At 58.2% G+C, this 54,997-nt stretch carries 59 protein-coding genes, 2 tRNA genes and 2 pseudogenes (1 of these 63 only partly in view); 37 read left to right on the top strand and 26 right to left on the bottom strand.

The genetic code is table 11. The features are described from left to right. The 5 genes from ASD54_RS11015 to ASD54_RS10995 all read left to right on the top strand — a co-directional run. A tRNA-Pro gene (locus ASD54_RS11015) sits at positions 1-16 on the top strand (it extends 61 nt beyond the left edge of the window). A 329-nt stretch (positions 17-345) separates the two neighbouring features. Then, complete coding sequence (locus ASD54_RS11010) at positions 346-1,107, top strand: HNH endonuclease (RefSeq protein WP_062554597.1); 762 nt, start codon at positions 346-348, stop codon at positions 1,105-1,107. A 98-nt stretch (positions 1,108-1,205) separates the two neighbouring features. Further along, a complete protein-coding gene (locus tag ASD54_RS11005; protein ID WP_062554596.1) occupies positions 1,206-1,658 on the top strand; it encodes a very short patch repair endonuclease in 453 nt (150 codons plus the stop codon). 92 nt (positions 1,659-1,750) lie between these two features. Then, positions 1,751-2,917 (top strand): DNA cytosine methyltransferase, encoded by a 1,167-nt coding sequence (locus tag ASD54_RS11000; protein WP_062554595.1) that lies wholly within the window; start codon positions 1,751-1,753, stop codon positions 2,915-2,917. Then, entirely contained in the window at positions 2,914-3,780 is an 867-nt protein-coding gene (locus tag ASD54_RS10995) for a hypothetical protein (protein WP_062554594.1), read from the top strand. Before ASD54_RS11000 ends, ASD54_RS10995 begins: the two co-directional genes overlap by 4 nt. Positions 3,781-3,782: 2 nt before the next feature. On the opposite strand, the gene ASD54_RS10990 is transcribed toward ASD54_RS10995, so the two are convergent. Next, positions 3,783-4,565, bottom strand: a complete 783-nt coding sequence (locus tag ASD54_RS10990) for a GIY-YIG nuclease family protein (protein ID WP_200958462.1) — start codon at positions 4,563-4,565, stop codon at positions 3,783-3,785. A 167-nt stretch (positions 4,566-4,732) separates the two neighbouring features. Between ASD54_RS10990 and ASD54_RS27265 the strand changes: the two are divergent. After that, positions 4,733-4,959, top strand: a pseudogene (locus ASD54_RS27265) (hypothetical protein). Here ASD54_RS27265 and ASD54_RS10980 read toward each other — a convergent pair. Further along, positions 4,884-5,066, bottom strand: coding sequence for a hypothetical protein (locus ASD54_RS10980; protein WP_062554592.1), 183 nt, complete (start codon positions 5,064-5,066; stop codon positions 4,884-4,886). The pseudogene ASD54_RS27265 and the gene ASD54_RS10980 sit on opposite strands and share 76 nt — an antisense overlap. A gap of 910 nt (positions 5,067-5,976) precedes the next feature. On the opposite strand from ASD54_RS10980, the gene ASD54_RS10970 reads away from it, so the two are divergent. Next, entirely contained in the window at positions 5,977-6,291 is a 315-nt protein-coding gene (locus ASD54_RS10970) for a hypothetical protein (RefSeq protein WP_156379163.1), read from the top strand. A gap of 4 nt (positions 6,292-6,295) precedes the next feature. After that, positions 6,296-6,496, top strand: coding sequence for a hypothetical protein (locus ASD54_RS10965; RefSeq protein ID WP_156379162.1), 201 nt, complete (start codon positions 6,296-6,298; stop codon positions 6,494-6,496). Here the strand turns inward: ASD54_RS10965 and ASD54_RS10960 are convergent. Next, positions 6,440-7,060, bottom strand: a complete 621-nt coding sequence (locus tag ASD54_RS10960; protein ID WP_062554588.1) for a hypothetical protein — start codon at positions 7,058-7,060, stop codon at positions 6,440-6,442. The genes ASD54_RS10965 and ASD54_RS10960 overlap by 57 nt on opposite strands. Before the next feature lie 338 nt (positions 7,061-7,398). Between ASD54_RS10960 and ASD54_RS10955 the strand changes: the two genes are divergently transcribed. Continuing rightward, positions 7,399-8,565, top strand: a complete 1,167-nt coding sequence (locus tag ASD54_RS10955) for an SIR2 family protein (RefSeq protein WP_244484724.1) — start codon at positions 7,399-7,401, stop codon at positions 8,563-8,565. Next, complete coding sequence (locus tag ASD54_RS10950) at positions 8,558-10,276, top strand: ATP-binding protein (RefSeq protein WP_062554586.1); 1,719 nt, start codon at positions 8,558-8,560, stop codon at positions 10,274-10,276. Before ASD54_RS10955 ends, ASD54_RS10950 begins: the two co-directional genes overlap by 8 nt. Positions 10,277-10,506: 230 nt before the next feature. Here the strand turns inward: ASD54_RS10950 and ASD54_RS26570 are convergent, their stop codons facing one another. Further along, entirely contained in the window at positions 10,507-10,659 is a 153-nt protein-coding gene (locus ASD54_RS26570; protein ID WP_156379161.1) for a hypothetical protein, read from the bottom strand. Between the two features lie 213 nt (positions 10,660-10,872). Between ASD54_RS26570 and ASD54_RS10945 the strand changes: the two genes are divergently transcribed. From ASD54_RS10945 to ASD54_RS10925, 5 genes are all read left to right on the top strand, one after another. Then, complete coding sequence (locus ASD54_RS10945) at positions 10,873-11,625, top strand: ImuA family protein (protein ID WP_062554585.1); 753 nt, start codon at positions 10,873-10,875, stop codon at positions 11,623-11,625. Then, positions 11,546-13,057 carry a DNA polymerase Y family protein gene (locus ASD54_RS10940; RefSeq protein WP_062554584.1) on the top strand — a complete coding sequence of 504 codons (1,512 nt, stop codon included), beginning with the start codon at positions 11,546-11,548 and terminating at the stop codon, positions 13,055-13,057. Before ASD54_RS10945 ends, ASD54_RS10940 begins: the two co-directional genes overlap by 80 nt. Beyond that, complete coding sequence (locus ASD54_RS10935; RefSeq protein ID WP_062554811.1) at positions 13,057-16,320, top strand: error-prone DNA polymerase; 3,264 nt, start codon at positions 13,057-13,059, stop codon at positions 16,318-16,320. The genes ASD54_RS10940 and ASD54_RS10935 overlap by 1 nt, the downstream gene beginning before the upstream one ends. A gap of 350 nt (positions 16,321-16,670) precedes the next feature. Further along, positions 16,671-18,299 (top strand): sensor histidine kinase, encoded by a 1,629-nt coding sequence (locus ASD54_RS10930; RefSeq protein ID WP_156379160.1) that lies wholly within the window; start codon positions 16,671-16,673, stop codon positions 18,297-18,299. A gap of 123 nt (positions 18,300-18,422) precedes the next feature. Next, complete coding sequence (locus ASD54_RS10925; protein ID WP_156379192.1) at positions 18,423-19,295, top strand: hypothetical protein; 873 nt, start codon at positions 18,423-18,425, stop codon at positions 19,293-19,295. 24 nt (positions 19,296-19,319) lie between these two features. Here ASD54_RS10925 and ASD54_RS10920 read toward each other — a convergent pair whose 3' ends face one another. Beyond that, positions 19,320-19,484, bottom strand: coding sequence for a hypothetical protein (locus ASD54_RS10920; RefSeq protein WP_156379159.1), 165 nt, complete (start codon positions 19,482-19,484; stop codon positions 19,320-19,322). A 199-nt stretch (positions 19,485-19,683) separates the two neighbouring features. On the opposite strand from ASD54_RS10920, the gene ASD54_RS10915 reads away from it, so the two are divergent. Further along, the gene (locus tag ASD54_RS10915; RefSeq protein WP_062554580.1) at positions 19,684-19,863 is read left to right on the top strand and encodes a DUF3606 domain-containing protein; all 180 of its coding nucleotides are present in this window, start codon (positions 19,684-19,686) and stop codon (positions 19,861-19,863) included. Then, positions 19,860-20,108, top strand: coding sequence for a hypothetical protein (locus ASD54_RS10910; RefSeq protein ID WP_062554579.1), 249 nt, complete (start codon positions 19,860-19,862; stop codon positions 20,106-20,108). Before ASD54_RS10915 ends, ASD54_RS10910 begins: the two co-directional genes overlap by 4 nt. Before the next feature lie 39 nt (positions 20,109-20,147). On the opposite strand, the gene ASD54_RS10905 is transcribed toward ASD54_RS10910, so the two are convergent. Then, the gene (locus ASD54_RS10905) at positions 20,148-20,780 is read right to left on the bottom strand and encodes a hypothetical protein (RefSeq protein ID WP_062554578.1); all 633 of its coding nucleotides are present in this window, start codon (positions 20,778-20,780) and stop codon (positions 20,148-20,150) included. A gap of 127 nt (positions 20,781-20,907) precedes the next feature. Here ASD54_RS10905 and ASD54_RS10900 point away from each other — a divergent pair, with 127 nt between their 5' ends. Next, positions 20,908-21,357: a DUF892 family protein gene (locus ASD54_RS10900; RefSeq protein WP_062554810.1), complete on the top strand. Its 450-nt coding sequence runs from the start codon at positions 20,908-20,910 to the stop codon at positions 21,355-21,357. Between the two features lie 160 nt (positions 21,358-21,517). Further along, complete coding sequence (locus ASD54_RS10895) at positions 21,518-22,114, top strand: dienelactone hydrolase family protein (RefSeq protein ID WP_062554577.1); 597 nt, start codon at positions 21,518-21,520, stop codon at positions 22,112-22,114. Positions 22,115-22,177: 63 nt separating this feature from the next. On the opposite strand, the gene ASD54_RS10890 is transcribed toward ASD54_RS10895, so the two are convergent. Together ASD54_RS10890 and ASD54_RS10885 are read right to left on the bottom strand one after the other, a co-directional pair. Further along, positions 22,178-22,993, bottom strand: coding sequence for a Ku protein (locus ASD54_RS10890; protein WP_062554576.1), 816 nt, complete (start codon positions 22,991-22,993; stop codon positions 22,178-22,180). A gap of 11 nt (positions 22,994-23,004) precedes the next feature. Continuing rightward, positions 23,005-23,910 (bottom strand): Ku protein, encoded by a 906-nt coding sequence (locus ASD54_RS10885; RefSeq protein ID WP_062554575.1) that lies wholly within the window; start codon positions 23,908-23,910, stop codon positions 23,005-23,007. A 203-nt stretch (positions 23,911-24,113) separates the two neighbouring features. Between ASD54_RS10885 and ASD54_RS10880 the strand changes: the two genes are divergently transcribed. Next, positions 24,114-24,293, top strand: coding sequence for a hypothetical protein (locus tag ASD54_RS10880; RefSeq protein ID WP_062554574.1), 180 nt, complete (start codon positions 24,114-24,116; stop codon positions 24,291-24,293). Beyond that, positions 24,290-25,081 (top strand): annotated as a pseudogene (xth, locus tag ASD54_RS10875) (exodeoxyribonuclease III); the annotation flags it as partial. The gene ASD54_RS10880 and the pseudogene xth, both read left to right, overlap by 4 nt. Positions 25,082-25,316: 235 nt before the next feature. Here xth and ASD54_RS10870 read toward each other — a convergent pair. From ASD54_RS10870 to ASD54_RS10820, 11 genes are all read right to left on the bottom strand, one after another. Continuing rightward, positions 25,317-26,294, bottom strand: a complete 978-nt coding sequence (locus tag ASD54_RS10870; protein WP_062554573.1) for a hypothetical protein — start codon at positions 26,292-26,294, stop codon at positions 25,317-25,319. Positions 26,295-26,437: 143 nt separating this feature from the next. Beyond that, a complete protein-coding gene (locus ASD54_RS10865; RefSeq protein ID WP_062554572.1) occupies positions 26,438-27,448 on the bottom strand; it encodes a hypothetical protein in 1,011 nt (336 codons plus the stop codon). A 5-nt stretch (positions 27,449-27,453) separates the two neighbouring features. After that, positions 27,454-28,185, bottom strand: coding sequence for a hypothetical protein (locus ASD54_RS10860; protein ID WP_062554571.1), 732 nt, complete (start codon positions 28,183-28,185; stop codon positions 27,454-27,456). Between the two features lie 449 nt (positions 28,186-28,634). Then, positions 28,635-29,066, bottom strand: a complete 432-nt coding sequence (locus ASD54_RS10855) for a hypothetical protein (protein ID WP_062554570.1) — start codon at positions 29,064-29,066, stop codon at positions 28,635-28,637. A gap of 76 nt (positions 29,067-29,142) precedes the next feature. Next, positions 29,143-29,565 carry a hypothetical protein gene (locus ASD54_RS10850; RefSeq protein ID WP_062554569.1) on the bottom strand — a complete coding sequence of 141 codons (423 nt, stop codon included), beginning with the start codon at positions 29,563-29,565 and terminating at the stop codon, positions 29,143-29,145. Positions 29,566-29,650: 85 nt separating this feature from the next. Beyond that, the gene (locus ASD54_RS10845) at positions 29,651-30,196 is read right to left on the bottom strand and encodes a hypothetical protein (protein ID WP_062554568.1); all 546 of its coding nucleotides are present in this window, start codon (positions 30,194-30,196) and stop codon (positions 29,651-29,653) included. Between the two features lie 80 nt (positions 30,197-30,276). Continuing rightward, positions 30,277-30,543: a hypothetical protein gene (locus tag ASD54_RS10840; RefSeq protein ID WP_156379158.1), complete on the bottom strand. Its 267-nt coding sequence runs from the start codon at positions 30,541-30,543 to the stop codon at positions 30,277-30,279. After that, complete coding sequence (locus ASD54_RS10835; RefSeq protein WP_062554566.1) at positions 30,543-30,914, bottom strand: hypothetical protein; 372 nt, start codon at positions 30,912-30,914, stop codon at positions 30,543-30,545. Before ASD54_RS10835 ends, ASD54_RS10840 begins: the two co-directional genes overlap by 1 nt. 363 nt (positions 30,915-31,277) lie before the next feature. Continuing rightward, positions 31,278-31,640, bottom strand: a complete 363-nt coding sequence (locus tag ASD54_RS10830) for a hypothetical protein (RefSeq protein WP_062554565.1) — start codon at positions 31,638-31,640, stop codon at positions 31,278-31,280. Between the two features lie 102 nt (positions 31,641-31,742). Then, positions 31,743-32,075, bottom strand: a complete 333-nt coding sequence (locus ASD54_RS10825) for a hypothetical protein (RefSeq protein ID WP_062554564.1) — start codon at positions 32,073-32,075, stop codon at positions 31,743-31,745. A 1,028-nt stretch (positions 32,076-33,103) separates the two neighbouring features. Next, a complete protein-coding gene (locus tag ASD54_RS10820; protein WP_156379157.1) occupies positions 33,104-33,544 on the bottom strand; it encodes a hypothetical protein in 441 nt (146 codons plus the stop codon). Positions 33,545-33,884: 340 nt separating this feature from the next. Here ASD54_RS10820 and ASD54_RS10810 point away from each other — a divergent pair, with 340 nt between their 5' ends. Next, positions 33,885-34,439, top strand: coding sequence for a hypothetical protein (locus ASD54_RS10810; RefSeq protein WP_156379156.1), 555 nt, complete (start codon positions 33,885-33,887; stop codon positions 34,437-34,439). Here ASD54_RS10810 and ASD54_RS10805 read toward each other — a convergent pair. From ASD54_RS10805 to ASD54_RS10785, 5 genes are all read right to left on the bottom strand, one after another. After that, entirely contained in the window at positions 34,424-34,684 is a 261-nt protein-coding gene (locus ASD54_RS10805; protein WP_062554560.1) for a hypothetical protein, read from the bottom strand. The two genes, ASD54_RS10810 and ASD54_RS10805, sit on opposite strands and share 16 nt — an antisense overlap. Next, positions 34,681-34,911: a hypothetical protein gene (locus ASD54_RS10800; protein WP_062554559.1), complete on the bottom strand. Its 231-nt coding sequence runs from the start codon at positions 34,909-34,911 to the stop codon at positions 34,681-34,683. Before ASD54_RS10800 ends, ASD54_RS10805 begins: the two co-directional genes overlap by 4 nt. 150 nt (positions 34,912-35,061) lie before the next feature. Further along, positions 35,062-36,555, bottom strand: coding sequence for a DNA cytosine methyltransferase (locus tag ASD54_RS10795; protein WP_062554558.1), 1,494 nt, complete (start codon positions 36,553-36,555; stop codon positions 35,062-35,064). After that, on the bottom strand, positions 36,480-37,019 hold the full coding sequence (locus ASD54_RS26565; RefSeq protein ID WP_156379155.1) for a hypothetical protein: 540 nt from the start codon (positions 37,017-37,019) through the stop codon (positions 36,480-36,482). The genes ASD54_RS10795 and ASD54_RS26565 overlap by 76 nt, the downstream gene beginning before the upstream one ends. A 143-nt stretch (positions 37,020-37,162) precedes the next feature. Then, a complete protein-coding gene (locus ASD54_RS10785) occupies positions 37,163-37,549 on the bottom strand; it encodes a hypothetical protein (RefSeq protein ID WP_062554556.1) in 387 nt (128 codons plus the stop codon). A gap of 799 nt (positions 37,550-38,348) precedes the next feature. Here ASD54_RS10785 and ASD54_RS10775 point away from each other — a divergent pair. The 9 genes from ASD54_RS10775 to ASD54_RS10735 all read left to right on the top strand — a co-directional run bounded on the left by ASD54_RS10775 (position 38,349) and on the right by ASD54_RS10735 (position 46,385). Further along, positions 38,349-39,680, top strand: coding sequence for a replication initiation protein (locus tag ASD54_RS10775; protein ID WP_082547169.1), 1,332 nt, complete (start codon positions 38,349-38,351; stop codon positions 39,678-39,680). Then, entirely contained in the window at positions 39,677-40,630 is a 954-nt protein-coding gene (locus tag ASD54_RS10770) for a hypothetical protein (protein WP_062554553.1), read from the top strand. Before ASD54_RS10775 ends, ASD54_RS10770 begins: the two co-directional genes overlap by 4 nt. Before the next feature lie 238 nt (positions 40,631-40,868). After that, entirely contained in the window at positions 40,869-41,414 is a 546-nt protein-coding gene (locus ASD54_RS10765; protein ID WP_062554552.1) for a hypothetical protein, read from the top strand. Beyond that, a complete protein-coding gene (locus ASD54_RS10760; RefSeq protein WP_062554551.1) occupies positions 41,411-41,707 on the top strand; it encodes a hypothetical protein in 297 nt (98 codons plus the stop codon). Before ASD54_RS10765 ends, ASD54_RS10760 begins: the two co-directional genes overlap by 4 nt. A gap of 49 nt (positions 41,708-41,756) precedes the next feature. Then, entirely contained in the window at positions 41,757-43,697 is a 1,941-nt protein-coding gene (locus tag ASD54_RS10755) for an AAA family ATPase (RefSeq protein WP_062554550.1), read from the top strand. A gap of 145 nt (positions 43,698-43,842) precedes the next feature. Next, positions 43,843-44,586, top strand: a complete 744-nt coding sequence (locus ASD54_RS10750; protein WP_062554549.1) for a hypothetical protein — start codon at positions 43,843-43,845, stop codon at positions 44,584-44,586. A gap of 38 nt (positions 44,587-44,624) precedes the next feature. Beyond that, positions 44,625-45,653, top strand: coding sequence for a hypothetical protein (locus ASD54_RS10745; protein WP_062554548.1), 1,029 nt, complete (start codon positions 44,625-44,627; stop codon positions 45,651-45,653). A gap of 334 nt (positions 45,654-45,987) precedes the next feature. Then, positions 45,988-46,293: an ETC complex I subunit gene (locus tag ASD54_RS10740; RefSeq protein ID WP_062554809.1), complete on the top strand. Its 306-nt coding sequence runs from the start codon at positions 45,988-45,990 to the stop codon at positions 46,291-46,293. A gap of 15 nt (positions 46,294-46,308) precedes the next feature. Then, positions 46,309-46,385: transfer RNA gene (locus tag ASD54_RS10735), tRNA-Arg, on the top strand. Between the two features lie 202 nt (positions 46,386-46,587). Here the strand turns inward: ASD54_RS10735 and ASD54_RS10730 are convergent. Beyond that, entirely contained in the window at positions 46,588-46,842 is a 255-nt protein-coding gene (locus tag ASD54_RS10730; RefSeq protein WP_062554547.1) for a hypothetical protein, read from the bottom strand. A 595-nt stretch (positions 46,843-47,437) separates the two neighbouring features. On the opposite strand from ASD54_RS10730, the gene ASD54_RS10725 reads away from it, so the two are divergent. Next, positions 47,438-48,184, top strand: a complete 747-nt coding sequence (locus tag ASD54_RS10725; protein ID WP_062554546.1) for a cytochrome c biogenesis CcdA family protein — start codon at positions 47,438-47,440, stop codon at positions 48,182-48,184. Positions 48,185-48,224: 40 nt separating this feature from the next. Next, positions 48,225-49,187, top strand: coding sequence for an AEC family transporter (locus ASD54_RS10720; RefSeq protein WP_062554545.1), 963 nt, complete (start codon positions 48,225-48,227; stop codon positions 49,185-49,187). Here the strand turns inward: ASD54_RS10720 and ASD54_RS10715 are convergent. Beyond that, positions 49,152-50,366, bottom strand: coding sequence for a UbiH/UbiF family hydroxylase (locus ASD54_RS10715; protein WP_062554544.1), 1,215 nt, complete (start codon positions 50,364-50,366; stop codon positions 49,152-49,154). The genes ASD54_RS10720 and ASD54_RS10715 overlap by 36 nt on opposite strands. Before the next feature lie 143 nt (positions 50,367-50,509). Here ASD54_RS10715 and pcsA point away from each other — a divergent pair, with 143 nt between their 5' ends. From pcsA to ASD54_RS10695, 4 genes are all read left to right on the top strand, one after another. Continuing rightward, entirely contained in the window at positions 50,510-51,244 is a 735-nt protein-coding gene (pcsA, locus tag ASD54_RS10710) for a phosphatidylcholine synthase (protein ID WP_062554543.1), read from the top strand. Positions 51,245-51,407: 163 nt separating this feature from the next. Next, positions 51,408-52,970, top strand: a complete 1,563-nt coding sequence (locus ASD54_RS10705; protein WP_062554808.1) for an ABC transporter ATP-binding protein — start codon at positions 51,408-51,410, stop codon at positions 52,968-52,970. Next, the gene (locus ASD54_RS10700; protein WP_062554542.1) at positions 52,960-54,051 is read left to right on the top strand and encodes an ABC transporter permease; all 1,092 of its coding nucleotides are present in this window, start codon (positions 52,960-52,962) and stop codon (positions 54,049-54,051) included. Before ASD54_RS10705 ends, ASD54_RS10700 begins: the two co-directional genes overlap by 11 nt. Positions 54,052-54,054: 3 nt before the next feature. Further along, positions 54,055-54,969, top strand: coding sequence for an ABC transporter permease (locus ASD54_RS10695; RefSeq protein ID WP_062554541.1), 915 nt, complete (start codon positions 54,055-54,057; stop codon positions 54,967-54,969). The last annotated feature ends 28 nt before the right edge of the window (positions 54,970-54,997 follow it).

Raw genomic sequence — 54,997 nt, 5'->3', positions numbered from 1 at the left:
CTCTCCACTCCGACCATCCCCTTCCCCTACGGGGCAGGGCTTACAAGAATTCCCTAAAGTTCTTGTGCGAGCTTACCGCCAACAGCACCGCCAACGGTACGATTACCGCCAGCGCGGATTCCCTGGGTGCGCGGTCCAACATCAGCCTTGGCTTGCTGCGAGATTTCCCTTTTCGACGGCACATGCTCGGGCAGTGATGCCTGGTGAGACCTTAGGTTTGGGCGGAGGAAATAGGGCGCACTGCGACCGACGGATCCATACACACGCAATTTTGGTGTGCAGGTTCCGGTGATTTAGTGATGATGTGCACATCACTAGGATTCGGGAAACGTTGGTGGGGGTTTAGTGACCGACAAGCAGCGGCATTATTATCAAGCTCGAGGGTTTAGCACGTACTACTTCGCGAACGTTGCCTACAACGTCGTGAAAAACTGCGGATCCTACTTGCAGGGGGTCGAGGATATCTTGGGTGATATGCAGACGACGGTACTTATGCGACCGTTTCACCGTTTCACAAATCTTCACCACTTTCTCACTTCGGTAGTAGCAGAAATCCTCCACGAAGAAGTTGAGCAGTTGGGGATCGTCAAACCTGAATTCCTGTTGGAATTCCTGAAAATCTATGACGTGCCTCACGCTTCCGAACATCTTGAAGACGAGGAAGCCTTCTATGAATTCACTTCCGAATCAGATCGCTACCAGGACGCTCTGGAGGAGCTTGCCGACGAAGTTTTCCATGTGTTGTTTAACGACGTCGCGTTCCTTGAAATGTTTAATGGTCTATGTGCCGACTACATTCGAGATACTGGGTTTGGCACCGACTTAAAAACGCTGGTGGGAACCTTGAAGCGGGTCTCCGTACCCGCGTGGGCTCAACTCGCAGTGTTTCACCGTGACAAGGGTGAGTGTCGAGACTGCAAACGCAGCTTGGCGGGTATGATCAACCAACTCGAGACCGAACGATATGATCACATCATCCCGCTTGCGCGATTCGGTCCCAACGACGTGACGAATCTGCAATTGTTGTGCGAGCCCTGCAATCTCAAGAAGGCAGCAAGCCTGCAATCGGTTTCGAGGTTGTACCAGAGAGCAATCACGCGTCGGTAAGAGCTGGTTGAATTGCATTCAACCATAGATCGGATTGCCCAAGGTGCCCCTCGGACAGGAGGTTACGAAGTATCCGGGGCGGTACCGCTGGAGCCACGATGACTGAGACGGCCGAGCACAGAAGCTGGACGATGTCCCGCGTGAAGTCGAAGGACACCACGCCTGAGATGAAAGTCCGGCGCCTGTTGCACTCCATGGGCTACCGATATCGGCTGCACGGCAAGAACCTACCTGGCAAGCCCGATATCGTCTTCGGTGGAAGGAAGAAGGCCATCTTCATCCACGGCTGCTTCTGGCACGGGCATGACTGCAAGCGCGGCGCGCGGATCTCAGCCACCCGTCAGGAGTACTGGACGGCGAAGGTCGGCCGGAACAGGGAGCGGGATGCCCAGAACGTCGAAAGCCTCGAACAAGCCGGGTGGAGTGTTCTGACGGTGTGGGAATGCGAACTGAAGGACCGAGTCGCACTGGCGGCCCAACTTGCCAAGTATCTTGGGGGTCCATCAAGTTTCGGGTTGCCGCCTCCGGCCTCGTCCGGCAGGAGTTCATGAATTAATCTCTGGAAAGAGAACAAAACGTAAACTAATACAGTTTATCAACAGGCAGCCTGTTGATAAACTGTGGAAAAGAATCGGGAGTGATCATGTCCAAGCCCAACTTCTACGAGTTCTTCGCGGGCGCCGGTATGGCGCGCGCTGGCCTCGGCAAGGGCTGGAAGTGCGCGTTCGCCAATGACTTCGACAAGAAGAAGGCGTTGACCTACCAACTCAACTGGGGACTCGGCGGCGAGCTGGAAGTCGGCGACATCCGCAAAGTCACCATCGACAAGCTCCCGGGCATCGCTGATCTCGTCTGGGGTTCGTTTCCCTGTCAGGATCTGTCGCTCGCGGGCGGTGGCGCAGGGCTTCGTGGCGAGCGCAGCGGCACCTTTTATCCGTTCTGGGACATCATTGCTGAGCTGAAGAAGGACGGCCGCGCTCCGCGCGTCATCGCGCTGGAAAACGTGAACGGCGCCTTGACCTCGCATGGCGGCAAGGATTTCGCAGCTATCTGTCAGACATTCACCGACCACGGCTACCGCTATGGCGCGCTCGTCATCGATGCTGCGGTCTTTGTTCCGCAGTCGCGCCCACGCCTGTTTGTGATCGGAGTGCGTGACGACATCGAGATCGATTCCGCTCTGGTGGCTCCGGGTGCCACGATGCCGTTCCATACGCGCGGTCTGCGCAACGCCATCGAGCGCGTTCCTGCATCGGCCATGAAGAACTGGGTATGGTGGAATCTGTCCATGCCTCAGATGCGCACCTCAACGTTCGCAGACATCATCGAAGAGAACCCGACTTCAGTTGAATGGCACACGCAAACAGAGACCGCGAAGCTTCTCGATTCCATGTCACCCCTGAACCGTGCCAAGGTCGAGGCCGCCAAGCGCGCTGTCCGTCGTATGGTGGGTGGTGTCTACAAGCGCACGCGCGAGGACGCTGAAGGTCGGGGTGTTCGTGCTGAGGTCCGATTTGATGATATTGCTGGCTGCCTCCGCACGCCTGCGGGCGGGTCGTCTCGTCAGACCATCATCGTCATTGACGGCGGCACCGTGCGCAGCCGTCTGATCTCCGCCCGTGAAACCGCACGACTGATGGGCATGCCGGAAACCTACAAGCTTCCTAAGGGTTACAATGAAGCCTATCACCTTATGGGCGATGGCGTTGCTGTGCCTGTTGTCCGCTTTCTTGCGCAACATTTGCTAGAGCCTTTGGCGGGTGTACAACTCTCTTCAGACGAATCATCTCAAGAGATCTATGTTGCATGACCGTTGATTCGCCGATTCCTTGCATTGCCAACGCTGATCTACGGAAACAGATCGAAGTCTTCGCCGAAGTCTTGAAGACCGAAGCGCACAAGCTTGGCGATCACGGGCTCGACGAGAAGGAGTTCTATAATTCCGGTCTGTTCCGCGGTGCGGTTGAGCGCGTACGTGGTCAGTACTCCGCGACGATGTCCGAGAAGCGTGAGTTCGTCCGGCACGTCCTGAACTACATGCAGGATCAGAATGCCATCAAGGAATGGACATCAGCAGGTGAGAACAACCGTCACGACTATGTTGTCGAACTGCTCGACGGCAAGAAGGCAGCCATCGAACTGAAGGGCTGCCTCGACGGCAACAATACCAACATCTTCGAACGACCTCCGCACGTGCAGGAATTCGTCATATGGAGTGTCTGTTCGAACCCAGGCGCTTCGCCGCCACACAACGCGTGGTCAGGGATTCACACGCGTCTCTCGGCGGAGATCATCTCTCGCAGCCAGCGCGTGGACGGACTGATAATCTGGGACTGGGCGTGCGGAACTATAGGCAGGCCGTGTCCGAAGGTCGCCGTCGGAGGTGCTCCTGTGACGACGATCGGGCCTTACGAGCTTCCTCCGCCATGCATATATCTCTTCCCCGGATCAATTCCGGCGCCGAGGAACAATCCGAACCCCGCACCTCAGACGCTGGAGCAGGTAAGTCTGCTGAAGGCGTTTCACAACTGCTTCGGCGGAAATGATCACCACCTGCATTCCGTCGGCATCGCCGTGGAATATCAAGGCGTGGAAACAGTCAGGACAACAACGATCAGGCGTGATGGAAATGTCGTAAAGGCCTCGTCGCCTTCGCCGATAAAAAGAACCTGAACTCAGTCTTCTGTATCCATAGAGTCCTCGTCTTCCGCCCCGACCTCGACTCCGGCTTCACCACCCAAGGCAAGGAAGCGCTGCTCAGCCAGCCACCGCATCCGGCTTGATTGAGCCAGCAGAACACGCCTGAGGCCCAAGCCCTTGAGTTCTCGCTCGGAGATCACCTGTGCGAGCTTCGAGACGGTTAAGGCCCTGCGCGCCAATCTGCTGTCCGGATGGCCGCGCAATTCTCTGATTTGATCGGTCAAGATCGTACCCCGGAACGACTTCGGTTCCGTGGTTTTTACGGTCGGAGCCGGGGGATCTTTTTCGTTGAGAATCACGCCGAAACGGCTCTGCTTGCGGAGGCGCGTGAAGATCATGTGCTCCAGTGCGTCGAGATGGGCTTTGGCGGTCTTGAATTTTGGGTGCTTCGATCCGACACCTTCGAACTGGGGAAGCGGCCAGACCTCGATGTCAGCGACTTCGAAGGGATCCAGGACCGACATCGCAACCGCGTCTGTCCTCTGGTTCGTCAGATGGCGGCTGACACGCCCGGACAATCTCTCCTTGGTCTGACCGACATAGATCGGCTCGCCATCATAGTCGTAGAACGCGTAAACGCCCCACTTGAACCCGCCAACAGGGCGCTTCGCAACTGTCTTGCTCTCGTAGAAAGTCTCGCGGAAGAACCTCCGAATCCCTTGGCGGAGTTCGTCTGTCTCCATCGGCGGCTTTTTCGTCGCGGTCGTGGCGACCTTCTCGACTGGCTTTTGTGTTTTGCTAGGCTTGGTCGGGGGCATGAACGCCATTCCCTATCTGAAGAATCATTTTATCTTCATAGGTACCATCCACAGGCCCGATACGCGATCGTATCCCGTCATTCTGGAACGCCCTTGACTCTCGAAGAGAGGTGAACAAAGTAGGAACAAATTCCGTTGATGCGGACTCGTTTCCTATGGATGTTCACATGCCCGAACAGCTCGACCTCGACATCGAAACAGACGGAGAAGTGCCCGTTTCGGATTTCGACATCGATCTCGCCGAGTCGGTACTCAAGGCTTTCCATGGAGACGCGAAGGCGGCGATCCGCGAACTGCTTCTCGACGGTTCCTCCCTGATCAGCTCCACACGGCATCGTGCATCATGTCGTCGGGCATGGCGCGTGGATGGAAGCCCAGATACGAGCGGATCTGATGAAGCACCGTCGTGGCATCAACCTTGTCGGCGATGTCACAAGCACCGGATACACCGTTGGCGAAGGCAGCCGCCGGGGATCGGGAGGGGCCGGATCCACGGAGCACACCTTTCGGTCGAAGTGTGGACGGACGAGCCCGAAGCCGGTGGCCAGCTTCTCGAGACAATATCCAGGTCGACGGATTTCTCCGTGAGCTGTGCTGCACTCAAGGCCGCCGTCAGTGCGCGGCCCGGCACGGTTCTTGTCCATCTCAATAACCGACACCGAATGAGTGCCGAACGTGCTCCGGATCCGCCGCTCCCGGAGTTCCTGCGGCCACCCGCGCGGACGGGTCGGCCGCAACATTCCGATCATATGACGTGGACAGGATGACGTTGTCCCAGCTTTGAGAACTGGTACCTCCTCGGAGGGAAGTGTGCAGCGTTCACGCATAAAGGATTTGTCGATCGCTGGGAGGTCGCCCGCCGTTTCGGCCGTAACTCCGTCATCGCCGTCCTCATGCAGCGGCTGCGGTGCACTTCGTGCGGTAATAAGGGTAACAACACCTGGGTCACAGGAAAGATAAAGCGATAGGTCTTGCAGTCTTCTCGCCGACGTCAAATCATTCTTCTGCAGCAGGAGAATATGGCATGGCGAAGTGGACGAAGGACGAAGGACGATGATGAGATGCTCATAGCGGCGGTCTCCGCGAACATGCCGACGAGCCGGATCGATGTATCAGGTCACAGCCTGAAGTCGATCCACACCCGTATGAGCCGCCTTGGCCTCCACACGGATCGCTCCGCGTCGAAGAAGACCGACTCGTTTGCCTTGCGGAAATGCATGCCATGCGGAAAGACGTTCGGATCACAACACATCGGCAACCGCATCTGTCCGCAGTGTGCAGTCAGCCTCCAATTCCATGCCGCATAACGGAGCCCTCCGTTAACGTTGTCGCGGGCTTCTTGTTGACGCCGATTCCCGGATGCGATCGATTGCGGTCCAGATTGTTGACACAGGGAGTTCCGCGTATGGGCATGACGATCTTTGATTCCAAGAACCCGGCTGGCCGCGCTGGCCTCGAACTCGGTCTTCTCGCCATGGGCATCGCGACCACGATGGCGGATGCCGCTGCCGCTGGTCGTCAGGCCGCCGAGCTGCGCAAGGAGCGCCGTGCCGCTTACAAATATGCCTGCGAGCTGAACGAAGCACGCGGTCGCGCCGACGATCTCGGTCGTGTCGCCATCCGCGCTGTCCGTCACGTCGCTAGCCTGGAAGCGGAAGTCCGCCGTCTCCGGGTGGCTCTCGACCAGCGCCAGGCGCACATCGACCGCATGCGCAACGCGGGCTGACCTCATGGACATGTCAGACCAGGCTATGGCCGAACGATGGGGCCACATCATCAACGAAGTCCCGGAACTCTGGGAGGCGCTGCGCGTCTTCGAACTGCAAAACCGCGCGGTCAGGGGCGGCTTCAAGATCGCTGGCGATGCCGGAGTATCAATGGACGGTGGCGCCGCCGGGCGTGAACTTCGGATCCAGGTTGGAAATACCTGACGCTAGGAACAGCTCACCGTGGCGGTCTGCGAAGAACTCCCGCAGGTGTTCACGCTTCTCGTCTTGCGTCATCTCGTCGACGGTCGGCTCTGCTCCGGGGATACTGAGAACTTGCGGTGCTGCTTCTATTTCGTCAGATCGCAGCCTCTGGCGATTGAGCATGAGCTTGCAGACCTCGACACTACGTCCGCAGGCTGCTTCACCGGAACGACCGAGCATCGCAAGGTCGGCATCCGACAGCCGCAGCAGCCAGTCCTGCTGATCGACCGAGAGCTTCGTCAGGTCGATGGCCTTCCGAGCGTCCTCCGAGGCCGTGCAGTATGCGTGGACGACTTGCGCTAGAGACATGTCGGCGACGATCGCGTCGATGGCCTCCTGCGCTTCTCTGGCAACCTTTTCTGCGTCGTCGACATCGGCCACCTGCACGTTCTCGTGCCCGCCCGTCGAAGGAGGAGACATCATGCCGAAGAAGGCGAAGATCCTATGTAGGATGCCGCCGATCGTCTGCATGACCGCCTCGAGCCACGAAAATGGATTCCACCACTGAAACTTGTCCTTGAACATGTTGTCCTCCCATTTGTTCTGAGAGGATCATGGGTCTAGGCAGCGCAACGGACAAGATGGCCGGTGACGTTGAACGAAGGAGCCCGGATACCCGATACCACCATCACCTTGTTCCCAAAATGTTCTAGTAAAGGTCGTGTCAGATACCCGCTGTGACGCGAGCGGTCGCGTTACATCATGGCCCGAACTACTTTCTGCAGTACCATACGGCGATCGCCTAACTAAGGTAGGCGATCATCGCTATGTCAGGTTGCAATCGCCAGGGCTCATGGCAAGACTTATGCACACAGGGAGAATCGGCTTTGAAGATCAAGAGCTCACAGGGTGCAGGGGATTGGATGGAAGTCCAGCAGCCAGTAGAGGACAGGCCCGATCCGGCGACCGCCGACATCCGGCGCATCTTATCTTCCGCAGTCCGGGCGCAGAACCTCGTTATCCTGACCGGTCTCGGGACTTCGTTATGCGTCCTCAAAAATGGAAAGCGAGTGGCCCCGACGATGTGGGATCTGCTGTCGAGGATCAAGGAGATATTCAACACCGCAGACATCGCCGAAGGCGCCGTTGAGGGCGCACGGTGGAAATCCTTTGTGACACTGGCGAACGTCGCAGAAGACACAGAGGATCTCGAACAGTTGATGTCACGGGCAACGACGGCGGCGGAATTCCTCCCCGATGAGGATGCAACCAGTGTGCGCGCGCTTCTTGATATCGCGGAGGGCATCATCCGCGATGAGGTCGACTTCATGGAAGACACGATCGAAGTCCCAGTGCATGAGGCATTCCTGCGAAGAGTGGCACGCAGATCAGCGCGACGTGCCCGGACGAAGATTTTCACCACGAACTACGATGCCTGCTTCGAAACTGCAGCAAGGCGCTCTGCCTTCGTCGTCGTCGATGGCTTCGCCTTTGGGAGCGAGGCACATTTTGACTCATCGCAGTTTTCCTATGACGTCGTGCGTCGTGCCGCAGGAGAGGAGAAGTCAGATTTCATCGAAAACCTTTTTCACCTCTACAAGATCCACGGATCGATAGACTGGGAGTTCAACGAGAACTCCGGACAGATCGCCAAGAGGCCCGGCACCAAGAAACCACTGCTGATTTACCCTAAATCCACGAAATACGAATTGTCATTCAGCCAGCCCTACATCGAGATGATGGGGACCTTCCAAGCGACCCTCCGAACGCCCAACACCACACTCCTCGTCATCGGATTCGGGTTCAATGACAAGCACATATCCGAGCCCATACTCGGCGCGATCAAAGCCAACCTGTCGCTGAACGTCGTAGTGGTAAATCCCGACATCGAGAAATCCAGCGACGGCGGCGCGAAAAGTAACAGCTATTTGAGCGCCGTTGGGACACTGATCGACAACGGGGATGCGAGGCTCGCCTTAATAGCGGGAAAGTTCGAGGAACTCGTTCCCATGGTCCCGGACGTCATCGCAGAGACAGAGCTCGAGCGACATGCCGAGCGCGTCCGAAACATGGGACGGGTAAATGGCTGAACCAATTCCTAGCTACCCGTTCGAACGTTCCCGCTATCTGGGTTCCGTCTCGCGCGTCAGCCCGCTCGGGGTCCGGGTGAACTTTCCCTTCGCAACCGAAGTGGCTCCGTCTCAGTATGCCGGGCACCGTGTTACCAGAGGACAGGTGGGCGAGTTCGTCGTAATCGAATCCTTCGGAAGCGCCATCATAGGCCGCATCACGGAGATACAACTTCCCGATCGCGACCGTCTGTCGGTCGAGCCGGAACGAAACGAAGGTGATGAGGTCGCCAATCCGATCGGGATGATAAAGCTCCTCGGTTCGGTTGATCTGAATTCAAATCAGTCGAGTCGCGGGATAGGTGAGGTGCCGAGGGTAGGAGACTATGTCTATCTCGCGCACCCGGATTTCGTTCGCCACGCAATTGTTTCCACTAAAGGCACGAAGGGCGGTCTGATTGAGATCGGGCACCTCAGCGGGGCGCCCGAGACGCGTATCTCGCTGTCCCCCGCGTCGATCTTCGGGAGGCATTGTGCGGTTCTTGGAACCACAGGCGGCGGCAAGAGCTGGTCGACGGCGCGACTCGTCGAGCAAGTAGCCGAACGCGGTGGGAAGGTAATCCTTCTCGATCCCACCGGCGAGTATCACACGCTCAAAGGCCGGGTCAGGCATATCCATCTCGGAGGGACCCGGGACAGTGAAGCGGACGGGCGAGAATTCGTATCCTTTCCGTATTTCCATCTCACGGAAATGGATCTGTTCGCCTTTCTTCAGCCAAGCCCTGGGGTCCAGGCTCCGAAACTGCGCGACGCACTACAGAGCCTCAAACTGGTTCAACTTGAACCTGAGCTTCTTGATGTGGATTCGAGCATCCTGATCAAAGAGGAGCGGCCATGGAAACCAGTCAACCGTGCGATCGTTACGCACGATCGTGCGTTGCACGCGCCGTCCGCAGTTTTCAGTTTCAAAGACCTTGTTCCGCAGATCCTGGCGGAATGCGTTTATCCGACGTCAAACAAGGATGGGATGAAAAGCCACTGGGGCGGCAGACATCAGAATTCCTACGACAGTTGCATCACTCTCTGTATGCGGATCACCACGTTTCAGAAGTCGCAGCCAATGGTGCCGATATTCGCCCCGCCGGAATACATGACCGATCTTACCAAGGTGATCGAAGATTTCCTGGCGGATCCTGACACTGCGGTTCTCAGGGTCTCGATGCGGTATCTGGCTTTCGAGCAGCACACCCGCGAACTCGTGGTGAATGCGATCGGCAGGTATCTACTCGGTCGGGCGAGGAACGGCGATTTCCAGAAGGTGCCGCTTGTCGTCGCGATTGATGAGGCTCACCAGTTCCTTAACAAGAGCATCGGAGACGAAAACAACAAAGTTACGCTCGACGCATTCGGTCTTATCGCGAAGGAAGGTAGAAAGTATGGCCTGACCTGCCTTCTCGCCACGCAGCGACCGCGTGACGTCCCCGAAGACGTCCTGTCGCAGATAGGTATGTTCGTCGTGCACCGCCTCATCAACGAGCGAGACCAATTGGTGGTGATCAACGCAAGTGGTGTTCTCGACCAGTCAACGGCAGCGTTCCTGCCGAATCTGAGAGATGGCGAGGCGCTGATAGTCGGCGCGGATTCCATCATGCCGATGCCCATCATTCTCAATCAGCCTGTCAACAAGCCGCGTCTTGAGGAGAACGTCGATATGACATGGATGTCAGCTTAGACTCACTGCGGATTGCAAGCAGGACTTTCGAGGATTGTGTATCCAGTCTACCACGCATTCCGATCTCGATAACGTCATCAGCAGTACGCCCATCTTCGTACGAGCCGCTACCTCTTCCACACCGGGAAAACGCGTTCCATACCGATCGCCATCCTCGCTGACCATCCGGTCACACCCCATTGCCGTGATCCTGCGCAGCCTTGCCAAGGTCACACTGGCTCCATGCTTCTTCACAACTGCGGTTCGGTCTCGCGATCCACGTTGCCCGAAGGCTCGGCATTCTCCTTCAGAGCGTCCCGCACTTGCCGCAGTGTGGATGCCAAGCCGAGCGGCGATTGCTCCCGTTCGACGGCACGCTGTCCTTCCTTTCGGGTGTCAACCAAAATTTATTCAATAAAGGCGGTCACTTATCGGGACGTCCTAGCGAGCTGATTCAAAAAGAAAATCTGCGAAATCGGTAATTGATGTGACGATATTCCTAATTTGGAGCGGCTTGACTCAGCTCTTATGTAGGAACAGAAGAAGAACATAAAGCATTCTGGGCGGCATGATGTCGTCATATACAAGCAACGCGAACCGATAGGATTCCGCGACCGATGTCGGCTGTCCGCGATCAAGTCCTTGCTGATCTGCGTGAGCGCATCTCTTCCATCGCGGGTGAGAGCGTGAAGAGGTGTGGCAGTCTTCCATTCGGGGTTACCGAGATCGACGACATTCTTCCGGGCGGCGGTCTGGCGCACGGAGCTCTCCATGAATTTGCAGGTGGGGGGTCCGGCACTGTCGACGGCGCGGCAGCAGCCCTGTTCGCCGCCGGGATCGCCGCTCGGACGAAGGGGCCGATCATATGGTGTCTGACGAGGCCTGATCTCTTCTTCCCAGCGCTGGCTCAGGTCGGCCTGCATCCTGACCGCGTCATCTTCGTCGAGTCCGACAAGGAGGAAGATGTCGGTGCGAACATGGAGGAAGCGATCTCCTATGGAGGCTGTGGCGCCGTCGTGGGCGAGATGGTCCGGCTGCCAATGGTGGTGAGCAGAAGACTCCAGCTTGTCGCGGAGCGGACTGGAACCATCGCGCTGGCGGTGAGGAGATGGCGGCGGCAGACCGAGGCCAACGATTTCGGGCAGCCGACCGCTTCGACGACCAGGTGGAGGGTGAGCGTCCTGCCATCAGAGGAGCTTCCGGTTCCCGGCATCGGGCGGCCTCGATGGTTCCTCGAGTTGATGAGATCGCGTGCAGGAGAGTGCAAAGAGTTCCGCGTAGGAGCATGTGATGAGCAGGGTCGTATCCATTTATCTTCCGGATCTTCCGACGGACAGGATCAGGCGCGACGATCCCGCTATTCCGGTTGAACAGCCCATCGCGGTGATTGCCAAGTCCGGGTCCAAGCGCTGGGTTTCCTCAGCAGATGCCGCCGCACGAAAGATCGGCGTCCGTGTCGGCATGCCTGCGGCGAAGGCTCAGGCAATATTCCGCGGCCTCATGCTTGTCGATGCCGATCCTGTCGCGGATGCCTTGGCGCTTGACCGTCTCGGGCTCTGGGCGCTCGGGCACTATTCACCAATCGTCGCCGTCGACGGCATCGATGGCCTCGTCCTCGACACGGAAGGCGCTGATCACCTACAAGGCGGCGAACTGCCGATGATCACCGGGATCGTGAACATGTTCACGTCAAGGAAGCTCACGGCGAGGGTAGCGATCGCCGACACCTGGGGCGCTGCGCACGCATGCGTCCGGGCCATTAATCGGGATACCGTCATCGTTCCCCGCGGCGAGATCGTCCGAGCCGTCGAACGGCTGCCGATTTCACTGCTCAGGCTGCCGGAGAAGGTCGTTCAGGATCTCAGGGTTCTCGGTTTCCAGTCGATCGGGGAACTTTCGAACACCCCACGAGCGCCAATCGCGCTGCGCTTCGGGCCAGAAGTCGGTCGCCGCCTCGACCAGATGTTCGGACGGACGAACGAGCCGATCGATCCAATCCGGACAGCCAACCTGGTAGAGGTGTCGCGATCTTTCCAGGAGCCTATCGGCGCGGCCGAGACGATCAACAAGTACGTTGGCAGGCTCGTCGTGCAGCTCGTTGCCGAACTCGAAAAACGTGGCCTCGGTGCCCGCAGGACCGATCTCATCGTGCACAAGGTCGACAACACGATCCAGGCGATCCGCGCGGGGACCGCAAAACCTGCGCGCGACGTCGCTTGGCTGACCAAGCTATTCCGCGACCGTACGGAAAAGATCGAACCAGGATTCGGCATCGAGAAGCTCGTCCTCGTGGCCGTGGCAGCCGAACCCCTGATGGAGGAGCAGAAAGCCTCATCGCTGATTGAAGAGAAGAGCGACGACATGACCCCGCTGATCGACATCTTCGGAAACCGGGGGCAACGGGTCTATCGTGTCGCTCCGCACGCGTCGGACGTGCCCGAGCGGAGCGTTCAGCGGATTTCGGCTGTGGCAGAAGAAGTCTCGGTTTCCTGGGTTGGCCATTGGCGCAGGCCCGTGCGGCTCTTCGAGCGGCCGGAGCAGATCCAGGCGATCGCGCTGATGCCAGACTACCCGCCAGCAAGCATTACGTGGCGCGGCAAGCGACATCGGGTGAAGCGCGCCGATGGCCCCGAACGCATTTTCGGCGAGTGGTGGAAGCGGCCTACAGAGCTGGAGGCCGTCCGCGATTATTTCGTCATCGAGAATGATGAGGGTGAGCGCTATTGGATCTTCCGGTCCGGTGACGGCGTCGATCCTGAAACGGGTTCCCACAAATGGTTCATGCACGGGATCTTTGCCTGATGCGGTACGCGGAACTTCAGGTCACGACCCATTTCTCCTTCCTGCGGGGCGCTTCCTCCGCCGACGAACTGTTCGCCACCGCCAAGGATCTCGGCATCGTGGCCATCGGGGTTGTGGATCGGAATTCGCTGGCGGGGATCGTGCGGGCGCTCGAGGCTTCTCGGGCGACCGGGCTTCGCCTTGTCGTCGGCTGTCGGCTGGATCTGCAGGATGGCATGTCCATCCTCGTCTACCCGACCGACAAGGCAGCTTACTCACGGCTTACGCGTCTGCTCACTGTTGGGAAGAGCAGAGGCGGCAAGAACAACTGCATTCTTCATCTGGACGATGTGGCACTCTATGCGGAAGGCCTGATCGGCATCCTCGTTCCCGACCTCCCGGATGAAGCGTGCGCCGTGCAACTCCGGAAGATGAAGGAGACCTTCGGCAGCCGGGCCTATGGAGCTCTCAGCCTCAGACGGCGGCCGAACGACCAGATGAGGCTGCACGATCTGTCGAACATGGCGGCGAAGTTCAAGGTGAAGACGGTCGTCACCAACGATGTCCTTTTCCATGAGCCATCGCGTCGGCAGCTCCAGGATATCGTCACCTGTGTCCGCACAGGCACCACCATCGATTCTGTCGGCTTCGACCGTGAGCGCTTTTCCGACCGCTATCTCAAGCCGCCGGAGGAAATGGAACGCCTGTTTCCGCGCTACACCGAAGCTCTCGAGCGAACGATGGAGATCGTGAACCAGTGCAAGTTCTCCCTTGAGGAACTGACATACGAATACCCGGAAGAGGCACTGATCGAAGGCTTGGACGCGCAGCAGTCCCTCGAGCAGTGCGTTCGCGAGTGCATTCCGGATCGCTATCCCGAGGGGCTGCCTCAAAGCGTCTTGAAATCCGTCCGCCACGAACTCGATCTCATCAAGGAGATGGAATACGCGCCATACTTCCTGACCGTCTACAGCATCGTCCGTTTCGCGCGCAGCCAAGGCATTCTGTGCCAGGGCAGGGGATCGGCCGCGAACAGCGCGATCTGCTACATCCTGGGGATCACGTCGATCGATCCTGAAACGAACGACCTCCTGTTCGAGCGGTTCGTGTCCAGGGAGCGCAACGAGCCGCCGGACATTGATGTCGACTTCGAGCACCAACGGCGCGAAGAGGTCATCCAATGGATCTACAGGACCTATGGCCGCGACCGGGCGGCGCTTGTCTGCACAGTCACCCGCTACAGGGCGAAGGGAGCTATCAAGGATGTGGGGAAGGCTATGGGCCTGCCCGAGGATGTGACGAAGGCGCTGTCCTCTGGTCTCTGGTCATGGTCGGAGGAGATCACCGAGCGCAATGTCCGCGAGCTCAACCTTAACCCTGACGACTACCGCCTGGTCATGACCCTGCGGCTCGCCCGGGAACTGATGGGTGCGCCCCGACACCTCGGCCAGCACGTCGGCGGCTTCATCCTCACGCGGAGCCGTTTGGATGATCTCGTGCCGATCGAGCCGGCGGCAATGCAGGACAGGCAGGTGATCGAATGGGATAAAGACGACGTCGAGGCCCTGAGGATGATGAAGGTCGATGTACTGGCCCTCGGCATGCTCACCTGCATGCAGAAGGCCTTCGATCTCATCCGGGAGCACAAGCACGAAGATCTCGACCTCGCAAAGGTCCGACAGGAAGACGGCCCGACATACGCCATGATCCGAAAGGCAGACACACTCGGCACTTTCCAGGTCGAAAGCCGGGCGCAGATGGCCATGCTACCGCGGCTGAAACCTCGGACATTTTATGACCTTGTTGTGCAGGTGGCGATTGTTCGGCCGGGGCCTATCCAGGGCGACATGGTTCACCCGTATCTTCGCCGTCGCGAGGGCAAGGAGCCTGTCGAGTACCCAACTCCGGAATTGGAGGCGGTACTCGGAAAGACCCTGGGTGTCCCGCTATTTCAAGAGAGCGCGATGAGGGTGGCCATGGTCTGCGCTGGGTTCACGGGCGGGGAGGCGGATCAGCTCCGCAAGAGCATGGCGACCTTCAAATTCACCGGAGGGGTCAGTCGGTTCAAGGACAAACTCGTCAGCGGCATGGTGCGGAACGGATACACACCGGAATTTGCGGAGAAGACGTTCTCGCAGCTTGAGGGATTCGGATCCTATGGATTTCCGGAAAGCCACGCCGCCTCCTTCGCTCTGATCGCCTATGCATCCTGCTTCATCAAGTGCCACTATCCGGATGCATTCGCCGCGGCGCTCATGAACAGTCTCCCCATGGGCTTCTATGCTCCTGCCCAAATCATCGGCGATGCCCAGAAGCACGGCGTTGAGGTCCGACCAATCTCAGTCAAGCATTCGCGGTGGGACTGCACCCTGGAAGAGATACCTGACACCCATCGACACGCTATCCGGCTCGGCATGAGGCAGGTGTCCGGGCTGGCCGTTGCCGACGCCGCGAGGATAATCGCGGCCCGGATCGAGCGGCCGTTCGAATCCGTGGACGACGTGTGGAGGCGATCCGAAGTCCCGACGGAGGCACTCGTGCAGCTAGCAGAAGCCGATGCCTTTCGACCAGCCTTCGGTCTCGAACGCCGAGACGCATTGTGGTCGATCAAAGCACTGCGTGACGAACCGCTTCCACTCTTTGTGGCGGCGGCCGAGCGGGAGATGAAGGTCATCGCCGAGCAGCAGGAGCCGGAGGTAGCCCTCAGGCAGATGACGGAAGGACACAACGTCGTCGAGGACTACGCTCACGTTGGCCTGACACTCCGCGCGCACCCGATATCGTTCCTCCGTCGGGATCTGACCGCGCGCCGTATCGTCACCTGTTCCGAAGCGATGAACGCGCGCGACAAGAGCTGGCTATGCGTCGCCGGGCTGGTGCTAGTCCGGCAGAAGCCGGGCAGCGCGAAGGGTGTCATGTTCATTACGATCGAGGACGAAACCGGGCCTGCCAACATCGTGGTCTGGCCGTCGTTGTTCGAGAGGCGCCGCCGCGTGGTGCTGGGAGCATCCATGATGGCGATCCAAGGCAAGATCCAGCGAGAGGGTGATGTCGTCCATCTGATCGCACGGCAGCTCGATGACTTGTCTGGAGATCTCGCCGCGCTTGCTGACCGCGATACCGAGTTCCGAAACCCCAGCGGGCGTGGTGACGAATTCGCGCACGGCTCGCATGGGGGCGGGGATGCGCGAGATCGACCTAAGCCGATCCCGGAGGCGAGAGACATCTATGTCAGGGATTTGCACATCGACACGCTGAAAGTGAAGGCCCGAAATTTTCATTAACCCGGGTGGCCTCGAATTTGACTTTCTAGCACTAGCTCAGTCATAACTTTCTTCGGTAGGCAGTGGGAAACCCCGGAGGTTGGATCGACTCGAGGCAAAGCGGTGAAAATGAGCAGCCATCGATAACTTTGACTGTAAAAGGCCAACCTCAAATTTTTCCGGTTCAGATCTAGCTCAACGCTAAGAATGACCAACGCTTCCGGTTGCCTATGGTATTGATCGGTTGTTAGTTCTTTATCATTTGCAGACCTTCGTCTTGGCATACGAATGCAACGTGGTTAAATCTGCTTGGGGCACTTTTATCGGTAGCGGGGGCTGGCGAAGTGAAGAAACGATTGGTGGCCGTAGTGTTGACCGCACTGACACCAGCGATTGGTATGCTGGCTTATAACGAGATTACCGCACGTTCTGAGCGCAGCACCGAAGTCCATCGGCAGGTTGCCCAGACTGCGCGCCAGGCCGCATCAGAGGTCAAAAGCGTAATCGAAGGCATCAAGGGATTGCTGGTAGCGACCGCGTCAATTCCTTCAGTTGCCGAACAGGATCCAGCCGCCTGCAACACCGTTCTCAAGTCGGTCGCCGCGAAGCTGACTTCGGTTCAAAATATCCTTGTACTGGACAAGTCTGGAACGCTGGTATGCGACAGCTTGGGATGGCGACCAGGAACCAACTTTGGCGACCGTGAATACGTGCAACGCGCTCTCGCAACCGACGATCTGATTGTTGGGGAGTATACAGTCGCCCGCGTCTCCAAGAACGCAATTCTGCCATTGGCTGTAGCGCTTAAACGAGGGTCCGAAACGATTGGAGTTCTGGCAACCGGCGTGCGTCTTGAGTGGCTTCAGGATCGGATCCGAGAGCGAGGTCTCTCTCCGGGAGGGTCGTTGACCATAGCCGATCGCAAGGGAGTGATCCTTGCCCGCAATCCAGAACCTGAAAAGTTTGTAGGAACGAGAATACCGGACAAATACCAACCTCTGATCTCGGCGGAGCAATCGGGAACCATTGAACTGTTCAGTCAGGATGGGACCAAGCGGATCATGGGGTACACTCCCGTATCCGATACCAATCCGTTGTATGTGAGCACCGGGCTCTCCGAGTCAGTGGCGTTAGGGCCGATTGACCGGGCTTCGCTGACGGGTTCGATCATGATGGTGATTGGAGCAGCGCTTGCTTTGAGTGCAGCTTTCTTCGTGGGCAATCGGTTCATCCTGGCTCCCATCAACCATATCGTATCTGTGCTCCAGCGCTGGCGGGATGGCGAAGTTGATGCCCGCACACAAATGAGGGGTCTGCACGGAGAACTCGGAGAGGTTGGAGCTTCAGTCGACGGTCTTTTGGACGAGCTAGAGGCGCGGCAACGAGAACGCGAAATATCGGACGAACAACGCACCCTCATGGCCAAAGAATTGTCTCACCGAGTCAAGAATACCATGGCAATCATTCAGGCCATTGCGAGACAGACGTTCAAGAATCGTTCCGAAGAAAATGCAGTATTTTCCAGTCGGGTTAACGCTCTCGCTGGAGCTTACGATGTCCTGCAGTCCGAGAACTGGAAGGCAGCAGACATCAGGGATGTGATGGTGCGCACACTTGCCCCGGTTGGAGGCGACCGGTCCGACCGTGTCATTTTATCCGGACCACCATGCCTACTTGGACCTGAGGAGGTCACCGCCCTGTCGCTTGTTATGCACGAACTTGCGACGAATGCTATCAAGTACGGAGCTCTAAGCGAACCTCTGGGAAGGGTTGACGTTCTATGGAAACAGACAAACGGCCGAATAGAATTGGATTGGAGCGAGATCGATGGGCCCGCGGTGAAGGCGCCGGAGAATGAGGGTTTCGGATCCAAGCTGATAAGGAACGCCTTTCCTTCGACGATGGAACCGAAAAGTGAGGCCGATTACGCTGCGGACGGCCTCAAGTTTCACCTGTCCTTTGGTTTGAATCCATCCAACGAACAGGCAGATCACCCATAGAAGTCTCAGTCGCTCTGAGCTGACAGTTGCCCCAGCCTCTCGGTTGAGCTTGCCTCGCCACGCTTCCCACTGCGGCATAATCTGGCCTGAAACCCGACCGGGCTGATGAGCGTTATCATCTCCATGAGCAAGGAAGCTGAGCCAGACAACATCGAACCAACGACTGAAGCCGACATCAGGCCCGGAGCCGACGTCAGCTTTCCGTTCGACAAGATGACTGTGGAGCAGTTCCGGAAACGTTTTCCCCGTGCCCGGTGGAGTGACACTCGTCGAGCTTGGTTTGTTCCAGGCAGCACTGCCTCCCGTCGGTTCACTCGATGGCTGGCAGAAATGGAAGCGGAAGCCGACGCATTCGCTGACGCGAAGGGCAGGGACGCTTTCGAATTTGATCCGATCAACAGTGTTTACCTCGAGTTGGGTAGAGCGGGCTTCCGGATCAACACTCCCTATTCGAGGACGGTCGTCGACAGACTTCGCGAGGTTCCCTACTCCCGATGGGATAGCGACCTCAAGCAATGGCACGTCCCGTTTCGGTCGTATCAAGACCTCAAGGATCGATGGCCGGAGATCGAGGAGGCAGCGCGCCGGAACGAACCAGAAGAACGGCGACGCCGCGCCGATGAGAAAAAGGGCACGGAGCAGGAAGCGAAGTCGAAAGCCCGGACGACAGAGCGGAGACGCCGACGCTATCCATTGAACGGCGATGACCTGCCGCCCGTCGGACGCGTCGTTACGATTCAGTATGGACTCGTAGTCTTTGAAGAGGTCACCGGGGAACTCGTTGACCCAGAGGTCGTCGGCGAATTCTACCCCGGTGTTACCGCTGACCACGTCTGGGGAATGTGGCGGAAACCTACTTTTGTAGAACTGGTGCAGGCGTGGCCGTCGAAAACGCCTCCAGCCCAAGGAGCGGAATGGTGGCAGCCGACGATCGAGGAACTCCGGCCAGCGAGGCGGGCGGCAAGCCGGAAGAGGGCGCTGAAGGCGGCGCTGTAATTTCACCCGGTCGATCAGATGGCGCTATCGTCGGCGTTTGAGAATTGCCAGATCCCGCTCCAGATCGCGGTTGACTATCATGCCAATCATCAGGTGATCGGCCAGTTCGACCAAGGCGGCAGCCACCTCTTCCGGGTTCCATCCAGCCTCCACTGCAGACAGTGCAATCTCTGTGAACGGATCTGCCATGGCTTCCTGGCAACGAAGAAACCGATCGGGATGGTTGGCAGTCGGCGGCGGGGTTAATTGCTTCATTAGAGGGAGGTATTGTTCAATCTCGCACCTTCAAGGTCCCGATCGGCGAAGATCACGGTAACCCCGGCTGACAGCATAGGAACAACTGAATCCTCGTCGCGTTTAGGGGCAATGCTGAACCAGAGGAAAACCGATGACCGAAACACCAAGAGGACGGGCTCAGGGCCGTAAACGTGTCGCAGGCGGCCAGGATCATGAAGTACGCTACGAGGCAAAGAAAGAGGGTGTTGCCAAGGATGCGGTAAAGAAGTCCGTCAAGAAGGTCGGAAACTCCCGGACCAAGGTCGAGGCCGATTTGGAGAAGAAGATATGAAGCAGGGGGAAGAGGCCGTTGCCATTCAGGGACATATCAAGGGTGGAAACCCAGCATTTCTCAGCGATCGCCAGCGGGCTGAGGTCTCACTTGCCGTAACGAAGGATTCGGGTCTCAGCGCGAAAGCGGAGATATCCAACGGGGGGCTGCTATCGATCGCGGTGCTGGTATCCAGCATTCTCCTGTCAACCGCAGTACTCGTGCATGTCGCCACGCGTGATACAGCCAGCCGAAGGCATCGGTGAGTCCGCGCGAACCGAGGGTAAAGATGCCGCCCAGCGCGATTACCGCAGAAGTCCGTCAACATCAAAATCACCCCAGCCACGTAGCTCGGTGGCCGCTTCATCAGTCGGTGCTCCGCGCTTTTCTGGCGTGTGGGCAGCCTTCCTGAGCGAGCGGGTGAGTTTCGTCCTGTATGCTGCCTGACGCCTGTTTTCGGCCCTTGCGGCCATATCCTCCTCGCGCCACTCATCGACGATGCCCCGGTCAAGAAGGTCTTCGACAACGCGGGGATCGAAGACGTGGAACGTTATTTGTCTTGCACGTCCACTCAGCCTCACCGTCCGGGTTCCTGCGCTTGGAAGACGTCCGTCCTTCAGCCAGCGATGGCGCTCGCCTGCTGAAATGCCCAGAATGTCCTGGATCTCCCGCGGAATTACGGGGAGGTTCTCGATACCCTCGAGTGCCTTGGTGATGACAGACGACGTCGAGGCGAACTCGTCCTCGCAGTCCTCCGCCATTCTGAGGATTAGCGTCATGCCGTCAACGTCGAGAGACTTCCGTATGGCTAGGGGCAGGCCCGCCCGGATCTCCAGGAGGATGCCCTTGGCGCGCACGGCCGATCCGAACGATGCCGTCGGCGACAGCGTCCACATCTGAACGAATGGTGGGGGAATGATGATCTTCTTCTTCCGCATCTTGCGTAAATGGGTCGCTCGTGGTCGAGCTTCAACACTGGGTAGGAGGCGTTTCGGCACCAGTGATCTGGAACAAACTCAGTGGCGGTTCGTTCTTTGGTTCCCATACCAAAACGGAGAAGAATTCATCGTCACCATGGTCGGAAACGAAGGCAATATCGATAAACTCGTCAAGGATTTGCTTTACCTAGAATACGATGCCATTGCCGCATACGATTCCTGCATTGAGCGGTTGGATGACAAGACCCTCAGCGCGAAGATCGCCGAGTTCAAACAGGACCACCTGCAGCATGTTACCGTCCTTAACGAGATGGCACGAGAACTCGGTATCGAGGCGCCGACCGAAGGCGACATAAAGCAGATGCTGACCACTGGCAAAATTGCTCTTGCCGATCTCATGGGGGATTCGGCTATCCTCAAGGCAATGAAGACGAACGAAGACGACACTGTTACGGCCTACGAACGCGCCTCCCGGCATGAGGATGCGATCCCGCAGTCGAAGGCCTTCTTCATGAAAGCCCACGTAGACGAGCTGCGACACCGCGCCTGGATGGAAACGACTGCGAAGTCGATGTGACCTTGAAATACAGGTGAGCGATCCTCATCTAGGGATCACCACCCACATTGCCGACGGCCTGCAGCGACCATGACGGTTGCGAGTTCGCCGTCGCGGGTGACGAGGGCGCTCCCCATCATGGGTCGAGCGTCCTCGGTATGTTTCCTACATCCGAGCTCACATGTCCGTATCGCACCTCATCATCTTCCTCCACGGCATCGGCGCGTCCGGCCAACAGCTCGCGCCTCTCGCATCAACTTGGCGTGCTCAATTGCCCAGCACAGCTTTCGCAACGCCGGATGCTCCGTACCTCAATGGATACGGGGGCCACCAGTGGTTCAAGGTTGACGGCATGCAACTCGATCCTGGGCGAATTCGGGAAGCGCGTGAAGGGTTCGACCGTAAGATCCACGAAGTCATCACACAGGAAGGCTTTGATGACAGACTTAAAGAAGTCGCATTTGTGGGCGTATCGCAGGGCGCCATAGTCGCCTTGGATGGTGTCGCGACCGGCCGTTGGGGAGTAGGCGCTTTAGTCGCGTTCTCCGGACTTCTGCTTCCGACAGCCGTCGTTATGCAAAACAACCGTACTCCCGTGCTCCTCGTGCATGGAGCCGATGACCGCACAATTCCTTCTATAGCTTCTACGGTCGCAGCCGGACAGTTGCGTGCCGCCGGGTTCCCCGTAGAGCTGGAGATTGAACCGCGGGTGGGGCACACGATCTCCCTCACTGGCGCGGACAGGGCGGTACGGTTCCTGCAGGAGGCTCTGGCTTGAAACAAAGTTCGAAGAAAGCTCGGCGCTCGTTGACGATAGCGAAGGGGGGGTGTCGTCCCCGCGTCAGCCCGCCTTCCTGCTCTTGAGCTCATCTGCGAGCGACTTCCGCAAGGCATCCATTATATTGATCACGTTCGACTTCGTTTCTGCGGGCTCAGCCTTCTTCCCCTTCGTCGCTTTCCTCGGCTTGAGCGCCTTCTTTTTCTCTGCGATGAGCTTCAGCAGGCTTTCCTGGATTGGATCGCTGACCATGTCAGGAGACCAGCGCGCCATCTTCTGCTTGATCAGCTTCTGGACGAGCGGGATCAAATCGGGGTCGGCCTCGTCGCCTATATCTTCGAAATACGCCTCTTCGGGCCGCACCTCATCTCCGAAACGAAGCGACCACAGGACGATGCCGTCATCGCGAGGCTCGAGGATGACCGCCTTCTCGCGTCGGCCGATGACGAGCTTTGAAATGCCTACAACCTTATCGGCCTTCATTGCATCTCGGATGACGGCAAAAGCCTCGTTACCGACCGCGTCGTCCGGCATGAGGTAGTGAGGCTTTTCCAGGTAGACCCACTCTATGGATTCCGCCGGAGCGAATTTTGTGATGTCTATTGTCTTCACCGTGTCGAGCGCGACGTTGTCGAGGTCGTCGTCCGTAAGTATGACGTAGTCGTTCTCCCCCCTTGCATAACCCTTCGCCTCATTCTCGTCTTTCACGGGTTTGCCCGTCACGGAGTCGATATACTGAGAGACGACGCGATTGCCTGTCTTTCTGTTGAGGGTATGGAAGCGAACCTTCTCGGATTCTGAGGTGGCGGGTGTCATGTTCACCGGGCAAGTGACCAGCGAGAGCTTGAGATAGCCTTTCCAGTATGGACGGAGCGCCATGTTCCTTCTCCTCAACCTGCCTTGCGCTGCGGGGTAGTCTTCGAAGAGGCCGCCTTCGCTGCCGTCCCCGCGGCGCGCCCTCTACCGACACCCGTGTTAGCATTGGCGGCAGTGCGTTTCGGCTTTTCTCCGGCGGCGGCCTTCATAAGGCCAGCGCTCTCCCGGAGAGCGGCAAGCAGATCGCTCGGCGCGGAAACCTCAACCTTCTTGCGTTTCGGCAGCGCCTTGCCATCTATCTTCGCTTTCACCATCTCCTCGAGTGCTGCTTCGTACCGGTCGTCGAAAGCTGCTGGGTCAAAGTCGCCCTTCTTGGTGCTGATGATGTGCTTGGCCAGGTCAAGCAACTCGCCCTCGATCTTCATCTTAGGCATATCCTCAAAGGCTTTTTGCGAGGAGCGGACCTCGTAGTCGTAGTTCAGGGTGGTGGCGATCAGGCCCTTGCCGTGAGGACGGATCAGAACGGTTCGCATCCGGCGGAAGAGGACAGTTCTGGCAATTGCGGCAACCTTCGACTTTCGCATGCCGTCGCGGAGGGCAGCGAAGGCATCCGAACCCATTCTGTCTGGGGTCAAATAATACGGCTTGTCGAAATAAACGTCGTCGACGTCCGAACACGGGATGAACGCCTCGATCTCAAGTGTCTTGTTGCTCTCCGGGATCGTCGCTGCAACTTCCTCAGGATCGATGATGATGTACTGGCCATTCTCGATTTCGAAGCCCTTCGTCTGCGCTTCTTTTGGGACAGGCTCTTCCGTTTCACTGTCGATGAACACGCGGTTGACCCTGTTTCCGGTCGCCTTGTTGATGGTATTGAAGGTCATGCGGTCGGAGGTTGAGGCTGCGGTATACAGGGCTACGCCTGCCGATACTTCGCCAAATTTGATGAAGCCCTTCCATTGTGCACGCTGGCCTGCCATCGAACTCTCCCACGCAACTGACGCAACTTTGGCGATTCAACCGAATCAGTCGGGGAATAGTTCCGGAGCAAAAAGCGACTCTTTTTCAATGACTTGATTCAGTTTTCCACCACAACCAGAGGAGTCGAACCAAGCCGCTGGAATCGATGCATCTTTTCGTCAGGTCGCGAGTTATCGTCGTACCGCAACCGCAGGAGAGTCCCATGAGCAAGCGCGAGCTGATCGATACCGGAACCGACAAGCGATACGTCCGCCGAGACGACAATGGCCAGTTCAAGGAGTCTGTCGATGTTGGCAGATCCCTGTCCGCTGACAAGCGTCACAAGGCGAAGCACGATGCGAAGCCAGGCGAGGGTGACAAAGGCGACCACAAGCGCAAGTGAAGGTCGCCACATACAACGTCAACGGCGTGAACGGTCGGCTCGATGTGCTGCTTCGCTGGCTGGCCGAGGCGGCGCCGGACGTTGTCGTGCTCCAAGAATTGAAGGCGCCTGATGCCAGGTTTCCGATGAAGGACATCGAGAAAGCCGGATATGGGGCAGTGTGGCACGGCCAGAAGTCGTGGAACGGGGTAGCCATACTTGCCCGCGGCCGGGATCCTCTCCTCACGAGGAAGGGGCTTCCAGGTGAGCCGGATGACGAACAGAGCCGCTACATCGAGGCGGTCGTCGATGGTATCGTAATCGGCGGCCTCTACCTACCGAACGGCAACCCATACCCCGGCCCGAAATTCGACTACAAGCTTCGCTGGTTCAAGCGCCTGCAGGAGTACGCTGCCGAACTGCTCGAGCTAGACGTTCCTGTCATCCTTGCGGGTGACTACAACGTCATGCCCACGGAGCTTGATGTCTACAAGCCGGAGCGGTGGAAGGACGACGCGCTCTTCCGCGTCGAAGTCCGTGCCGCTTTCAGCGAGCTGGTAGGGCAAGGCTGGACCGATGCGCTCCGGCATCTTCACCAGGGCGAACGCATCTACACATTCTGGGACTATTTCAGGAATGCCTACGGGCGGGATGCCGGACTTCGCCTGGATCACTTCCTGTTGAGCCCCAATGTCGCCGAACGGCTAGCAAAGGCCGAGGTCGACAAGGACGTTCGTGGATGGGAGCACACGAGCGACCATGCCCCGGTGTGGATAGAACTCGCCGACAAGCCAATCAAAAAAACGGAGGAAGTCATAAGCACAGAATGGCGAGCCGATTTACGGCTCAAGCTCGAGGAACTGGTTGATGAATTCGTCGTAGAGGGAGGGGATCATAAGGACGTCATCGAGGCGGTCCGCCAGGAGATCGAACATCTCCGCAAAGCTTACGAGTATGACCCCGATCCTGCCGACGATGACACCACAGTCGATGAACCCGCGAACGATTGGCCCGCGGCGAGTTGAATTCACAAGATAGGGACGATCAGGAGTTTGGCGAAATCCGTGCAGCGACAACCTTCTCAAGAAGCTCCATGAACTTTCCGTTCTCCTGCGAGCACTTCCAGAAATTCACGAAACGGCAGACTAGCTGAACATTTTCTGGCTCGTAGTGTCCGTTGCTGTCGATCCGATCCACCGAAGCGAGCATGTCGTAGTCCAGGTTATCTTGCCCGTCGACATGCACAGGTAGCCCAGTGATGGCGCAGAGGGCCTTTTGCTCGATCATGAGATGGGCGAGGCGGGCCTTCATCTCCGGCTCAGGGCAGAGGAGCCGCTTGTCCTTAAGGGTTCGAAGAACCTGCTGACCATTCGAGTTCCGCACAGTGTCCCTGATCGTCATCATCATACGGGACAGCACCAATTCCGAAAGCTGGACATTGCTTCCGAGGCTCTTTCCTTTATCCGCACCAAGTCGGGACTTCCAATCCGGGAACTCATGCCATCGTGTGAGATCATCGCCGTCTATCAACGTCCCAATATATTCCTTCATCATAGGATCGGCCACCCGCAAGACTGCCTGCTGCGTCGTCAGGTAGTCCTTAGCCTTCGGATGGATCGAGTTCCAGGTGAGGGCGACCGTTCGACGGTTGCGACGTGACCATGATGTGACGGGTTTGGCGATCATTACCTTGCCGTCGTACTCCTCGAATATCGGATTCGCATCGGTCGTCGTGGCCCAGTAGAGATCATTTCCTGCCCGATGAAGCCAGACGTCGTCCTCGCTTTCGGCGATGCGCGTCGCCCTGTTAAACCAGGTCGTTGCCCTGCCTCGCACGTCGCTCTCGGTTGCGCCTTTCTGGGCGGCTCTCATTTCAAGCCGGAGAAACTCATCGCGATCCCCGGCATTCCAGGCATGGAAGTATGGCTTGTCGTAGCCAAGGGCGACAATGTTTCGGTGAAGGCAGTCCGGCCACAGTTCATTGCCGTCTCCCGTCATCGCGATAAAGATTTCGCCAGCCATGTCATCCTCCAGATTACCCACGGATTTATAGGTTTTTTCACCGAAGTAATGAACCTAATTTACGCTCGATACAAAACGCCAACACAGTCTTTTGTAATGTTTGGGTTCCGATAAGTTTCCTTATCGGAATCCAGAAATGACGGTCATTTTCCGCGTCTTTCATCGATCAAGCGATCGATCTCGGCCTCGGCTGCCATCGCGCTTTCATTCAATGCGTCGCGGAGCTGCGCGGTATGCTCCATGAAGGCGGCATAGTTTTCTAACGCGACATGCGGATTTCCCTTCGAACGCAGCCGAGCGACCTGACGCTTCCAGTTCGGAATCGGATCCTTCTTGAAGCGCACCGGGTAGTTCGCGGAAAGCCATTCGAACAGCAGCCCGAGGGCCGATTCATCAACCAAGAACCCGTTGGCCCGTGCGAACTTGCGGCCTTCTTCCGAGAATGCCAGCGGCCATGTCTGGCACTCTACGGTCGCCTGATCTCGCGTTTGCCGCTGACTGGCATAAACACCATCCGACACAATATCGAGATTGGTGTCCTGCGCGCTGACAATCTCATCCATTCGGTCGGCCAAAGCACGGATCGTATCAGCTTTTCTGTGATCACACTGAGCATCCATGGTCTGACAGGCCTTCGCGAAGTCACTTGGCTGGGCCGGAGAGTGGTCGCCGCGGCTTGTGAAGTACTTCTTGGATCTCTCCGGAAGTTGGATCCCATGCCAGTAGCTGAAGCTGCGGATCCTATAGGCACCCAGAACACCGCAGGCAGTAGAGAAGTAGAAGCGAGATAGAGCAGGCAGGATCGCTTCATGCTGCAGGCCGACGTGATACAGCTCGTTCCGGAAATCGTGCATGAGCGCGACCGTCCGCGCCTGCTCATCTGTCAGGAGGCCTTCGAGCTTCGCGAACTTCAGCTTCGCCTCGAAGACGCGTCCCATCGCCTCTTCAAGCGCCTTCGCGTGCTGATAATTATCGCGCAGGTCCCACGACGTTTTCAGCTCACTGTGCTTATTCTTCGCGAGCTCGTGCATAGCAAGCTCGATGGCATTGTCCGTCAGCATCAGCCCGAACCGGGCATCGTGCACACTGCCCTTCATAATATGTTCAAGCGCAAGATCCATCTGGTCCAGTACGCTCGCAAGGAATTTCAACATCGAGTTCAGCCCAGGTCGATTTCGTCGGCAGCCTGCCGAGCACGATCGTCAGAGAAGCTGTTCATCTTCTGCGCCCGACTGGCTTCGATTTCCGCCGCCATATCCAGAACCTCTTGCATCCAGGTGCCGACCCTGAATCCGGTCAGGTCCGCGAACTGCCACTCAGAATATTCCTTCATGAGATCCTTGGTGACATCGAACTTCGCGACCCGGCTTTCCCCGGCATAGAAGTGAACCTCCCCAATGTGGACGTGATCGTCCGGCGATGAGGACACGCCGCTGTCCCGGAAGACGAGACGGTATTGCCGATCTCGGAAGGTGAAATCATTAGTGTTGACAACAACCTTCCGTACGCCGTCCTCCTCTGTGGTGCGAGTGGCCTTGATTTCGGTTGCCTCGAAACCCACCCGGTCCATGAAGTCGTCGCGCTGGCTCCATGCGTGCCAGTGAGCCATGTGCTCCGGGAGACAGCGACCGAGCGCATATGCAATCCGGCCTTCCGTCGCGATCTTCCGAGCGATCTGCACCTTGTAGTGTGCAGCGGTCAGCTCCTCGTCGGGGACTGCCTTTTTCGCAGCATACGAGGCTTCGGCGTAGGTGCGGAGGGAAGCCGCCAGTTTCTTTGCTGCCTCCTCAAGCTCCGCCTGCGTCGACTTCGATCCAGGTTCAATCGGCTCCGCTGCCATCAAAGGCTCGTCCGTCTTCAGATCCTGCTCCTGCTTCTTTTTCCAGAACATGCAATCCCCCTCGTTTTCAGGACGATACCACCATGTTTTCGGAATAGGCAGAGGGACGAATGCTCTTGCGCGGTTCGTCGCCGGCGGCGATGATGTTGACGTGGAGACGGACCCCACGCCCGAAGACTTCCCGGACGGCAAGCCTTCATGGAGGCAGTTCATTGATCTCGAGGGTTCGAGATCGAAGTGTGGCGCTACGTAAAAAAGGCTGTCCACCAGGCAGCCTTTTTCTCTGCCTATAGGTTCCGGAACCGCATCAACTGTATTTATCATCGTCACGGATGTCTCCGTTGTCGCGCACAAAGACCGCGAACGCTCGGTAGCCAGATTCAGCACGAATCTTGTCGGGTGGTCTTCTCCCTCGTTTGGTTTTGTTGACACCGGATAGTCCGGTGGAGCGATGCCGCTCTAGGACCTCTCCGCTATTCGGGAGAGGTAAGGGCGAGGCATCAGGCGATAGCGGGACGGCGCCGTGGCGATGACCGCTGGTCCAATGCTACGGCAGCCTGCAGGTCGAAGAGAGCCTTCCTGGCATGGCGATCGATGTGCCGATGCGCGGCTTCGATCGCATCCGATATCTGCCGATACTCCGCCCAGTCCCGTCTTCCCGCCGCATCCGGCGCCGGTATGACGCGCAGCACGCGCTCCCCAGTCCGACGATCGACGAACCCTGCGTCGCACGCCTGTGTCTCCATCACATCCGCAGGCAGTAGGCCGTCCTCGTCGAGCAACTCGCGCAGTTCCAGAACTCGGTCTGGTGTCGAGACCCAGACCACGGCGACGGTGCCGTTGACTTCGCGCTCGATGTGCATGTGAGTGACCATCGTGGCGGCCTTCTCGCGCGCTTCCCGGGCGAGCTGATGTTGTATTCGTGGATCCATTGTCGTGTCCTCCCAGACTGTTGTTGGATGTGTGAGCGATGCCGCTCTATGACCTCTGCAGATGACCCTGCAGAGGTCAGGGTGAGGCATCATGCTGCGGCTGCCGTCTCCCCCGGTCGGGCAGGTGGACGAACTTGGCCCATCCGAGGTCTGTGCATTCGCCGTCGACCAGTTCCTCGTAGTCGTCGTAGCCAGCGGCCCCCTCGAGGACGCGGAAACCGACTAGGTTGATGTTCCAGGTCTCGGCATGGGACGGTTCGTCGCCAATGCCGCGGAATATCCAGGCTCCCGTTTTGTCATCGAGTTCGCCGCGCTGCAGGAACCGCTCGAAGGCCCAGACTACGCTGCGCTCGGCAGCGGTCAGGTCGTAGTACGACATCCCCAACGGCAGGTGCACGCGTAGACAGGGGCGGTAAACACCGACGGCGCAGGCGGCCAGGATGTCTTCGTCGTCGGTCAGGTAGACTCGGCGGGCAGCGTTGAATTCTTGGATGTTCATGTGTGTTCTCCCTCGTTTTTTTGATGTTGAGCGATGCCGCTCGCTATCGTCTCCGGACAGACGCCGGAGACGATAAGATGGGGCATCAGGCAGCGAGCTTTCCCATCGCCGCCAGTTCGTCGTTGATGTTGACCACGTCGGGATCGGTGCGGCGGTCGAGGTCGAGGTCGAGCGCGTCCAGTTCCGAGAGCTGCCGAGCATGGATATGTCGGATGGTGTCCGCGGTGCCGTACTGCTCGTTGAGTGCGTCGGCATATACGGAGGCTTCGTCGCCGCTGTAGCGCTCATCGTAGCCATACAGCGTCCCGCTCGGCATCGGGGAGAATGCCCACCAGTCCGACATCTTGCTCTCGTCGAGCGCTTCGTTTCCGTGCCAGGGCTCGTCTTCCACGACGACCTTCTCGAAGATCTCCGCTTCAGTTTCCGCGATGAAGGCCATCGGCTGAAGCTTGCGGCGGCCCCAGAAGAGTTGGAGCCTGCCGTCGTCGATGCGGCGGATTTCATAGCCGCAGCCGTCAAAGGTCAGCAGCTCGTGTGCAGCCTCGGCAGTCGTCAGCTTCCGGTGCAGGACATCTCCGTTGCAAGCGTCGATGATGCCCCAGAGGCGTTCGGTTTTCTTGATCGCGTCCATTTCATTTCTCCCGTTTTTCAAGATGAGCGATGCCGCTCTATGACCCCTGCAGTGCTATCTGCAGGGGTCAGGGTGAGGCATCATGCGGCCAGGTTGCTGTTTTGTTCCCCGACCAAATTTCGGCGGGGGATGACCTCGAAGCCGAGGCTGCGGACACGCTCGGTGAGGTCGGCGATGACGGCCTTCCTGAGCCGCCCGAGAGCATCCCGTGACGGCGCCCGTGGATGCGATGGATTGAGCCAGGTGCGCACCGTCGACGGCGTGTAGCCGAGGAGCCGGGCGAGGTCGTCGAGGTCATGCCCCGACGAGAGCTTACGGAAGCGAGACTTGCGGTCGGCGGCGGTCATCATGCTGCCCTCGAAATGCTGAGAACAACACAGCCGACGGCTCGATACTCTCCGCGCTGCAGGCGCCAGCTCTCTTCTTCAAAAAGCGCCTGCTTGAGTTCACGCGAGAGCGACGACGCTTTTCTCACGACGCATTTTTCGCTCTCGCCTAGGCCACGGTTTTGGTCTTCTGCAAACCTAAGTGCGGTTTTCCTGTCGCCGAAGCGAAGCGAATACGTGCCGTCGACACCGCCGCCGAAGCCTCCGGCGAAAAACGTGCGCTTCTCAAGACGGCAAGGCTTCGTCGGATGCGGACGGAGTGCTGTCGTGACGAAGACGTAGCCGAAATTTTCCGAGAGCCGCTCGGACGCGGGTACTATTCTAGCGCTCATGTTCATTCTCCCATGATGAGCGTGACCTCCAGTCCTCCCGGAGGGGGCGATGCCGCCCGGTATCCTCTCCGCCGATGTCGCGACGGAGGGGATAAGGTGGGGCATCGGGTGATCAGGCTGCAGCAGGCCGCGGCGCGAAATCCGCGACGTCGAATTTTTCGGCTTCGAAGACTTCTGGCCCGCGATTCCAATGACCGCGGTAGCGTGTCAGGTTGATGCGGCCGGCAAGGATGCCCTTGCGGTCGTGTGCTGTGTCGCCGCAGACATCGAGCAGCTCGGCGACGAACGCGGCGGGTCGGGGCGCTCGGCGTGACCGTCGTCATCCAACGATCCCTGACCGTCCTCCGACACCCACGAAGCACACTAGAGTGCGTCAAGCGGAGCGTAGTCGCCGGCGAGGAAGCGGTCACGGATGGCCTGCGCCTCGCGAAGCGTTGCCGATTTGCTGTCGTCGGAGCGGTAGTCGCACGGGATGCTGATGGAATAACCGCTGTCCTTCAGCCATTCCTGCATTTCCGTGCGGATATCGAGGGCGCCGTCGACGTTCACGTAGTAAAGGCTGCTATCGGCTGCCTCGCGGAGCACGACGCGGGCGGCGACAACTCCGCTTCTCGGAAAGAAGCTGACTTCGAAATCAACCCAATCGTATTGACCGCTCTCTGTATGTACGAGAGCAAGGCTGCGAAAGTCGGGCCCGAAGACGTCGAAGTGGTATTGTGCGCTCATTTTGGTATCTCCCCGTTCTATGAGCGTCCTCCGTTCTCGGGAGGGGGCGATGCCGCCCGGTATCCTCTCCGCCGACTTCGACGGAGGGGATAGAGTGGGGCATCAGGCTGCTGCGCTTGGAAACAGCAGGTCGGTGACGAAGACCTGCATCGCGCCGCGGACGACGTTTTCGGCGCTCGTCCAGAGGACGTAATCATCGCGCTCCATGCCGTTGGAAACGAACGGCTCCATCCGGCTGCTCTGAAGGTTGAGAATTCCGTTCACGGTCATGTGAGAGTCCGCGTCGTCGAGGACGTGGCCGTCATTGTCGAAATACTCTGCGCAGTCGTAGCGGTTGCCGTGGAGGACAAGAGTGCAGCCGACCATGCTGCACGAGTCAGCGTCGACAAGACGGAGGTTGGTGACAACGATGCCGTAGATTTCGTAAGTGCTCATGTTCTTTCTCCCTGTTGAACATGTTGCCTCCGGAGTTCCCGGAGGGGGCGGCTAGCCCCCAAGCGCCACCGTTGTCGGTGGAACCAGGGGTACAGTCGCCTGTCCCATTCTTGAGCCTTCCTGCGCGGCTGGCGCCGTGTTCGCCGCATACATGCGGGTCGGGTTCTGGAAGGCTGCCTATTCGATTTTCAAAGAGCTCAGTGCCTCGCGGCGCTGCATTCGCTTGTGTCCGTGTTCCCGGAGCCAGGAGTGGCATTGGCTTGGTTGTCGCCGCCGTTGGAAGGTGCAGCCATTTGGCTATTGAGAGTGTCTCTCTGCGCTTCCGATGAATTGATGCTGTCACCGGATATGATGACGCACAAGTATAAAAATGAAGAATTTTACGTGTGCGTTTTGTAGCAGTAGTAAAACCGTGATCATGTTAGCAAACTTTCTTGTTCCCGACCGCTTGCATAACGCGGTTCAGTCGCCGGCGGCAAGTCGTTCTCACAGGCTACTGGTCATCGGCTCAGATGACGCGCCGAAACTGGCGGCGGAAAAATCCGCTGACAAGTACCTGTTTTAGCGATAGAAAATAGCTTTTTTCGCGATGTCGGAATTTCCACCGGCGGAACTCGCCCGCGCTAAACTGGATGCATCGGCACAGCCCGACGGTGATGACGGATATATCCGTTAATTGTTGATAATAAAAGACGAACTGCAGGCAACAAATCTTGACATTGCTTCCTCTATACTTAGCGTCACTCAACTGTCGCGATCGTCGATGAACGGATCCGTATGATGAACGCGCCCGGACACGCATCCGCCTACCGGCGCCCATACCCACATCAGCGAAGACAGGCCAGCACAGCCGCCCACTATCCGGCAGGGGGAGCGCAGGTACGCATCCCCGCGGGTGCCTATATTAATTAAATGCGCGTACGTACGCGGCACGTGTCATCGACGTGAATGGTGATGTGAGGTCACTAATGACGAAAGCCGGGGAAGATGCCCCGGCCTGTCGGATTCATGGAGATGTTCGTGAAGGGTCAGGCTGCCTTGGTGTAGAGTTCCTCGGCACGATTGTAGGCTTCGGCTCGCTGCTGCCAGAGACCGTAGGCATTCCTGAACTCCGGAAGCTCTTCGACCTTTTCCGCCTGCTCAAGGATGTCCCAGACGACATCGCCCTTGTCCTCCCTGAAAAGCTTACCTGAACAGAAGAGGTCACCGTTCAGATCGACTGAGGTTGCGACTGCTACCGATTGCGCCGGATCCAGGTAGACACCTTCCCTGAAGGCGGAGAAGAACACCTTGACCGGCACCGTCGCCGCCACGAAGAACTGGTGGTCGTCGTAGTCGATCTTGTAGTCGAGCGTCTCGCCGAGTTTCCCTGTGACCTTCACATTGGAGACGTGTGGCGCAGGCGTGTCAGGAGCCTTCGGATTTTCCAGCCCCCCCCGGTCAAAATTTCCAGACCCCCCTCCCGGCATTTTTCGGCAGCACCCCCGGGGGTGTTTTCGGACGATGGGGTAGCGGCATCTTGAAGGTCCGCTTCGAGCCTGCAGATATTGAAGTAGAGGTTCGCGGAGGCATCCATGATTTTCATGGGATGAGAATTGGAACCCGCCTCGGTCGCGAGAGCTAAGAAGCCCTACCTGATGAATGCGGCGGTCTCCGCCATGTCTTGAATAGTTGCCATGAATCAATCTCCTCCCGTTCGATTGGCTACAGAATGATTTGTCCTGGATCCGGCCGGCGCAACTGGTATCGGCATCGTTGACAACAAGCCGGGCGCGAATAATCTGCGGAGCGGCAACTCGGGGGCGGGTAATGGGCAGCAAGTCGCAAGTCAGGTCAATGCAGCGTGGGTCGCAGAAACGCGATCGCACCACGTCGAAAGAGCCTGACTACGGCAAGGTCGCCCCTACGATCCGGGACGAGGATCGCGCCCATATCGGCCTGACCGACGCGGCTGCCGAGAAGTTGGCGACAACACTGACGGAGAAGATCCGAGGATACGCCCGGGCGGGGTTCCGCAAGCCTGCAGACGTATCGCGGCTCCTGAACAAGGAAGCCATCCGAACGGCGGCTGGGACGGAGTGGAATCCGAGGCTGGTCTATTTCCTGCTCGACCGCATCTTCGCCGACAGCCCTCGGAAGCCGAAGGCGCCGCAGCCGACCGCGACAACGCTGCCGGATCAGAACAAGTTCGAGCAGGCGCGTCAGAAGGCTCGGAAGCAGCGTGCGAAGGAAGCCGTCACGACACCGAAGCCGGAGCGGCCTCCGAAGACGATTACGGTGCGGGCGCCGTCAGTACCCGTGCCGCTCACGCCCGATGAAATGGCTGCGCGAATCAAGGCGCTGCGGGATCATTTCAACGCCTGATTGGATGCCGTCCCGGAGCAGATCGGTATGTCATCCGAATATATATTGATCTCATCGCAGTACATGCAGAAGCCGTAGCCGCAGGTGATACAAATCGGCCCGCTGTGCTCGTCAGAGGCTTCAGCATCCGGGTCATCGAAATATAAATAGCCTTCGTCGTCGACCTTGCCATCCTGTGTGCGCTGGACCGTGTGTCCCTTTGCGCTGAAGACCTCTGCATACCGCTCGAGATCGTAATAGCTCATGCCGCCTCCTTTCCTGCCAGATCGGCAAGCCCCGGCCAGCACGGAAGCGAGGAGGGCGCCTCGCTCCAGTTTCCGTAGGGATGACTTATGCTTCCGTGAGCGATGACCGAGACATATGTCCGGTTGGCCATGGTGATGAGGTACTGGGCCGCCCGAAGGAAACGCGATAGCTCTTCGTCATCGACAGGATCCGCGCAGCTCTCGATTTCCTGCTCCACGAACTTCACCAGGATCTCGCAGGCGCCAATGACGGCGACGACATCATCAACGAGCTCGTCATGCTGACGATTATGTCCTGCGAGATAGCTGCCGTAGCGGAATGCCGCGATGCGATAGATGGTGTACCATGACCGGTCGGCGGAAATTACAGAACGGATTTATCCGTTATTGGTATCGTCTTCTTCGTCACCATGATGGACGATGGCTGAAGGCTCGTGGCGCGGGTCGTAATCGTCGCGATAGTGTTCCGGTCGATGATCGAGTTGGTCTTCCGGTGTTTCCGGCGCGGGACGGCTGAAGCGACGAAGAGCCGAAGGGCCTGTTTTAGTCGGTGTCGGCGACGTCTCCGATGGATGAGGAATGATATCGGAAGAGCGTCGTCCGAAACCTGCCTTCTGGAGAGCAGTGAGCTCTTTGACCTTCCGAGCGAACTTGGATTCAGGAAGCGTCTCGACGAATTCGTGGTAGAGCCGCAGCGCCGCTCGCAGGTCAGATTTCGTCCGGACATCGAGCAACGCGAAGTCAACGGTGTTCTCGAGAGCAGCCAGTTCCATCGCGATGTCGGCGTATGTCCGTCCGTGCAGAAGCCTCCGGGCGCGGTTGACGCGTGACTTTACGTTAGAAATGCTGGGCGGTGTGAAATCCTTGTCGGGGTGCTCTACAAGGAACCGATCGAACTCCGGGTGAAGCGCAGGAATGTTGTGCCCGCCAGCACGAAGCATGATGACGCTGCCGATGGCCCTCGAAAGGGGCGGAGGAACGGCGTTGGCGATCATTTGCATCGTGTCGCGGTCGGCATATTTTTCCTTGCCCATCGCCAGCCGTCTACGCCCCACCATCTCAAAGTCAGCAGGAAACCCTTGGATCCGCATCGCCTGGTGCGAGGTAAGCTGGAAGGCATCGTCAAATTTCATGTGGTCCGTCGGATGCGGGTTGTCGCGATAGGCTTTGTTCGGCTTTCCGGTGGACGACCTGATGATGGTCGGTGCCGGACGATCGAGGCGATGGACCCCTTTGCCGCCTTTGTATGGCCGCACGAAATACCCACCGCGGCGGATCAGCTCCGCATCGTCCGGAAAGCGGTTAGGTTCGAGGATCGACTTCACAGCCGTCTGCTTACTTGATGCCGCAGCGTCGATAGCGGACTCAAGGAACTGATCGACTTCGCCGAGGCGGCCGACCGTAAAGAATCGTTTCCGGGCCTGCGGGGTGCCGTAATATGACGCGTCGAGGAGCACCTCGGTAAGGCCGTATCCCGCCCGTTTCCATATGCTGCGGGCTTGACGGTAGTTCAGCGACAACGGTGCCCGACGGGTGTTTTCGAAAATGAACCATTCCGGGCGGACGACGGCGATAATCATCGCGTAAGCCTGGGTCATGGCTGCATTCTTGCCAAGAACACCTTTACCCGCCTCGGAGAAGTCCTGGCACGGTGGACCACCGACGATCATCGACGGCGCAGCGCCCATGATATGAATGGCTGCATCGGTGACGTTGGAAAGGTCGAGCTTGAATCCAGGAGTCCTGCTGTTGTGCTCCCACACATCGAGCGCTGCGGCCCAGTATTCGTAGCCAGTCAGAATCTGGAACCCTGCTTGCTCCAGACCCAGCCCCATGCCGCCGATTCCGGCGAACAGCTCAACGACGCGCATCTTCTGATCCTTTCACGGTCTTCTCCGTGACTTAAGGACCGTAGATGAATCCCGAGTAAAAATCTCGGTCGGCCGCGCAGTTGGATCGTCCGGCATGTTCTGGCAGCCAGATCGGCGGCGCTTTCAAGGATTCGCGGATTGTCGGAGCGCTGGTCATCGGAGATGGCATCTGCCAGAAGCGCGCAGCCTTCACGCAGGTCGTCGAGCAGGAAGTCGGCGATGTAGACATCGGAATGATCCGAATCCTCGTCGAGCAGGAAGACGAACCGATTGATGTCAGCGCCGTTCACGAGCCTGTCGACGAGGTAGGCCAGACCGTCCGAGACGATGAAGCTGCTTGGGCCGAGGATATCGTAAATATCTGCGACGAGGCGAAGCTCCCACGCCACACCGATCCGTTCGATGGTCGGCTCGCGATGAACCGCTCGATGCGACGTCACCTGTGGAAATGTATCGATGTTCATGTTCAGTCCTCCCACGAAGATGATGGCCGGCCGGCGCGAGAGCCGCAACTAAAAAGGGCCGAGAGCATTGCTCGGCCTGAGTTCGAAGGAATGAACACGAAGTTCAAGGATGATGATGTGCGCCGGCGGCCTGAGCCGCAAGATCAGAGCAGATCCATCTGACGCAGGCGCAGCACCTGACGCTTGTATCGCCCGGCCATCGCGAGGATCCGATCAGCGAGTTGAGGGTTGCGCAGCGCGGTCTCCAGCCCGGCCTTGCTGAGCATGTGTCCGGGCGAGGAGTCGGACTTGCTGAATCCTTCGTTGTTCTGGTTTCGGGCGTAGTCCGCATCTCGGTTGGCGACTTCCCGCAGCACCTCAAGCGCGTCATGCAGAGCCTTTCGGCGAGGATGATGACTCGGGAATTTGAATTTCAGTCGTGGTGAGAGACGGCAGGACACGGGGGAAGGACCGTCACTACGGGGATCCGAAGATTCCTGATTCTGAATGGTGAAGTAATGCGGAGAGGATGGTGCAGATAGATCGATCATAGTGATGCTCCTCCAGGCGCCTTTTGTGGCAGAGATCGCGGGAGTTCTCGAAGCTCCGACAGATCCCGCCGGAATAAGACTCGGGATTGAAGCTTGAGCTTCGTCTCCCGTGGGTCATAACCCTCGCGCTTCAGCAGATCCTTGGCCAGCCTGATGATGCCCTGCATTTCCGGAGACGGATCGCCCAGACTGGCGTATACCGCGACGGCTGCCGCCAATGCTCGATCCACATGCGATGCTTCGGGTCGGCCTTTCCCGGCTTCGACCACGCGGTACCTTTCAGTCCTTCGACGACCTGCGTCATTCGCGGGGTCCGCAATCCTCGGCATCCGACTGTCCCTTCGTCACTAACCTGCACTAACAGAAGATCGGCTCGGGGCTTGCAAGTGACAAAGGGCTTCAGCGACGACCCGCCGATTGTTGGAACCGCGGAGCTGGTCGAGCGGAGCAGCGCGTAGCGTACACGAAGAGACGAAAGTCTCCTCGTCCGGAGGGGCGGTTCACTTTGATACCGAGGCACGAGGTATATTCTTTTAGAATTCCCGAGAGTTGACACCGATTCCGGTCCGCGCGCACCGACTGCGGTCAACTTCTCTTGTCTACACATTGACCGGAAAAGCCGCTGTTCTGTCTACAAGTTGACCCTTCCGTCTCGGTCTCCTCCTAACCCGAGACGTAACCTCTCCGTCACTAACGGAGCAAATTCTTTCGTCTCGTCTCGGGCTAAAATGTATCCGCACTCTTGTTTCGTTCTCCGCCGGCGGTGACCATTGTCCTGGCCAGAGAGGGAGAACGGCACATGAGGTATTTCAGAAAAACAGGCACGACGGGGGCGGTAAGGCCGGGCGTGAGGGGCGACATGTCGCTGCTGCTTCAGAGCGAGCGCGCCAGCGTGGAGAAGGAGCCGACCTTGGAAAAGGGGGAGGCCCTGATCAACTCCATCCGGTTCTACGGAGAGCGTGAGGGAGACACCCCGGAAGAGGCGATGACAGCAACGTCCGCCGCCCTTTACGAGTACCTTATGGCCAGGGTCCGTCCGCAGCTCGCTAAGAACGAACCCTGCCGCGTTCCATTCGCTGATGCCAAGGAGTATCTCCAGCTCGAGAAGTCGTCGCGGCTGATGGGCCACATGAAGGCGCTCTCCTCCACATGGGTCAGCTACGACTTCCTCGATGTCGAGGAGGGCTTCGAGGAGGCCGGCGAGCGGGTGCAGCTCATGAACTGCTCCGTCTCTACGAAGGCGGGCGAACGCTTCATCAAGGTCGAGATGTTTCCGAGTGTGCGCAAAGCGATCCTTGCCGCGAAGGTCTACACGCACCTCGAACTCGGTGCCTTCCCGCGCTTCTCTTCGAAGTACGCGCACCGCCTATATCCGAGGCTAGCCCTGATGGCCGGCCGAGAACTCCGTCCACCCATGCGCTGGACACCGCAGGAACTGGCGGAGATTCTCGGATGGAAGCCGCCGACGTGGAAGTTCGGCAACTTCGAAGCCCGAGTTCTGAACCCCGTTATCGCCGACATCCATGAGCATGTCCGCCGTTTCGAGATTTCCTGTGAGTACGTCCGAGGCGCCGGACGTGGACACCCGGTCACGGAGATCGTGATCACAGTGGGCAACGCCGCCGTAACGCCCGAAGAGATCCAGAAGGCGGAGATGGACAGATCGGCGCGCACGCGTGTCCGTCGGATCGCCAAGGACGCGGCCGTCGACGACACCACTCAGATGCCTGCAGAGGATCATCTGCGCCGCGCAGCCACCCGCCTCGGCGAACCGGCTACGGTGGTCGCATCGATGTGGACAGAAGCCTTCGCGGACGAGCGGATCATGGAAATCCTGCAGAAGGATGGGCTGAACGCCGCGTTCGAATCCTGGGTGCAGCGGCAGGAAGGAACGATCTCGGTAATCCTTGCCGAAGGATACGGCCTTTCTGACATCGCCCCCGTGATTGACGACCACCTCTGGACGGGCAACCAGCCTCGGACGCTGAGAGTTGTCTGGAACGCTGATGGCGAGCGGCGCCAGCGAGATTTCGAGGTCAACCCAACCGACCGGGATCTGGGCCATTTCTGGATGAAGAACGAAGACCTCATTGCCGATCTCGATATGCTCGATCTGGAGGTGGCGGCATGAGCACGAGAAAACTACCAAAGGCCGTTCTGAAAGCCAACCTTCTAGCAATCGCCGCAGAGGATGCTGCGCACGAAGCAGAGCACCGCGCCCGGTTCGACAAGCTCATTGCGCAGATCAAGGCGGATCTCGACGCAGCAATCGATCCCATCGTCATCCGTAGCGGCGGACTCGATACCGCATTTTCCGATGTCGTTCGGCTTGCAAAGCATCATCTGCGCATGAAGGCCCCGGAGTTCGAGGCTGCGGTGTCAGACCTGAACACAGACATCAGCCGCGTCGTCAACAACTGTCCGGCGGGCAAAGATCTCCGTGAACTCCCCGAGGGGTGGCCGCGCGAGATGCTCATGAAGCCCGAGGAGCTCCGCCTTTCCTACAGCTTGATGACCCCTGAGGGAGAAGCGAAATACATCTCGAATGCAGGTGCGATTGTGGGATATGACGCAGCTCGCATTGCCAAGGCGCGGAAGGTGCGCCGAGTATTTGATCAGGCCCGCCGCGAAAGAATGGCTGTAGAAGCCGAAGAGGTGGCGGCAGCGAGCCGCGCCAGGTTCGACGCTTTCCTGGCGGCGAACCGCCTCCGTCAGCTCGAGTACGAGGCCACGAACCCGCCTGTACCTGATTACGTGACCCGGGAGCGGGAGTGGCTTGCGAGGGCACCCGATCCGAACGAGTGCGTGGATGTCGTGTTCGAGGAGGATGAGTTCTCCCGGTTCGATCCCGAGGAAATGGAGCGTATCCGGGAGGGCGAGGAGTACTACCTGCGCGCCCACGCCAAAAACATGATCCGTGAACTGGAGAAGGTGACAGAGCAAAAGTTCGGCAGCCGCTGGAAGAGCAAGGCCGAACTCCATGCTGCGCTGCGCGCGCATTTCAAATCGTGCGGATACGATGAGGAGCCTGATTTGAGATGGCTTCGTTTCGGGGCTTACACCGATCGCTCATACCACTGACGAGATAATCGGCCCTCGCTGTACAATGATAGTATAACGGATTTATCCGTTAAAATTCTCTTTACCACTATCACAGGATCCGGTACATGATGGGCTCACAACTCCTCCGGGTCCTGTTACTTCTTGTCCCGGATAACGAAAGCGACGTCAACATGAGCAATCTCCGCATAGCCCGAATAGCTGCCTGAACCGCCACGCGGCGGTCTGCTCGTTCGTGTCCTATGTTTCGGAGTTACCCATGTCCTTCACGACCAAATTCTACGTCGCCGACCTCCACCTCTCACATCCCGGTATCCTCCAGCACTGCCACGAGACCCGCCAGTTCTCCTCGACCGAGGAAATGGATGTCGCCATCGTCGATCGCATCAACGCCCGGGTCGCCAAGGACGATATCCTCTATGTCCTCGGGGACTTCTGTTTGTCCGGCATGCACGAATACGTCGAGTATTTGTTCCACGCCATCAACGGCCGCAAGCGCCTCGTCATCGGAAATCACGACCTCGACAACCGCGGCCGCCTGCGGAAGACGCTGGCCGCGCTGCCGTGGGATGTCCCGCCGCAACACTCGATGGAAACCACGGACGGTGCCGACGGCAGCCGTGTCTACCTGAGCCACTACGCTCACCGGACGTGGCCCGCCATGCGCAGGGGCGGTTTCCACTTCTTTGGACACAGCCACGGCGACATGCCTCCGCTCGGCCTGTCCCGCGACGTCGGAATCGATGTTGCCGACATGGACTTCGGCCCGCGAACCTTCAACGAACTTCGGGAGACCCTCGTATGACCCCCACGATTGACCATCTCCCCAAAGGTTGGCAGCCGCTCGCTCAGGAGTTCGTCGAGAAGACCGAGCGCGAGTTCCGGGGCATTGTCATCACGAACCTCTCTGCCAAGAGCGGCTGGTTGTCAGTCGACATCGACAAGAACACCGTTCGCATGCAGGACTTCTGGCGGGCGACCAAGCTGTGCGAAGGCTTGTCCTCGACTTCCTGGAATGTCTGCGTTGAGTGCGGCAGCCACCACGCCGAGCAGCGGCCCGGCCACATCATGCCAATCTGTGACGACTGCCTGAACTGACCCCTCCAACCCACCGAACCTGATTTCCAACCAACAAGTGGGTACCGACATGTCCAACGACGACGAAACCAAAACACTCGACCGCTGCATCGCCGACCTCCACCTCATGCGCGCTCTGCGCCCGTACCGTGCGGCGAAAGCGTACGTCCTCGTCGTGGTGCTGCCTGATGGGGTCTCCCATGGTCCTTGGCAGGGTGCCGCCGGAGACCTGATGAAGGAGTTTACGGTCGGTGTCTCGAAAGACGACGACGGCGACTACGACGTGCGTCGCTATCGCCGTGATCATTACGTTGACGTTTTCGAGGGCGGTAACCGCGTCGTCAACGGCAAGACCGTCGGCTCTACTGATCCTTGGGAAAACGTTGCCTTCGGAATCCGCCGCACCGTGCTGCTGTGCCGCCGCGTCGAAGTCGACAAGGTTCTAGCCTCGAAGGCATCGGCGATCGCAGACCAGGTGATCGACATCGAGAAGCTGGATCTCCCCCTCGTGCAGCGCGCGGTTTTCGAGGCGACTGGCGCCAAGGTATCGCTCGACGAGGCTGCGGAGATCCTTGCCATGCCGCTTGAACTGCGTTCTGTTCTCCGCAAGACCGGTCGCGGAATCCGTTCCGTCCTCGAACGCATGCGCGGCATGACCGAGCCGAAGGACGAGGAGGGGACCGCGATCGCCGCGAAGTCCGACGACGGCCCGCGGCTTGAGGACCTGCACGGCTACGGCGCCGCGAAGGACTGGGGTCTCGAACTCAAGCGCGATCTCGAAGACTACACGGCTGGACGCATCGTTTGGGATGATGTCGACAATGGCCTGCTGCTGTCCGGCCCGCCCGGATGCGGGAAGACGACCTTCGCCCGCGCATTGGCCAACTCTCTGGGTGCTCATCTCGTCGTGGGCAGCTACTCGGCATGGATCGGAACGCGTGACGGACATCAGGGCAGTCTGCTGCGCGCGATGCGTGAATCGTTCAAGGAGGCCCGCGAGAACTCTCCGTGCGTGCTGTTGATCGATGAAATCGACAACTTCCCGCAGCGCGGAAGCCTCGGTCGTGCGGACAGCGACGAATGGAATCGCGGTGTGGTCAACGGTTTGCTCGAATGCCTTGATGGTGCAGTTGAACGCTCCGGTGTGATCGTCATCGGCGCGACCAACTATCCTGGCGGCATCGACACCGCTCTGCTGCGCCCGGGCCGCCTTGATCGTCACGTCCAGATCGATCTCCCCGACGCTCCCGCGCGTGAGGCCATCCTCCAGTATCACCTGCAGGCGCGTCTCGACGTGCAGTCAGTCATCAGCCGCACGGAAGGCTTCAGCGGCGCCGACCTCGAACGCGTTGCCCGTGATGCCCGGCGCATGGCCCGGCGCAAGATGGTGCCGATCTCTGTGGAGCATATCGCAGCGGCGATGCCGGAGATGTATCGCATGTCACGCGAGGAACTGTTGTCGACGGCAATCCATGAAATGGGTCACGCCGTCGTCGGTGTCGTACTCGGGCACCGCAAGCTGAAGCGCATCGTCGTCAAGAAGGAGATCTTCGCCGACGCTTCTTTCCAGGCCGCCGGATTCGCGCACTTCGAGGCGCAGCGTATGATCCGTCGCGACAAACATTGGTACGAGAACGAGGTCGCCGTCATGCTCGGGTCGATCGCGGTCGAGAACCACATGTACGGTAGCCATTGCGACGGATCCGCTGACGACCTGCGTCAAGCGACCGAAGCGGCCTTGCATATGACCGCCGTCGCGGGTTTCGGGGGCAGCCTGGTCTCGGAAGGCCGCGGAGGCGACATGACGCTGCGCCGTCATCAGATGATGTCCGTTGCCGACGACATCCTGCACGAGCAGCTCCTGCGCGCCGCGACCATCGTGGAGCGCTACCAAGACCTCATCGAACGTCTCGCCGAAGAACTCGCTGAAAATGGCGAACTCGATGGCGAGGTCGTCACCCGTACTGTCCTGGAATACGGCAAGCCCGTCCAGCTTGCGCTGGCGATGTAGGAGGCGGCTTCAGAAGACTCCCGGACACGAAGCGCTAGGTCGGCTATGGGGATTTTCACGAAGAATTCACCGAAATCCTAGAGGCAGCATTAAGCGCTCTACCTCTATGGTTCCTAGAAACTCAATGATAACAACGGAGCAGTCCGTGACGAACAACATCATAAGCCTGAAGCCCTTCATCGACCGCATGGCTGATGAGGAGCGAAACCGGGATGCTTACTTCGACGAGATGGAGCAACTGCGTCAGACCGAACTCGAACAGGAGGAGATCTGGCGCCAGCAGCGTGCGATCCACGGCTTCCCGGGCGAGGACGACATTCCGGTCGAGGACGGTTATCGTTATTTCGATCCAGACGACCCCGATCACATCATGGCCGCGTTCGACCGCCTTATCGAGCAGCAAAAGGCCGAAGACATCGAAGCCGCAGAAGCTCTTGCGATCATCAAGGGTCTTCTGGATCGCTTCGTCCCTCCGGAGGAGGCTGCCGCCGAGCCGGAACTTGAGATCAGGGATCCGCATCCCGATGAGCCACTGACCTTATTCGAGGTCGTGTGTCTTCCGGAACTGGGCGGACAGCTCTACGTCGGCAAGAACGTCCCCGGCAAGGTTGGGCCGAACATTACGGTCAAGACGCTCCGCAACGCCATTTCGCGCGGGCAGCTCGCCGTGTTCAGGCCGAATGAGAAGAACCTTTATGTTACGCGATTGATGATCAAGGAGTGGCTGCACCTATGCCAAGAGAAGTCGAAGAACCCCGTCTCTTTGAACGAAAGCCCCGTTACGACAAAACGGGCAAGCTCACTCACAAAGGCACCTGGGTCATCCTCCACGACGGAAAACAGGCTGCGACAGGATGCTCTTTCTCTTCTGACGAAGAATCTAAGGTAGCGAAGCAGGAGGCGCTCCTGAAGCTGCATGAATACAATGTGGAGCGTTATTCGAAGGTGGAGATCAAGGACGGTCTTCTGGCCTCCGAGGTGAAGATCGGCGACCTGTTTCTCTATTATCTACAGGAGCAGGCGGATGTCATTGCGACGATGCCGACGGCCAAGCGTCGAGAGCTGCTCGGTATGATCGAACGCCTCAGTGCGTTCTGGGGCGATCTGTTCGTTGCGGAGATCAAGCGGAAGAAGTCTTTGGAATACCAGAAGGACCGCAAGCAGTCCGTTGTCCGCAACGAGCTGATCGCGTTCCGGGCGATCATCAATTTCTGTGCTTCCGAAGGCAAGGTGAAGAAGTACGACGGCGAATTGAACTATGCCATCCCGTCAGGCCTTCCTGCACGCATGCACTACTATTCGATGGAGGAATTCCTGAAGCTCTACAAGGCGGCGCGCCGCAAGCGCCATATGTGGCACGGCCAGCCGACCCATCGCGTCGCCACTCATATCGCCCGCTTCATGGTCGTCGCTGCGCTCACCGGAAGTCGAACAGCCGACATCATCACCGCTTCCTTTTATGACGAGCCAGACCGCCCGTGGGTGGACCTTGATAACCAGATCTACTATCGCGCTGCCAAAGGAGAGCGGGTTCCCACCAACAAACAGGCGAACCCGTGCCGGATCCCTGATCGCCTTGTCGAAGTCATGAAGCGTTGGAGGGATGGCTATGGCAAGGTGAAGCCCTCGCGCTATGTGGTGGAGTTTGCAGGGGAGGCCGCCGACTGCAAGAAGGCATTCCTTCGCCTTCGGCGGGACGTTCTATCCGAGGATCGGGCGGCGCAACTCAACCGACATTCCTTCAAGCACACCTGCGTGACCTGGTTGCTTCAGGCGGGAGTTTCGCTCGAGGACGTCTCCGTCTACGTGTCTACTGATGTCGAGACGCTCCGCAAGACCTACAGCCACGTCATCCCGGGCGAATTCTCTCCGGTTAACCAGGCTTTCGGTCGTAAGAAGCGGGTCGGATCGGAAACGCGCCGCGATCGCTTCCTCACTGAGGAGAAAGCGGCTTGACTCCGGATCGGAGTCGGTCCATTCAGCAGTTGTTCCGGTGGCGTTTTACCGCCAACGCACCGCCAACGGAACAACGTAATTCACCGGGAACGAACGGGGATCAACCGACGTTCTCAACCGTATGGAACGAGTGTAGTGTCGTCCGAAGCGCTGGTTTGGGACCAGAGGGTCGGGAGTTCGAATCTCTCCACTCCGACCACCGTCTTAAAGCGACGGTTAAGCTTCCTCCAGTAGATGCGGGATCAAGCCATCTTATGGTGGACGGAACCTGCAGCTGGATTTAGAATTTCCACGTATTGTGAAGAATCAATGCGTGAAAGGGAGCTTCGAAGATATGACCGCCAAGATCTTTCGTCCTGCAAAAACGGCAATGCAATCTGGCAAGGCGAAGACTCATCTTTGGGTTCTTGAATTCGATCAGGAAGAGCCACGCAGCATCGACCCGATCCTTGGCTACACCTCATCCTCAGACATGCAGCAACAGGTTCGCTTGACATTCGAATCGATGGAGCAGGCTGTCTCCTACGCAGAGCGTAACGGTATTGAGTATCGCGTGTTGCCGCCGAAAGAGGCGACGCGGCAGATCGTGTCCTATTCCGACAACTTTCGTTTCAACCGGATCCAGCCCTGGACGCACTGACTTGCGCAGGGCCGTGGCCCCTTAGCTCAACTGGATAGAGCAACTGCCTTCTAAGCAGTAGGTCGCAGGTTCGAGTCCTGCAGGGGTCGCCAGTATTTTCAATGACTTAATTGACGTGTCGTTTGATATGAGATCTCCATCGAAGGATTGAGAAGTTCATTCCGCGCTGGGAATTGATGCCATATCGCAAACCAATGAAAAGCCCGCTTGCGCATCGCAGGCGGGCATTTTTGTTGAACATTGCAGCGATAAACGGGGATTTTTTCCGGTTCCTCCGTTATCAAGCTTCCTCGTTTAGCGGCAGACTTTGGTGACCTTGGTCACGCGTTCGCCGTGGCGCATGGTCGTCACCTTCTTGGTCATGCAGTCGTGTGATCTACGCTCTTCACGAACCATTCGGGCATGTGGACCTCGGTGAGCGCGGTCCCAACCGCGGTGCATACCGGGGCCGTCATATGTCCGGATCGTCACGCTATCGGCATAGGAAGCAGCGGGCATAGCGATAACGGAAGAGAGTGTAAGTGCCGCGGCGAGGATCAGTTTATTCATGGGTTTCGTCTCCGGTTCTGATGCCAGCCTAACGCCGCATAGATCTTTCAGTTCCGGATAATGTCTCGGTTTTGGTGTCAGGTGTCGGGCATCCGGGATGCCGACGAATGAGTGGCTTCGTGCGACGCGTGTCTTTTGGATGAGACCTGAAGCTCCACGAGACTTGCTTTTGACGGCCCAAGAGCCGTCAAAATCGTATTGCTGTTTGATGTAAATCAAGCAGAGTTGGAAAAGTTATTAAATTCCGTCGCGCCAGCGAAAATAGGCAATGCTGCCAGCACCCAGGGCCGCGGCCAGAACCAAGCCGGAAATGATCATACTATTCTCCTCCAAGAATGATCGAAAAAACACCGCGCTCCTCAACGCGGCGATGTGTCACAGCATCACAATGCCGCTGCTTTGACAACCCTTGGATGATCGATTGGTTCAGAAACCTAGATTTTGTGGGCATTTGCGGTCGCGAAGTTTTATCCTTGGGGCGAAGGTCCGGCTGTGAACCAGAAGGTGACTGGAATTTTTCGGATCTCAGGCGTATGGCCACGGGCAGCCCTATGAAGCGGCTCTACGTCGGGCAGGGACGATTCAGGAGAAGCCAGTGTCGATTGCCGAGATCTCATTGTTCAGCGCCTTGCTCGCCGGGGCGCTGTCGTTTCTGTCGCCCTGCGTGCTTCCGCTCGTTCCGCCCTATCTTTGCTATATGGCAGGGATTTCCGTTGAGCAGTTCCGCAATGGCACCCAGACCCAGGCGGTTGAAGCGCGTCGTTCTGTTCTCATTACCGCGCTGTTCTTCACTCTGGGTTTCGGCAGCGTGTTCGTAGCTTTGGGGGCGGGCGCTTCATCTATTGGCATGGTGTTGAGACAACACCTGGATCTTCTGTCCAAGATTGGTGGCCTGATCATCATCGTAATGGGCCTTAACTTTCTAGGCGTGTTTCGAATCGGGCTGCTTGCGCGCGAGGCGCGTTTCCAGTCAGGCGGGAAGCCGGCCACGCTTTCGGGTGCGTATGTCATGGGCCTGGCATTCGCGTTTGGCTGGACACCCTGCATCGGTCCCGTGTTGGGCGCGATCCTTGGTGTTGCGGCCTCTCGCGAAACCGTGTCAGACGGAGCCCTTCTGCTTGCCGTTTATTCTCTTGGTCTGGCGGTGCCGTTCTGGATTGCAGCTGCATTTTCCGGCGCGTTCATGCGTTTTCTCGCGCGCTTCCGCCGTCATCTGGGAATGGTCGAAAAAGTTATGGGCGCTCTGCTGGTTGTGACTGGCGTGGCATTTATGCTCGGCTTCATTAGCGATATTGCAATTTGGTTTCAGCAAAGCTTCCCAATCCTCATGAAGATCGGATAGACCGGTCACGCATACTCATGATCTGCCGGGAATGAGTCGATTGGCTGCCACGCTCGCATTGTTGATTCCGTTCTTCGGCTTGATTGCAATCGGCTTTGTGGCGGCGCGCCTGAGTAGGCTGAACGCCGATGCTCTGGGCTGGATGAACATTTTCATCGTCTATGCGGCGCTTCCTGCCTTGTTCTTCAAGTTGGTCTCGCGAACGCCGATGGCGGACCTGACGCGGGTCGACTTTATTTTCACTCAATTGACGACGGTTTACAGTGTCTTTCTCCTGATGCTGGTGATCGCCACCGTTTGGAGGCGGGCGACATTGGCAGAAGGCGTGATTCAGGCCTTCGGTGCCGCCTATGGAAACATCGGCTATATGGGGCCCGGCCTGGCTTTGCTCGTCCTGGGGGAGGCTGCCGCCGTTCCAGTAGCGCTCATTGTCTGCTTCGAAAACGCGGTCCATTTTGTGGTGGCACCGGCCTTGATGGCGATTGCGAAGGGGGACGCGCGTCCACCGCTCGCGGTCGCGCTTGATGTGGCGAAACGCGTCTCAATGCATCCATTCATTGTGTCAACCGCCTGCGGCTTTGTTTTCGCCGCCTTTCAAATACCCATTGCGGCATCTCTTCAGCAGCTTATTGATTATCTCGCGCAAGCTGCCGCACCATGCGCACTGTTTGCCATGGGAGTGACGTTGGCGTTGCGCCCGCTGAAGCGCATTCCGGTGGAGATCGGCTATATCACCGCAGTAAAGCTGCTTGTTTTGCCGACAGTCATGTATCTGTCGCTATCCTGGATCGGCGGGTTCGACCGAAACTGGATCTATGCTGCCGTGCTGCTCGCTGCGCTGCCGACAGCCACAAACGTCTTTGTCATCAGTCAGCACTATAGTGTCTGGCAGGAAAGGGCGTCGGCAACAGTCCTGATCACGACGCTATTGTCGGTCCTGACTTTGCCGGTCGTGCTCTACCTTATTTCATCCGGCTTTTTGACGGTTGAATGGACGCCTTAAACTCTCCGCCAGATCCTTGAAGCTCCGCCCGGGCTCAATTCCTTCGCGCATCAGAATATTGCGCAGGGGACCGGAAGCCGTCAAAAGATGCAGACCAGCGGCACGGGCCACCTGCATTGGCAGGAAATCCGACAGCAGGGAGCGGTTCAGGAGATCGACGCCGAACGTGCGTGTCATGACATCGGCGCGGCGCTGGCGGTTGAAACGATCCCCGGCATCAGCGGTAATCGCAGCCTTCGTCGGAGAACTCAGAAGCTTCACCAGTTCCATGACATCGCGCAGTGAAAGGTTGAGGCCCTGCGCGCCAATCGGGGGAAATGCATGTGCGGCTTCGCCAATGAGTGCGACACGGCCTTTACCAAAACGTTCCGCCATGAGGCTGGAAAGCGGCCAGGCTTCTGGCGCTCCTTCAACGGATACCTGTCCAAGCATGGATTGCATGCGCGTCTCGACAGCCAGAGAGAGTTCTGCCAGCGGCAACGCAAGAAGTCTCTCTGCCTCTTGCGGCTTGACGACCCAGACGAGGCTGGAACGCTTGCCTGGCAGAGGAACCTGTGTGAACGGCCCGGTCTCGGTATGAAACTCTGTCGAGACATTGTTGTGCGGCTGTTCGTGCGAGAAGTTCAGCACGACTGCCGTCTGGGGATAGGCCCACCGCCGGGTAGAGATCCCGGCGAGTTCGCGAACGCGCGATCCCCGACCGTCTGCAGCCACGACGAACTCGGCGGAGAGATTGCTCCCATTATTCAGTGAAAGCGCGACCGAGTCGTTTCCAATACTCAGGGTGTCGAGGCTCGCGTCGATGCGTTGCAGATTGGGCTCAGAAGCGATGGCAGATCTCAGTACCGTCATAAGGTCCTGATTAGGGATATTGTAGCCAAAGGCGTAGAGACCCACATCAGCCGCCCGGAACTGGGCCGGCGGCGCACGCAGTAGCCGTTTGGTGCCGTCCAGGATCTGCATCGTGCTGAGAGCCGCAGCGCTGTCCTGAAGTGTCTCCCAAATGCCGAGACCGTCGATGAAGCGAATGGACTGATCCATCAGTGCAGTCGTTCGATGATCCAGTCGTTCAAAGACAGGCGCGATCAGCGCCACTTTGCGTCCGGCGCGGGCAAGCGCCAATGCCGCGATCGAACCAGCCAGACCTTCACCTATAACTGCGATCTCGAAGTCCTGCATGTCACGTCTTCTTTTCGTTTTGACCTGCGTGCTATTTAAGCAAACTCCGCAAACTTATCCATGGGCTGCCCGGGATAAGGTTGCAAAGCGCGCCGATTGGCCGCATATCGTCAAATCGCGAAATATGTTGGTCGGAGTGGGGCGTGATCAGGCGAATTTTCAATTACCGCAAAGTGCCCTATGCCGAGATCCGTGCCTTCTCCGTGCATGTGTTGACGGCCTCCGGCTCATTTCTGGCGTTCCTCGGCGTTGTCGCTGCCGCAGAGCATCGGTTTGTTGATATGTGGTGGTGGCTTGGCCTTGCCCTTCTGATTGACGGGATCGACGGCCCCATTGCCCGGAAGGTCCGCGTGAAAGAAGTCCTGCCAAACTGGTCCGGTGACACGCTCGACAACATCATCGATTACGTGACCTATGTGCTTCTGCCTGCATTTGCGCTGTATCAAAGTGGTATGATCGGCGAAACCTGGTCCTTCGTCGCCGCAGGAATGATTGTCGTATCGAGCGCCATTTATTACGCCGACATGGGCATGAAGACGGATGAGTATTTCTTCTCCGGCTTCCCGGTGGTCTGGAACATGGTCATCCTCACGCTCTTCGTCATTAAGCCGTCGGAGACTGCGGCTCTTCTGGTCGTCATGGCGGCCGTGATCCTGACCTTCCTACCGATCAACTTCCTGCACCCCGTGCGTGTCAAAAGGCTGCGGCCGCTAAACCTCGGGATTTTTCTGCTCTGGTGCGCGCTGAGCGGCTATTCGCTGCTTCTGCAATTCGAGTCGCCCCCATGGCTTGTCTGGAGCGTGGTGCTAACCGGGATCTATCTCTTCTGTATTGGCGGCATCCTGCAGCTTTTCCCCAGCCTCGGGAAAAGCAGTTAAGTGTTCGCTTAAGCACGTCTTTTCTGTTGTGCGCAGCAACAAAACTTGTATCAATTGAGGGCCGTCCAGCATCGCTGGAAAACTTGCGGCACGTCGCTGTGATAATCGCCTCGGAAGAAGGCGGCATGGCTGAACGTGTGAGGGGATACGAGTGACTGAAACAATCGACAAGGAAGCGGTGCCGCTTCTTCAGGTTCGAGGCTTGACGAAATATTTCGGCAGCTTCGCCGCAAACAACGGCATTGATCTGACGATAGCGCCCGGCGAAATTCATGCGCTTCTGGGTGAGAACGGCGCGGGCAAATCCACGCTCGTCAAAATGCTCTTCGGCGTCCTTCAGCCAAGCGCAGGCGAGATCGTCTGGACCGGCAAGCCACAAACAGTCACATCACCCGGCCATGCGCGTTCGCTTGGTATCGGCATGGTGTTCCAGCATTTTTCGCTGTTTGAAGCACTGACGGTTGCCGAGAATATTGCGCTATCGCTCGATCCAAAGATTCCCCTCGCAAAAATTGCGGAAGAGGCCGCGGCTCTTTCCCGCGCCTACGGCCTGCCACTGGATCCGAGCTCGCATGTCGCCGATCTTTCCGTTGGCGAGCGCCAGCGTATCGAGATCGTTCGCGCGCTTCTGCAAAATCCCAAGCTTATCATTCTGGATGAGCCAACCTCGGTCCTGACGCCGCAGGAGGCGGACAAGCTTTTCGAGACACTCTTCAAGTTGAAGGCTGAAGGACGGTCCGTACTCTACATCAGCCACCGGCTGGAGGAGGTCCAGCGCATCTGTGATCGGGCAACCGTTCTTCGCCACGGCAAGGTTACGGGTGCCTGCGATCCGCGTCAGGAAACGCCAGCATCGCTCGCCCGCATGATGGTGGGGTCGGAAGTTGCCGCCGTTCATCGCGCCGATGCAAATGCTCTCGGAGCCACGCTGGTCGATGTTCGCCGCCTGAATGTGCCTGCACGAACGCCGTTTGCCGTGACGCTGAAGGATGTTTCCCTTCGTGTTCGCGCAGGTGAGGTTCTGGCGATTGCCGGCGTTGCTGGTAACGGCCAAGGCGAGTTGTTTGATGCGCTTTCGGGCGAATATCCGGTTGCCGACGCGGAGACAATCCGCATGCGTGACAAGCCGGTGGGGCGCCTTGGCATCAATGGCCGCCGTATGCTTGGGGCAGGCTTCGTTCCTGAAGAACGCCATGGCCATGCAGCCGTTTCGGATATGTCCCTGTCCGACAATCTTCTACTGTCGCGAAGCCAGTCCGACCGGACGGCATTTCTTGCTGGCGGCTTTGCTTCGGTCATCCGGCATGAGACAATTCGTTCCGCTGCAAAGCGCATCTGCGATATGATGGATGTGCGCAAAAGCGGCGACGACCCGGCGGCAGCTTCCTTGTCTGGTGGCAATCTCCAGAAATTCATCATCGGTCGTGAGCTGGATCGCCAGCCGTCGATCCTCATCGTCAATCAACCCACCTGGGGCGTCGATGCCGGTGCGGCAAGCCGTATCCGCCAAGCCTTGATCGATCTCGCGCGGTCTGGTTCTGCCGTCGTGGTCATCAGTCAGGATCTGGACGAAATCTTTGAAGTTGCGACCAATATTGCGGTTATCTCCGAAGGTCGGCTTTCGCAGCCTTTCCCTGCGGGCGAGCTGACTCTGGAAAAGATCGGCCTCCTCATGGGCGGTATCCATGATTCGACACATGGCGGGGAGACTGCCCATGCGCATTGAGCTTGAAAAGCGCGCCAGCGCTTCCGCCCTGTTCCAGATCGTCTCTCCACTGCTGGCGCTGGCTCTTACGCTTCTGTTCGGCGCACTGATGTTCTGGATGCTGGGCAAGAATCCGGGTCATGCACTGTATGCGTTTTTCATCGAGCCGCTGCTGGAAGTCTGGTCCTTGCATGAACTGGCCATCAAGGCAGCACCTCTCATCCTGATCGCCGTCGGATTGTCGGTCTGCTACCGGTCCAATAACTGGAATATCGGCGCGGAAGGCCAGTTCACCATCGGTGCAATTGTCGGTTCCATCCTGCCGGTTCTTGTGCCGCAGTGGCATTCGCCGCTAGTTTTGCCTTTGATGCTGATCATGGGAGCGATCGGCGGCGCATTGTTCGCTGCAATTCCCGCTCTTCTCAAGACGCGTTTCAACACGAATGAAATCCTGGTCAGCCTCATGCTGGTCTACATCGCCCAGCTGTTTCTGGACTGGCTGGTGCGCGGTCCGTGGCGTGATCCGAAGGGCTTCAACTTTCCGCAGACAATCAGCTTCGCCAAGGAAGCCGTATTGCCGGAACTGCTCGAAAGTGGTCGCGCTCATTGGGCCATCGTCTTCGCGCTTATCGCTGCAGTCGGCGTCTGGTTCATGATGCGTTACATGCTGAAGGGCTTCGAAGTAACCGTGCTGGGACGCTCCGAACGGGCAGGGCGCTTTGCGGGCTTTTCGTCCCGTCGAATGGTGTGGTTCTCGATGATGCTCTCCGGTGCCTTCGCCGGACTTGCCGGAATCTCGGAAGTCTCCGGATCGATCAATCACCTCCAGCCAAGCATTTCTCCGGGCTATGGCTTTACGGCCATCATCGTTGCATTCCTGGGGCGCTTGAACCCGCTTGGCATCATCGTGTCCGGCTTCATTCTTGCGCTTACCTATCTCGGCGGTGAGGCGGCACAGCTATCCATCGGCGTGTCCGACAAGGTAACACGCGTCTTCCAGGGGCTGCTGCTGTTCTTCGTCCTGTCCTGCGATACCCTGATCCTGTATCGCATCCGCATCATTTTTAGCTCGGATCGGGCTGCCGCTGAGGGGAGGTCGTGATCCATGATTGAGGCTATCCTTCTCACCATCATCACCGCTGCAACACCACTGGTCATTGCCGCGATCGGCGAACTCGTGACGGAGCGCGCCGGCGTACTCAATCTCGGCGTCGAGGGCATGATGATCATGGGCGCGGTCTGCGCCTTTGCCGGATCCTATCTCACAGGTTCCCCGCTGCTCGGCGTGTTGTGCGGGATTCTTGGCGGTGCTCTGTTTTCGCTGCTCTTCGGCTTCCTCACGCTCACGCTCGTGACCAATCAGGTCGCTACAGGTCTCGCCCTGACGATTCTCGGTCTTGGGCTCTCTGGCCAGATCGGCGAATCCTTCGTGGGGATACCGGGCGTGAAATTGCAGCCAATCGTGTTCCCGGTTCTGTCGGATATTCCCTTCGTCGGGCCGCTGCTGTTCAAGCAGGACATTACCTTCTACCTCAGCATCGTTCTCATTATCGGTGTGAACTGGTTTCTGTTCAAAAGCCGCACCGGCCTCAAGATGCGTGCGATTGGCGATAACCATGGTTCCGCTCATGCGCTTGGCATCAACGTCATTCGCACACGCTACCTCGCGGTCATGTTCGGTGGCGCCTGCGCGGGTCTCGCCGGTGCGCAGCTTTCTCTCGTCTATACGCCGCAATGGGTGGAGAATATGTCCGCCGGTCGCGGTTGGATTGCTCTGGCGCTCGTGGTCTTCGCCTCATGGCGGCCGTGGCGCGTCTTTGCAGGCGGCTATATTTTCGGCGCTGTCGGCATCCTTCAGTTGCATGCACAGGCGTTCGGCATTGGCGTGCCGTCGCAGTTTTTGTCCATGCTGCCTTACGCAGTCACTATTGTCGTGCTGATCATCATCTCGCATAATCGCCGCACGACGCTCATCAATACGCCAGCATCGCTTGGGAAACCTTTCGTTCCCGATCGGTGAAACGGTAACCGTACAACGAAGCTTCATG

It is taken from the genome of Rhizobium sp. Root149, assembly GCF_001427345.1.
Lineage (GTDB): Bacteria > Pseudomonadota > Alphaproteobacteria > Rhizobiales > Rhizobiaceae > Neorhizobium > Neorhizobium rhizoryzae.
Note: the sequence above shows the minus strand (reverse complement) of the source record. Positions and strands in the feature narration are given on the sequence as shown.

What these genes read in the sequence shown, in the direction of transcription:
- ASD54_RS10825 (WP_062554564.1), bottom strand. Translation starts at nt 32,075, where the DNA reads ATGAGCACTTACGAAATCTACGGCATCGTTGTCACCAACCTCCGTCTT.
- ASD54_RS10695 (WP_062554541.1), top strand. Translation starts at nt 54,055, where the DNA reads ATGATTGAGGCTATCCTTCTCACCATCATCACCGCTGCAACACCACTG.
- ASD54_RS10760 (WP_062554551.1), top strand. Translation starts at nt 41,411, where the DNA reads ATGACCCCCACGATTGACCATCTCCCCAAAGGTTGGCAGCCGCTCGCT.
- ASD54_RS10945 (WP_062554585.1), top strand. Translation starts at nt 10,873, where the DNA reads ATGTCGGCTGTCCGCGATCAAGTCCTTGCTGATCTGCGTGAGCGCATC.
- ASD54_RS10905 (WP_062554578.1), bottom strand. Translation starts at nt 20,780, where the DNA reads ATGCGGAAGAAGAAGATCATCATTCCCCCACCATTCGTTCAGATGTGG.
- ASD54_RS10820 (WP_156379157.1), bottom strand. Translation starts at nt 33,544, where the DNA reads ATGCCGGGAGGGGGGTCTGGAAATTTTGACCGGGGGGGGCTGGAAAAT.
- ASD54_RS10805 (WP_062554560.1), bottom strand. Translation starts at nt 34,684, where the DNA reads ATGAGCTATTACGATCTCGAGCGGTATGCAGAGGTCTTCAGCGCAAAG.
- ASD54_RS10870 (WP_062554573.1), bottom strand. Translation starts at nt 26,294, where the DNA reads ATGGCTGGCGAAATCTTTATCGCGATGACGGGAGACGGCAATGAACTG.
- ASD54_RS10775 (WP_082547169.1), top strand. Translation starts at nt 38,349, where the DNA reads ATGAGGTATTTCAGAAAAACAGGCACGACGGGGGCGGTAAGGCCGGGC.
- ASD54_RS10830 (WP_062554565.1), bottom strand. Translation starts at nt 31,640, where the DNA reads ATGAGCGCACAATACCACTTCGACGTCTTCGGGCCCGACTTTCGCAGC.
- ASD54_RS10935 (WP_062554811.1), top strand. Translation starts at nt 13,057, where the DNA reads ATGCGGTACGCGGAACTTCAGGTCACGACCCATTTCTCCTTCCTGCGG.
- ASD54_RS10925 (WP_156379192.1), top strand. Translation starts at nt 18,423, where the DNA reads ATGAGCAAGGAAGCTGAGCCAGACAACATCGAACCAACGACTGAAGCC.
- ASD54_RS26565 (WP_156379155.1), bottom strand. Translation starts at nt 37,019, where the DNA reads ATGAACATCGATACATTTCCACAGGTGACGTCGCATCGAGCGGTTCAT.
- ASD54_RS10785 (WP_062554556.1), bottom strand. Translation starts at nt 37,549, where the DNA reads ATGATCGATCTATCTGCACCATCCTCTCCGCATTACTTCACCATTCAG.
- ASD54_RS10865 (WP_062554572.1), bottom strand. Translation starts at nt 27,448, where the DNA reads ATGTTGAAATTCCTTGCGAGCGTACTGGACCAGATGGATCTTGCGCTT.
- ASD54_RS10765 (WP_062554552.1), top strand. Translation starts at nt 40,869, where the DNA reads ATGTCCTTCACGACCAAATTCTACGTCGCCGACCTCCACCTCTCACAT.
- ASD54_RS10835 (WP_062554566.1), bottom strand. Translation starts at nt 30,914, where the DNA reads ATGAGCGCTAGAATAGTACCCGCGTCCGAGCGGCTCTCGGAAAATTTC.
- ASD54_RS10755 (WP_062554550.1), top strand. Translation starts at nt 41,757, where the DNA reads ATGTCCAACGACGACGAAACCAAAACACTCGACCGCTGCATCGCCGAC.
- ASD54_RS10915 (WP_062554580.1), top strand. Translation starts at nt 19,684, where the DNA reads ATGACCGAAACACCAAGAGGACGGGCTCAGGGCCGTAAACGTGTCGCA.
- ASD54_RS10860 (WP_062554571.1), bottom strand. Translation starts at nt 28,185, where the DNA reads ATGTTCTGGAAAAAGAAGCAGGAGCAGGATCTGAAGACGGACGAGCCT.
- ASD54_RS10910 (WP_062554579.1), top strand. Translation starts at nt 19,860, where the DNA reads ATGAAGCAGGGGGAAGAGGCCGTTGCCATTCAGGGACATATCAAGGGT.
- ASD54_RS10850 (WP_062554569.1), bottom strand. Translation starts at nt 29,565, where the DNA reads ATGAACATCCAAGAATTCAACGCTGCCCGCCGAGTCTACCTGACCGAC.
- ASD54_RS10885 (WP_062554575.1), bottom strand. Translation starts at nt 23,910, where the DNA reads ATGGCAGGCCAGCGTGCACAATGGAAGGGCTTCATCAAATTTGGCGAA.
- ASD54_RS10855 (WP_062554570.1), bottom strand. Translation starts at nt 29,066, where the DNA reads ATGGATCCACGAATACAACATCAGCTCGCCCGGGAAGCGCGCGAGAAG.
- ASD54_RS10840 (WP_156379158.1), bottom strand. Translation starts at nt 30,543, where the DNA reads ATGACCGCCGCCGACCGCAAGTCTCGCTTCCGTAAGCTCTCGTCGGGG.
- ASD54_RS10810 (WP_156379156.1), top strand. Translation starts at nt 33,885, where the DNA reads ATGGGCAGCAAGTCGCAAGTCAGGTCAATGCAGCGTGGGTCGCAGAAA.
- ASD54_RS10715 (WP_062554544.1), bottom strand. Translation starts at nt 50,366, where the DNA reads ATGCAGGACTTCGAGATCGCAGTTATAGGTGAAGGTCTGGCTGGTTCG.
- ASD54_RS10895 (WP_062554577.1), top strand. Translation starts at nt 21,518, where the DNA reads ATGTCCGTATCGCACCTCATCATCTTCCTCCACGGCATCGGCGCGTCC.
- ASD54_RS11005 (WP_062554596.1), top strand. Translation starts at nt 1,206, where the DNA reads ATGACTGAGACGGCCGAGCACAGAAGCTGGACGATGTCCCGCGTGAAG.
- ASD54_RS10995 (WP_062554594.1), top strand. Translation starts at nt 2,914, where the DNA reads ATGACCGTTGATTCGCCGATTCCTTGCATTGCCAACGCTGATCTACGG.
- ASD54_RS10795 (WP_062554558.1), bottom strand. Translation starts at nt 36,555, where the DNA reads ATGCGCGTCGTTGAGCTGTTCGCCGGAATCGGCGGCATGGGGCTGGGT.
- ASD54_RS10990 (WP_200958462.1), bottom strand. Translation starts at nt 4,565, where the DNA reads ATGCCCCCGACCAAGCCTAGCAAAACACAAAAGCCAGTCGAGAAGGTC.
- ASD54_RS10730 (WP_062554547.1), bottom strand. Translation starts at nt 46,842, where the DNA reads ATGAATAAACTGATCCTCGCCGCGGCACTTACACTCTCTTCCGTTATC.
- ASD54_RS10880 (WP_062554574.1), top strand. Translation starts at nt 24,114, where the DNA reads ATGAGCAAGCGCGAGCTGATCGATACCGGAACCGACAAGCGATACGTC.
- ASD54_RS10845 (WP_062554568.1), bottom strand. Translation starts at nt 30,196, where the DNA reads ATGGACGCGATCAAGAAAACCGAACGCCTCTGGGGCATCATCGACGCT.
- ASD54_RS10950 (WP_062554586.1), top strand. Translation starts at nt 8,558, where the DNA reads ATGGCTGAACCAATTCCTAGCTACCCGTTCGAACGTTCCCGCTATCTG.
- ASD54_RS10940 (WP_062554584.1), top strand. Translation starts at nt 11,546, where the DNA reads ATGAGCAGGGTCGTATCCATTTATCTTCCGGATCTTCCGACGGACAGG.
- ASD54_RS11000 (WP_062554595.1), top strand. Translation starts at nt 1,751, where the DNA reads ATGTCCAAGCCCAACTTCTACGAGTTCTTCGCGGGCGCCGGTATGGCG.
- ASD54_RS10970 (WP_156379163.1), top strand. Translation starts at nt 5,977, where the DNA reads ATGACGATCTTTGATTCCAAGAACCCGGCTGGCCGCGCTGGCCTCGAA.
- ASD54_RS10890 (WP_062554576.1), bottom strand. Translation starts at nt 22,993, where the DNA reads ATGGCGCTCCGTCCATACTGGAAAGGCTATCTCAAGCTCTCGCTGGTC.
- ASD54_RS10955 (WP_244484724.1), top strand. Translation starts at nt 7,399, where the DNA reads ATGGAAGTCCAGCAGCCAGTAGAGGACAGGCCCGATCCGGCGACCGCC.
- ASD54_RS10920 (WP_156379159.1), bottom strand. Translation starts at nt 19,484, where the DNA reads ATGGCAGATCCGTTCACAGAGATTGCACTGTCTGCAGTGGAGGCTGGA.
- ASD54_RS10700 (WP_062554542.1), top strand. Translation starts at nt 52,960, where the DNA reads ATGCGCATTGAGCTTGAAAAGCGCGCCAGCGCTTCCGCCCTGTTCCAG.
- ASD54_RS10740 (WP_062554809.1), top strand. Translation starts at nt 45,988, where the DNA reads ATGACCGCCAAGATCTTTCGTCCTGCAAAAACGGCAATGCAATCTGGC.
- ASD54_RS10965 (WP_156379162.1), top strand. Translation starts at nt 6,296, where the DNA reads ATGGACATGTCAGACCAGGCTATGGCCGAACGATGGGGCCACATCATC.
- ASD54_RS10960 (WP_062554588.1), bottom strand. Translation starts at nt 7,060, where the DNA reads ATGTTCAAGGACAAGTTTCAGTGGTGGAATCCATTTTCGTGGCTCGAG.
- ASD54_RS10770 (WP_062554553.1), top strand. Translation starts at nt 39,677, where the DNA reads ATGAGCACGAGAAAACTACCAAAGGCCGTTCTGAAAGCCAACCTTCTA.